The following is a 52,841-nucleotide window of genomic DNA, read 5'->3' on the forward strand; positions in this document are numbered from 1 at the left end:
GCAGCTCGTCCTGCGGCAGTGCCGGGTGCAGCTCGATCTGGTTCACCGCCGGCCGGATCGTGGTCTCGTCGAACAGCCGCCGCAGCGCCGGCTCGTGGAAATTCGACACCCCGATCGCGCGGATCCGCTTGTCGGCGTACAGCTGCTCGAACGCCTTCCAGGTCTCGACGTACTTGTCCTTCTGCAGCGACTGCCAGTGGATCAGGTACAGGTCGAGGTACTCGAGCCCGAGCCGCTCCAGGCTCGCGTCGAACGCCGCCAGGGTGGTGTCGTACCCCTGGTCGCTGTTCCACAGCTTGGTGGTGATGAAGAGGTCGTCGCGGGGGAGGCCGGATGCGGCGATCGCCCGCCCGACGCCGGCCTCGTTGCCGTAGATCGCCGCGGTGTCGACATGCCGGTAGCCGGCCTCGAACGCGGTCGTCACGACGTCGGTGACGATGTCGTCCTCGATCTGCCAGACCCCCAGGCCCAGCTGCGGGATCTCGACGCCGTTGTCCAGAGTGATGGTGGGGACTGTGCTCATTCGTCTATTCCACCGGGCCGAGGGGGTTCGGCCCAGTCATCCGACGTGTGACAACAACCTCATCAACTGGCCGTAACCACTTCGTGGGTCTTCGCATCCGGTTCCAGGAACCGCACCAGCCCGGCTCCCGCACGCTCCAGCTCGGTCGCGGTCTTCTTCGTCGTACGCCCGAACGGGGTCAGCGTGAGAGTCGCCACACCACGCTTCTTCTCCGCCGTCCACAGGCCCGCGACCAGGCCGTCCACGGTGTACGTCGCCTTGACCCGCAGGTTCTTGGTGAACACGGCCGGCTTGTGCTCGTCGGCGATGATCCGCTCGCGTTTCGCGTGGGCGAGCAGCAGGTTGTCGAACTCCGGCAGGAACCGCACCGGCGCCGGGGTGTCCGGATCCGGCCGCGGCGCATCGGGTACGTCGTACAGCGTCTTGCCGGCCTCGTCGGTGAACTGCTCGAGCTCGAGGCCGTCGAACACCGGCTTCGCCTTCGGGAGCCCGGACCAGGTCTGGAAGTCGGCCGGGGTGGCCGGACCGAACGCCTCCAGATAGCGAACGACGAGCTCCTCGGGCACCGCCTTCGGGTTGAGCTTTCCGCTCAACCAGGCCTCGGCCGGCGTGAAGCGTGCGTTCGCCGGCCAGCCCCAGCGGGTGCCGGTCGGGTACATCACCAGCGGCACCATCATCCGGGTGCAGAACCCGAGCGCTCGCTCGTTGACCGCCGGGAACTCCTTCTGCAACGCGTCCCGCACCTCGGTGAATGTCAACGGCTCCTTGGCCAGCAACTTCTGCGCTGCCTTGACCACCTTCTCCGGCTCGAGCCCCTCACCCCGCTCCTTGAGCATCCGCAACCCCGCCTCGAGCACCGGCGCCAAGGTCGTGCGGAACCGCAGATAATCCTCGGCGGTCACCAAGTGCAACGTCCCCCGGAACAACGTCGCCCGAACGACCTCCCGCGCTTCGACGGCCTGATCCAGCTGCTCTTCCGCGAACCCGTCCAGCCGAGACCACAAGCCGACGTACGGATGCTTCGGCTCCTGCCCCTGCATCCCCACCAACCGCCCAACGGCCTCCGCCGCCGACACATCCGCCCGCTCCAGCAACAGCTGCCGAGCCAGCGTCGCCCGATTGACCGCCTTCGCACTCAGAACTGCCATGCCCACATCCTGCCCGCGAGCACCGACAACGTCAGCTGTAGTCCTTCTCGTCGTACTTCGGGAGACCGAGCAGGCGCCGGATCTCGGCGGCCGGCGCCTTGCCACCCTCCGCCGAGGCGAGCCGGACGTGCTTCGCCATCGCCGACACGCTGTCGGCGGCGGCGACCCGCAACCAATGCGGGCGGGCCGCTGCATCTGCGGTCGCCAGCGCCCGGATCTGCGTGGCCACCTTGGTCGGCCAGGCAATCGCCCGGAGCTGCCGCGACTCGGTCAGGTTCGCCGCGGCCACAGCTCGGGCACGGGCCTGCAGCGTCGCCACGGACGCACCGCTGTTGGCCGCTTTCTCGAAGCGCTCCAGCGCCACGTTGTACGGCCGAGTCACCTCCAGGTACCGCTTCCCTGCCGCAACCACACTCAGCTGCGCCGGCTTCGCAGTCACCAGCGGAACACTCCGCACCGGGGCCGGCGTAGTGCTCGGCGACGGCGCCGCACTCGAGTTCGCAACATCAACTGGCGGCTCTTCACCCCCACCGCACCCGGCGACACTCAACAGCCCGACGACACCCACAACTGCCAGCACTCGACGCACGATGCTCCCTCACCCAGACCGAACCGGCTCACCCTAGCGAATATCGCCCCAGGTGGATGAGTCCGAGGTGAGGCAGAGGGTGCGATGTTCGTCTGAGTGGGCAGAGCCGCAGCACGTCGACGAGAGGGTCAAAGGATGACCAAGGAAGCGAGGGCGGGCTCGTTGCCGCTGATGATGCGAGCCGCTGGTCTGGCGGTGGTCGCCCTGCTCCTCGCCTCCTGCGGAGAGACCGGCGGCGTTGAGCGGCCGTCCACTGCGTCAACACGCACGCCGTCCTCGCTGCCGTCCGCGACGGCGACGATCCCGGAAGTCACCCGCACGCCGGAACGCGAGCAGACTTCGTCCACCTCCGAGCCCACCCGGTCACCGGAACCCGAGCAGACGTCGTCCAGCTCCGAGCCCACCCGGTCACCGGGACGCGAGGGGAACACGTCTCCCACGGAGACGGCGCCGGAACCAACCCGGTCATCTGAAGCCGTGGCGGCCCCGTCGCCGACTCAGTCGGCGCCGGAGCCAACCCGCACCGAGTCATCCGCACCCGAGGAGACCACGTCGCCGACCGAGACGGCACCCACAGCTGACCCGTTACAGACCACCTCGCCGTCGGTCCAGCCCACCTCGGCCGAGTCGGACGGCGCACCCGCCTGGTTGTCGTGGCTGCTCGTGGCGCTGCTGGTCGCGCTTGCAGTGGCCGTTCCGCTGCTGGTGAGAGCCAGCCATCGGCGGGAGTGGCGGGATGAACTCGCGGCAGCCGAGGACGAGGTGGCCTGGTTCGCCCGCGGGCTCATCCCCCGACTCCGCCAGTTGGGCTCGCTCGCGGAAGTCGCCGGCGGCTGGAATCTCGCCGAGAGCCGGGTTGCCGCGGTGGAGGACCGGCTGACCGCTCTCGAGCCATCGGCACCGGACGATGTCGCTCAAGCTCGGGCGCTCGACCTGCGAGACGCCGTACGAGCAGCACGGGGTCAGATCGAGGCCCTGCTGGCCGCCGGCCGACAGGAGACGATGACCCAGGACCTGGACGCGGTCGCCGCCCAGCTCGAGCAGGTCCTGAGAGCACCGGTCCCGCTCGACTGACGGCTGCGACCCCGCGAGTCAGCTAACCGCGAGGGCGGCGCGGGCCTCGATGAAGGCGGCGATGGCGTGCTCTACGTCTTCGGTGGAGTGGGCGGCGGAGAGCTGGACTCGGATTCTTGCCTTGCCGTGGGGGACGACGGGGTAGGAGAAGCCGATGACGTAGACGCCCAGCTCGAGGAGTTTGTCGGCCAGGCGGCCGGCCTCGGCGGCGTCGCCGATCATGACGGGGGAGATCGGGTGGTCGCCGGGGAGGACGTCGAAACCGGCCTCGGTCATCTTGGTGCGGAAGAGGGCGGTGTTGGCCTTGAGCTTGTCGCGGAGGGCGGTGGTGCCGCCGATGAGTTCGAGAGCCTTCAGGGAGGCTGCGGTCACCGACGGGGCCAGGGAGTTGGAGAAGAGGTAGGGGCGGGAGCGCTGGCGGAGCAGCTCGACGATTTCGCGGCGGCCGGAGACGTAGCCGCCCGACGCGCCACCGAGAGCCTTGCCGAGAGTGCCGGTGAGAACGTCGACCCGGTCCTTCACCCCGAACAGGGACGGGCTGCCGGCGCCGTCGGGGCCGACGAAACCGACCGCGTGCGAGTCGTCGACCATGACGAGGGCGTCGTACCGGTCGGCCAGGTCGCAGATCTCGTCGAGGGGAGCGACGTACCCGTCCATGGAGAAGACACCGTCGGTGGCGATCAGTCGGTAGCGGGCGTCGGCGGCGTCCTTCAGTTGGGCCTCGAGGTCGGCCATGTCGCGGTTCTTGTAGCGATAGCGCTTGGCCTTCGACAGCCGGATGCCGTCGATGATGCTGGCGTGGTTGAGCTCGTCGGAGATGATCGCGTCCTCGGCGCCGAGCAGGGTCTCGAACAGACCGCCGTTCGCGTCGAAGCAGGAGCTGTAGAGGATGGTGTCCTCGGCACCGAGGAAGTTGCTCAGTGCACCTTCCAGGTCCTTGTGGATCTGCTGGGTGCCGCAGATGAAGCGCACCGACGCCATCCCGAAGCCCCACTGGTCCAGGGCCGTACGGGCGGCTGCGATCACCTCGGGGTGATCGGCCAGACCGAGGTAGTTGTTCGCGCAGAAGTTCAGGACCTCTTTGCCTGAAGCAACGGAAATCAGTGACTGCTGGGGTGAGGTGATCACCCGCTCGGACTTGTACAGCCCGGCGTCCCGGATCTCGCCGATGGTCGCCGTCAGGTCGTCCCGCATCCGCCCGAACATCAGTGCTTCTCCTCCAGAGATTCAGCCGTCCAGTCCATGATCACCTTGCCGCAGTGCCCCTGCCGCGCGACGTCGAAGGCTTGCTCGAAGTCGCCGTACCCGAAGCGGTGGGTGATCACCGGGGTCAGGTCGAGGCCGCGTTCCAGCATGACCGACATCGAGTACCAGGTCTCGAACATCTCCCGGCCGTAGATGCCCTTGATCGTCAGCATGTTGAGCACCACGATGCTCCAGTCGATCGCGATCTCGTCCGACGGCAACCCGAGCATCGCGATCCGGCCGCCGTGGGTCATGTTCGCGAGCATGTCCCGCAGCGCGGCCGGCTGCCCGGACATCTCCATCCCGACGTCGAACCCCTCCCGCATGCCGAGGCTCTGCTGTGCGTCGGCGATCGACTCCTCGCCCACGTTGACCGCGCGAGTGACGCCGATCTTGCGGGCCAGATCCAGCCGGTACTCCGACAGATCGGTGATCACCACGTTGCGCGCACCGGCGTGCAGTGCGACCGCCGCGGCCATCACGCCGATCGGCCCGGCGCCGGTGATCAGCACGTCCTCGCCGACCAGCGGGAACGACAATGCGGTGTGTACGGCGTTGCCGAACGGATCGAGGATCGCGGCGACATCCAGGTCGACCGGATCCTTGTGGACCCAGGCGTTGCTCGAGGGCAGCGCGACGTACTCGGCGAAGGCGCCCGGTACGTGGACTCCGAGCCCGCGGGTCTTGATGCACAGGTGGCGGCGGCCGGCCCGGCAGTTGCGGCAGCGGCCGCAGACCAGGTGACCCTCGCCGCTGACCAGGTCACCGACAGCGATGTCGCGGACACCGACGCCGATCTCTACCACCTCACCGCAGAACTCGTGCCCGGTCACCATCGGCACCGGCACGTTCTTCTGCGCCCAGTGGTCCCAGCTCTGGATGTGCAGGTCGGTGCCGCACAACCCCGTCCGGAGCACCTTGATCAGCACCTCGTCGGCCTCGATCTTCGGCTCCGGGACGTCCTGCAACCACAGACCGGGCTTCGCCTCAGCCTTCACCAGTGCCTTCACGGCACACCTCCACCTTCGACGATCGTCCACATCGTCGTCCCGGGCAACCACCGGCGTCCATCGACACGTCGTACACAGCCTTTGCAGTTCATCTGCATACTTATCGCCATGACGCGGGGTGTTGTGCGGGGGCTGGGGATCGTCCTGCTGGTGGCAGGGCTCGGGTTGCTCGGCTGGGTCGGCTGGCAGTACGTCGGGACCGGGATCACCTCCAACCAGAAGATGGGCGAGGCGGAGAACTCCCTGCGCGAGCACTGGCAGAAGCCGGTGCCGGCCACGAGCGCGGCGTCCACGACCGGTGTGCCGATCGTGCTGCTGCGGATCCCGAAGTTCGGCACGGACTGGGAGAAACCTGTCCTAGAAGGGGTCGGAACGGACGACCTTGCTCACGGCATCGGGCACTATCCGCAGACCCAGTTGCCGGGCCGGCCGGGCAACTTCGCGATCGCCGGGCACCGGGTCACGCACGGTTCGCCGTTCCGCAAGCTGCTCGAGCTGCGCAAGGGTGACGAGGTGATCGTCGAGACCGCGGACGCCGTCTATACCTACGAGCTGGACGGGTCGCCACGCGATCTGACCGTGAAGCCGGCCGACAACTGGGTGCTGGAGCCTGTCCCCGGCAAGCCCCAGGAGACCCCGACGAAGTCGATCATCACCCTGACCACCTGCCAGGACCTGTTCTACTCCCCGGACCGCTCGGTCGCCTTCGGCCACCTGGTGAAGGCCGCGCGCAAAGGCTGATCAGTCTGTGGTGGAACTTGACGGCTTCTGACGAAAACAGCAATCGTTCGATCCCTTGCTATGTCGTCCTAACAGTTTCCGGCGGAGCTGGTTTGTTTACCTGGCGGATTCTCGCTGCAGCAACATAGGCAAGCGTCCGGTACCCTGTCCTCTTGGGGCAGGGAACGTTGATGGGGGACGGATGAATCAAGCCGGCTGGACTTCTCCTGACAACCAGTGGCAAGCGCATTCGCGCCCGGAAGCGCAGAATGCTTTGAGTCGCGCGCGGCGGGCAGGCTGGTGGCTCAAAAAGAGTACAGGCAAGGCGAAGGTCTGGGGAGTTATCACTTGCGGCGATCCAGATCTTCCAGGTGAGCAGCGATGTTCGACAATCATCATGTCGACCTCCGGGCCCGCAGATGGAAGCGCGACAGCGCGCGCTGTCGACGACGTGATCCGGAAGTGCCCTCACGGGAGGGTGTATGTCAACGCGGGCGTGATCGAGCAGGCAGACGGTCTGATCAGGTCGGCAGTCAAGTGCTTGGACGCCGCACACGCGCTGATTGCCGCGAGCGGTCACCGAGATCTGATGGAGGACTTCCTGACCCAGGCTCTCCAGGCCTCCGCCGAGGCGGAGCAACTCCTCAGTCAGGCGATGGGAAGAGGGAGCGGCCGAGGCATCCGAGGCGTTGGGCGCACAGGCGAAGTCAGAAGCAGGTGTTTCCGCGGATGCGCAACCTGTGGATCTCGCGCGCTTCGCCGAGCGGCGAGCCGTTTCAGCGCTGAAGTTGATTGCTGACGAGACCGAACGAAGTGCGCGGCTCCTGCGCGGTCGATGCGAGGTCATTCGTGCCGAAGCTCGGACGCTGCTGGCCGGGCTCTAAGTCGATGTTGGCAGATGCCAACATCGAATGCTACGGTGGATGCCGCAGGAAGAGCGCCCTGCGCAACAGGGGGAGAGTATGCCTAACTACGAAGTGTCGGTGGCTTACGTCCAGCTGGACATCGAAGACTTGGATCGAATGGAACTTATTGCGTCTGTGGCGCCAGGCGCCGTGTTCGTCGCCAGTGAAGGTCGAACCAAGGTGAGTGACGTGGTGTCTGCCAACTCCGCGGTCGAGGCGGTAGAACGCTTGGCCGAGACAATTAGATCGGTCGACAGTACGTCAGAGCCCATTCGTGTCGAGTTTTCACTCATGGCTATTTCAGATATTGCTGAACTTCTGGGTCTCAATCGCGAGACGGTTCGTCTCTGGAGTATTGGCAAGCGCGGTCCAGGTAATTTCCCGGCCGCTGTTGATTCTGTCGGCGATCGGGTCAGGGTCTGGGCTGCCAGCGATGTGTACCAATGGTTGACTGAAAACTCGGTTCCCTGTCCCGACATTCGACCGCTATCGATGGTGGAGGTCACCGATGCAACGAAGGCGCTGCAGCGGTTGCGGAAGCGTTGGTTGGATCAGCCGGCTTTGTGCGCGGTCCCTGAGTGGACTAAGGCTAGGCATGAGGAAATTACCGTTCCAGTGACTCATGGTGCGCAAGATGCAGCCGGCCTCTGAGGCTGAGCGTGCCGTATCAGCATCTTTAGCCGCTGTGGATGATGAGCGGCTACAAGCGCGGATGCAGACGATGCTCGCTCACTGCGAGCTAGCCAACATTCGCCCGGTTGAGTTCAGTGGGAAGCGGCTGGAGGTCGGCGGAGAGCCGGTGGCGGCGAAGGTCTCCTCCGAGGTCGCATTCGCTGTGAGCCGCTCATTCATGGCCAACCGTCTCCACTGGCGAGTGGAACTCGCAGATAAGGAAGAGGTAGCAGTAGCGGAGCTCGCTGCGGTCTTCGTGGTCGACTATGAGGTGCTCGACGGGTTCGAGCCTGACGAGCAGGCCGCGGAGGCGATCGCGAATTCGACTGGCTTCTTCGCTGCATACCCCTATGCACGCGAGCTGTTTCAGTCCCAGACTGCTCGGCTGCAGCTCAACCCTCTGGTATTGGGTCTGCTGTTGCAGGGCGCTTCGCAGCCACGAGCAGTAACTGCTGTCACGTTGCCCAGTGCACCACTCGACGAGTAGGCCGGATGCGATCACTTCCCAGAGCTGACCGGTACCTGATCTAAGCTCAAGACCCATGAGCTTCGATCGGGACGGTCTGCTGGAGCAGGTGAAAACCAAGGCCATCGTGCACGGCCGGGTGACGCTGGCGTCGGGGAAGGAAGCCGACTACTACGTCGATCTGCGCCGGATCACGCTGGACGCGGCCGCGGCCCCGCTGATCGGCCCCGCGATGCTCGAGCTGACCAAGGATCTCGAGTACGACGCGGTCGGCGGACTGACCCTGGGCGCGGACCCGGTGGCGATGTCGATGCTGCACGCGGCCGCGCAACAAGGCCGGACGCTCGATGCGTTCGTCGTCCGCAAGGCCGAGAAGACGCACGGTCTGCAGCGGCGGATCGAGGGCCCGGACGTGAAGGGCCGCCGGGTGCTCGCGGTCGAGGACACGTCCACCACCGGCGGCTCGGTGCTGACCGCGGTCGAGGCGCTGCGTGAGGCCGGTGCCGAGGTGGTCGCCGTCGCGGTGATCGTGGACCGCGCCACCGGGGCACGGGAGAAGGTCGAGTCGGAAGGGCTGGAGTACCGGTCCGTGTTCGGTCTCGAGGATCTGGGTCTCGGCTGATGGAGATCAGCCCGGTCCTGCTGATCCTGATCGCCCTGGTCGTCGGCGGTGGGATCTTCTACTTCAACTACCTGGCGGCGAAGAAGCGCCGCGAGTTGTTCGCGGCTTTCGCCGCGCAGCAGGGCTGGTCGTACCTGCCGCACAACAACGCGCTGGCCCATCAGTGGGCGGGTACGCCGTTCCAGACCGGTGACCACTGGCAGGTGAAGAACGTGCTGTCCGGCGCGTTCAACGGCCACCAGATGGTTGCCTTCGACTACAGCTACCAGACGCACTCGACCGACTCGAAGGGCCGTCGTACGACGACCACGCACAAGTTCGGCGTCGTCGTCGTGCAACTGCCCGGTGCGCTGCCGCATCTGGAGGTCACCCACGAGGGGATCTTCGGCGGGGCGGTGGCGAACGCGTTCGGGTTCCGCGACATCCAGTTCGAGAGCGACCAGTTCAACCGGGCGTTCCGGGTGAAGGCGGACAACGAGCGGTTCGGGCACGCGGTGGTGACGCCGCGGATGATGGAGCTGCTGCTGGCCCGCGGCGAGATCGGCTGGCGGGTCGAGGGCAACTCGCTGGTCGGCTGGGACAAGGGTGCGCACAACCCGACCGAGGTGATGAACCGCCTGTCCCTGCTGCAACAGGTGGTCGAGCAGGTCCCGCCGTACGTCTGGCGCGACTACGCCGGCGTCGACCCCCGCCAGCAGCAGGGCTACTGAGCCGCCTGCGGCCCGCGCTGGGCAGGCCGCGGACCCGACGACCCGTAGAGTCGCACCTGAGCATCGCCAACACTCGGGAGCAGGGGAATGCTGACCTTCGTCATCATCGCGATCGTCGCGGTCGTCGTGATTCTGGGAATCGCGCTGATCGTGTCGTACAACCGGTTCGTCAAGCAGCGGAACCTGATCCAGGAATCCTGGCGCCAGATCGACGTCGAGCTGCACCGTCGCTACGACCTGATCCCGAACCTGGTCGAGACCGTCCGGGCGTTCGCCGCGCACGAGCGGCACGTGTTCGAGGAGGTCGCCCGGCTGCGGACCCAGGCGGTCAACGTGCAGGGCGCCCCGCCGGAGCAGCGCGCGGCAGCGGAGAGCGAGCTGTCCGGTGCGTTGCGTCAGATGATGATCTCGGTCGAGGCGTACCCGCAGTTGCAGTCGAACCAGAACTTCCTCAACCTGCAGCGCGAGCTGACCGACACCGAGGACCGGATCGCGGCGGGCCGGCGGTTCTTCAACGCCAACGTGGGTGACTACAACACCCGGGTCGAGGCGTTCCCGTCGAACCTGATCGCGAACGGCTTCAAGTTCGAGAAGGCCGGCTACTTCGAGGTCAACGACGAGCAGGTGCGCTCGGTACCGCAGGTCTCGTTCGGCACCATCGGCTCGGTCGCCGGCGAGCAGGCGCCGCCGCAGATGCAGGCCGGGCCGCAGTCGTCGGGGCAGATCCACCCGCAGATTCCGGGTGACCAGGGCAACTATCAGGGCCAGCCGCAGTTCCCGGCCTACCAGCAGCAACAGGGCCAGAACCCAGGCCAGCCGGGTCAGTACCAAGGCCAGCCGCCGTACCAGGGCCAGCCACCGGTCGGCGGCCCGCCTGCGAGTTCCCCCAGCCCGCAGGACGGACAGCCGCCGTTCACCGGTGGCCAATAGGCACCGGTTTTCCCGTGGTCCAGGCCCCCCGACCCCAAACTCCCAACCAGTGCCAGACCCGGGTGCGACGGCGGTCAGTCGCCACGCCCGGGCCTGCCCTCCCCCCGGTACCTGTGTCAACAGTGCCGCACTGAGATACATCCGGCGTACATCGGGCTTCCGGGCGGGTACGCAGGGATGCCACGATAGGTCGGTTCGAGAGTGGAGGGCAGGCGAGTGGACAGTCTGAGGTACGGAATCCTCGGACCTCTGCGCCTCATCCATGTCCAGGGTCAGCCGCTCCGGGCCGCCAAGCCGCGTCAGCTGCTGGCAACGCTGCTGCTGCACCCCAACCGGTTCGTCTCGACCGATCTGATCGCCGACGCCCTCTGGGAGAACAGCCCGCCCCGCTCCGCGACGGCGAACATCCGCACCTACGTCCGGGCCCTCCGCGGCGTCCTGCAGGATGCCGGGTTGCCCGCTCCGATCGACACCTCGGCGGCCGGTTACAGCATCGAGGTCGGTGTCGACGAGCTCGACGCCAGTCTGTTCGAGTCGTTGCTCGCGGAAGGCGGTCACCTCCGCGACGCCGGTGACAGCCGCCAAGCGATGCAGGTGCTGTCCCGGGCCCACTCACTCTGGCGCGGCCGCCCGCTCGAGGACCTGTCGATCCCGGCCGCGTGGGAGGGCTCACTGGCCCGCCTGGAGGCGCAGCACCGCGGCCTGGTCGACGTACTTCTGGACCTGCGGTTGGAGCACGGCGACGCGAGCGGTGCGGCGGTTCTGCTCAGCGCGCGGCTCACCGAGGACCCGTACGACGAGCAGATGTGGCGGCGACTCGTCGACGCGCTCCTGGCGGCCGGCCGGGTCGGTGAGGCCCGGGCCGCGTACGCCAAGGCGGTGCAGACGCTCGCCGAAGAGCTCGACATCAAGCCCAGCCCCGAGCTCGAGGCGGCCGGTGCCCGGGCCGAGAACGGCCGGTCGGCCAACTGGCCGAACCCAGGCATCCCAGCCGCGCGTACGACGGAACGCGAAGGGCCGGCCGTCGTACCGCCGGGACCGATGGCGGCGCCGGAGCTGACGGATCCGCAGCGGCCGCCGAGTCAACTGCCGCTCGATCTACCCGACTTCAGCGGCCGGCAGCACCTCGTGGACCGGTTGCGCGACCTCGTCTGTGGCCGCGACCCGGTCCGTCCGCCGATCGCGGTCATCTCGGGTGCGCCCGGCACCGGGAAGACGTCGCTCGCGGTCCGGCTCGGGCATCTGGTCCGGGACTACTTCCCGGACGGACAGATCTATCTGGACATGCACGGCGCGACGCAGCCGCGGGATCCGGCGGCCGCGCTCACAGATCTGCTGCTCAGCCTCAACCTGCCGGACTACGCGATCCCCACCGACCCCGAGCGGCGGTCGGCGATGCTGCGGTCCGAGCTGGCCAGCCGGCGGGTGCTGATCCTCCTCGACGACGTCGCGACGGCGAGCCAGGTGACGCCGCTGATGCCGGGGACTGGCGCTTCCGCGGTGGTCGTCACCAGCCGCAACCGGCTGATGGACCTGGCCGGTGCGGACAGCTTGGCGCTGGACACGTTCGGCGATGGCGAGGCGGCTGACCTGCTCGAGCTGGTGGCCGGCGCCGGTCGCGTCGACCGCTCCTCGCCCGCGGCCGAGGAGATCCTGGCCGCCTGCGGGAACCTGCCGCTGGCCATCAGGATCGCCGGCAGCCGGTTGGCCCAGCGGCCGGACCTGAGCCCGCGCGAGCTGGCCCGGCGGCTGCGCGACGAGACCTCGCGGCTGGACGAGTTGAGTATCGGCGAGCTCGCCGTACGCACGAGTGCGGATCTCAGCTACGACGCGCTCAGCCCGGAGGAGGCCCGGCTCTACCGGTTGATCGGCCACTTCGCTGTCGGGGTGTTCTCGGCCCGTGCGCTCGAGGCGGTCGCCTCGCCGGCCGCCGTACGACGCAGTCTGGACAGCCTGATCGAGGCCAATCTGGTCCGGATCAGCTCGGTCGACCACCGCGGTACGGCGCGCTACCGGGTCCACGACCTGCTCCGGCTGCACGCGATCGGGGTCGGCGACGAGGAGCAGAAGGCGCAGGCGGTCCGGGATGTGACCACTGTGCTGGACGCGATCCTGAACAAGATGCGCCGGGCCAACGCGGCGCTCGCCTTCGAGTACTTCGGCGTCATGGAGCACACCGGGCCGCTGACCGCGCCGGATCCGTCACCGTTCACCGAGACCGACGCCATCGCGTGGTTCGACAGTGAGCGCAGTACGTTCGTGCCGGCGATCCGGGCCGCGGCGCAGAACGGGTTGCACGATCAGGCCTGGCGGATCGCCTCCGCCTGGGCGCCGTACCTGGACATGCGGGCCGGTTTCGACGACTGGAACAGCTCGCACCAGCAGGGTCTGCTCAGTGCGATGGCCTGCGGCGACCGGCGCGGCGAGGCGATCATGCACCGCAACCTCGGCCAGCTCGCGCTCTACCAGGACGACTGGGACACGGCGTGGCAGCATCTCGACGCGGCGGCGCAACTGTCGGCCGACATCGGGGACCGGCTCGGGCAAGGCATCGCCGCGGTCGGACTCGGCACCTGGCTGCGCGAGCGCGGCCGGCGAGACGAAGGACTGAAGCAGTACGAGCAGGCGGTCGAGGCGTTCGTCGAGGTCGGCAACGCGAACGCAGAGGCACTGGCCCGGACCGCGATCGCGAACATCTGGCTGGCCCGCGGCGACACGGCGACCTCGGGGCGCTACCTGGCCGAGGCGTTCCTGCTCGCCGTACGGCGGGTCGACGACAGCCACCGGGAGGCGAAGGTACGGCGGCGGATCGCGGCGCTGCGGTCCCACCAGGGGCGGTACGACCTGGCGGTCCGGCAGTTGCGGACGGCGCTGGCGATCTTCAACGGCATGGGTGACGACCACTGCGCGGCGTACACGCGGGCCGATCTCGGGCAGACGCTGATGGAGCGCGGCGAGGTGGCGGCCGCGCGGAAGATGCTGCTCGACTCGATCGACATCGGTCACCGGCTCGGCGACCGGAGCGTCGAGGGGCAGGCCGCGCAGCACCTCGGCCAGCTCTACCTGTCGACCGGGAATCTCGACTCGGCCCGCCGTACCCTCGACCGCGCGGCACGGGTCTGGCAGCAGGCCGGGAACGACGTCCGCGCCGCCGAGTGCCGCCGTGAGCTCGCCACCTTCGACACCACCACCGCTGCGGGCTGATTCGCGCCTGTTGCGAATGTACGGCGGGTGTATTCCGGTCGGACAGGATTTGTCCTGCCACGGCAACAGGCCTGGTGGTTTCGGGGGAAACGGGGAGAGACAGCTATGGCCTGGGGGGAGGTTGTTGTGGAGCGCCGGATCGTGGCGCGGGTGGCGAACCCGCGAGACACCGAGGCGGCGCTGAACTGGCAACTGGAACGGGTGGGGTCGGCGGCCTGGCAGGACTGGCCGTTGAAGTTCCAGCGGATGGCCTTCGGCTATGCCCAGGACAGCGGCTGGCACGACGCGTCCGACGCAGTGCGGTGGCTCGACCATCACGCCCTGCTCCAGGAGGGGGCGGCGCCACGGGGGGCGCTGGTCTGGTACCAGGCGGCAGACCGGATCCGGGTGGCATGTTCACTCGGATCCGATCAGGTGGTCGGCCCGCTGCTCAGCGGCCCGGTCGAAGTAGCCACGCTCGCCGACCTCAGCACCGACTGGGTCTGGTCCGAACCCCACTTTCCCTTCGGTCAGTAGGCCCGGCTGCGCGAGGTTCAGTCGTTGCTGTGATGCGTGCCGGCCGTGTGCTTCGGGGCGGCCGGGGCGTCGGCGGTGTCCTCGGCGTCCGGGGCGCTCACGGCGTCGGCGAGGTCCGCGGCATGGACCGGCGTGACCAGGGCCGCGGCGCGGCGGCGCCTGGCCAGGAACCACTCGACGACCATCGGCACCACGGAGATCAGGACGATCAGCAGGATGGCCGACTCGAGGTGCTCGTGGATGAACTTGACCTGGCCGAGGGCGTGGCCGAGCAGGGTCAGTCCGGTGGCCCAGAGGACGGCGCCGACACCGGTCCAGACGAAGAACTTCTTCGGGTCCATCTTGCCCGCACCGGCCACGATCGTGATGAAGGTACGGACGATCGGGACGAACCGGGCCATCACCAGCGCGCGCGGGCCGTACTTCTCGAAGAACGCATGCGTCTCTTCGATGTACTTCGGTTTCAGGAACCGGGCGTTCGGGTTGGTGAACAGCGTGGTCCCGAGCACTCGGCCGATGTAGTAACCGGACACGTTGCCGAGGAACGCCGCGACGGTCAGGATCACGCAGGCCAGCCACAGCGGCACGTCGATCGTGCCGTGCGCGATGAACAGGCCGACGGCGAACAACAGTGAGTCACCGGGCAGGATCGGGAACAGCAGCCCGCACTCGATGAACACGACCGCGGCCGTGCCCCAGAGGGCCCAGTCACCCAGCCAGGTCAGCAGGTATTCCGGGTCCATCCAGTTCGGCATCAGCATCGCGACAAGAGGAAGCACGCGGACAGGGTAGCGTCCCAACCTGTGCGTGAGCTTGGTGGCGAGGAGAACCGGGACCTGATCGGTGCAGACATGGTCGGGCCGAGTGAGGTCGGCGTGGGCCCCTGGCAGGGCGAACTGCCGGACGATCCGCGGCTGGATCCGGAACTGCTCGTGTCCGGTGATCGACGGAACGTGGTCGACAAGTACCGATACTGGACGCTCGAGGCGATCGTCGCGGACCTGGACCTGCAGCGGAACCCGTTCCACGTCGCGATCGAGAACTGGCAGCACGACCTGAACATCGGTTCGGTCGTCCGGACTGCGAACGCCTTCCTCGCCGCCGAGGTCCACATCGTCGGCAACCGGAAGTGGAACCGCCGTGGCGCAATGGTCACCGACCGTTACCAGCACGTCCGCCACCACCCGCGCCTCGAGGATCTGGCGTCGTACGCCGCCGAGCGCCAACTGCCCGTGATCGGGATCGACAACCTGCCCGGCTCGGTCCCACTGGAGACATATGAACTGCCCGCGGCTTGCGTCCTGCTCTTCGGTCAGGAGGGACCTGGCCTGACCGCCGACGCCCACGCGATCTGCACTGATGTGCTGTCGATCGCCCAGTTCGGCTCAACCCGTTCCATCAACGCCAGCGCCGCCGCCGCGATCGCGCTGCACGCCTGGATCCGCCGGCACACCTTCGGCCAGAAGCCCTGACTATCGAGGAGTTGGCTGTCCATGTGGGCTGATCACGTGATCTGGTGGCAGGTCTATCCGCTCGGTTTCACGGGTGCGGCGTCCGGTCCGTCTGTCGCGCATCGACTCGGCCGGCTGGAGAACTGGCTGGACTACGCGATCGAACTTGGCTGCTCAGGGCTACTACTTGGCCCGGTGTTCGCGTCCGAGACGCACGGCTACGACACCGTGGACCACTTCCGCATCGATCCGCGGCTCGGTGACGATGCCGACTTCGACCGGCTTGTCGATCAGGCTCATCAGCGCGGGCTGCGGATCGCGCTCGACGGGGTGTTCAACCATGTCGCCCGGTCCTTCGACGCGCCGCCGGAGTGGTTCCGCCGCCACGCAGACGGTTCGCTCGACACGTTCGAAGGACACGAGCAGCTGGTCGGGCTCGATCACAGTCATCCTGCGGTGGCGCAGTACGTCCGGGATGTTCTGTGTCATTGGCTGGATCGTGGTGTCGACGCGTGGCGGCTCGATGTGGCGTACGCCGTGCCGGCGGAGTTCTGGCGGGCGGTGCTGCCGCGGGAGCGGTACCCAGACGCGTGGTTCTTCGGCGAGGTCATTCACGGTGACTACGCCGGGTACGTCGCGAAGAGCGGGCTCGACTCGGTCACGCAGTACGAGTTGTGGAAGGCGATCTGGAGCTCACTGAACGACGGCAACTTCTTCGAGCTCGCCTACGCCCTCGGCCGGCACGACGAACTGCTGGACACGTTCGTGCCGCAGACGTTCGTCGGCAACCACGACGTGACCCGGATCGCCACCCGCCTCGACGACGAGCGGCATCTCGGTCATGCGCTGGCGATCCTGTTCGCGGTCGGCGGCATACCGAGCATCTACTCCGGTGACGAGCAGGCGTTCCAGGGCCTGAAGGAGGACCGGATCGGCGGCGATGACGCGATCCGGCCGGAGTTCCCGGACACTCCGGCGGAGCTGGCTGCTTCCGGTTGGCCGACGTACCGGTTGCATCAGCGGCTGATCAGCGTACGGCGGCGCAACGCCTGGCTGACCCGGGGACGGACGACGGTCGAGCACCTCACCAATCAGACGATCGCGCTGCGGTCGACCGGCGACGGTGTCGTGCTTCTGCTGCTCAACATCTCTGACGACGCTGAGCGCTTCCCCATCGATGCGGCCGGCCTGACGGCCGAGGACACCGCGGACGACCCGCTGGTCGTGCCGGCGCACAGCTGGAGATTGCTGACAAGTCCGTAACCTCGGGGGCGGCTCCAGCGTTGTTGAGACGTAAGTGAGGCTTCTCGACCAAAGTCCAGCCCCAACTCGGGCGGGGCGGCGTGCATCGTGCATGTCGTACTGGGTTTGTGACGGGAAAGGGGGTAGTTGATGAGTTCTCTGTGGGACGAGTTGATCTACGAGCTGGGGACGGTGCGCGCCTTGAGCGCGGCGGCCCTGGAGGCGCGCACCGAAACGTCCCGGGTCGCGCTGATCACCCTGCTGGACGCCGAGACCGCCGAGATCTCGGCGATCCTCGACCGGATCCTGCGGGAGGCACACGAATCCTCAGCGGCCTAGCAGCGTGGTGAGTACTTGCTGGAGCACCTCGGTGGCATCGTCGGGGAGCTCGAATGACCGGTAGGCGATGTGCGCGTCCGGGCGGACCAGGAGACACCCGTCATCGGGGATCTCCCGCGCCCGCGACCAGTCGCCGTACAGGTCGTCGAGCTCCCGGCCCGGCCCGATCACGAACGGTTCGATCGGTACGCCGAGGTGCTCGGAGACCGTCTGTGCCGCCTTCACCCACGCCTCACCACCGATGCCGGTGAGCAGGGTGAAGCGACCCTTGCCGACGACGTCGAGCGTGCTGACGGTCTCCGAGCCGCGGGTCAGCCAGCAGTGCGGGATCCGCGCCCCCGGCCAGGTCGTCGGGTGGTAGTACAGCTCCGGATCCCGGTCGTACGACGGTTCCGCCGTACCGTCAGCGATCACCGCGGCCGACCGGTACCGCTGGCCGAGTTCGACACCGTGGGCGTTGAACTCGTAGTCCTTCAGCTCGATCGCGGTCCGCAGCTCCTCGCGTTGCGCGACGCCCTCGGGAGTGTCGTCCTTGCGTGACTCGATCGTCCGGCCGGGCGGGGCGTCCGGCGTCATCCCGAGTGCGTGGAAGATCTGGCCGAACTGCGTCCGGCTCTTGTTCGCCCGCTCCACGATCTGCCGCGCGATCGGCACCCGCTCCTCGTCGTAGGTCTCGAGCAGCTTCGGGGAGGCGTCATTGCGAAGGACCAGGGCGAGCTTCCAGGCCAGGTTGTACGCGTCCTGGATCGACGTGTTCGAGCCGAGGCCGTTGCTCGGCGGGTGCCGGTGGATCGCGTCACCCATGCAGAACACCCGACCTTTGGACGCCTGTTCCGCATACATATGGTTGACGCTCCAAACCGACGTACCCTTCAGCTTCACGTCGACGGTGTCGTCGCCGACCAGGTTGTGCACGATGGCGGTCGCCATCGCCTCGTCGACCTCCGGCGCCGGCTGATTGATGTCGTAGCCCCAGACGATCAGCCACTCGTTCCACGGCCGGACCATCCGGATCAGGCCGGCGCCGATGCCGCCGATCTGCGCACCGGGCTGCAGCACCCAGTACAGGACGCTCGGGCGATGAGCGACGTACCGCGAGAGATCGGCCTCGAAGACGATGTTCATCGAGCCCTCGATGTCCATCGCGCCGGCCATCGGCAGCCCGATGTCCTGGGCCACCTTGCTGCGGCCGCCGTCCGCGCCGATCAGGTACTTGGCCCGGATCTGGTACGTCGTGTCACTCAGCCGATCCCGGACCGTCGCAGTGACACCGTCGTCGTCCTGCTCCAGGGAGAGGTACTCGGTGTTGAACCGGAGCCGCGCGCCGCGACTGGCCGCCGTACTGAGCAGAATCGGCTCGAACAGCGTCTGTGGCAGGTCGCAGGGGAGAGTGGGGCTCGCCTCGGTGTAGTCGGCCAGCCGGCGCGGGTGCGTACCCCAGGTTCGGATCCGGCCGATCTCCTCACCGGCCAGGCTGGTGCAGAACGCGGTTTCACCCATCAGCGCGTGCTCTGTGCCCTTGTCCAGGACCTGGTCCTCGATACCCATGTCACGCATCAGCTCGATCGTGCGCTGGTTGGTGATGTGGGCTCGCGGCGTGTTCGCGGTCCAGCCGTACCTGGTCAGTACGACGTTGTCGACGCCGTACGTGGACAGGAACAGCGAGGCGGCTCCGCCGGCGGGGCCACTGCCTACGATGAGCACGTCTGTGGTGATCACTGCGTCTCCTCGGTGGTGGCGAGCACCAGGTCGTAGTGGACGGTGTAGTACGGCTGGTCAGGTGTCTTGCCATCCGGGGCAGGGGTGCCGGCCGGCTTTTCGGTGAAGTCGGCGATCAGGGAGTCCTTGACGCCGAAGACCGCGTCGTTCGCGAGGTACTCGTCACCGGCGGCGAACACGTGGGTGATCAGGCGGGCGTACCCGGGTGCGGTGACCATGAAGTGGATGTGGGCCGGGCGCATCGGGCCGCGGCCGCCGGCGCGGAGCAGCTCGCCCACCGGGCCGTCGTCCGGGATCGGGTAGGCGACCGGCTTCACCGCCCAGAACGCATAGTTGCCGTCAGCATCGGTCGTCAGGTGACCGCGGTTCTGTGGGCCGTCGAGCTCCTTCTGGACGTCGTAGAAGCCTTCCTCGTCGGCCTGCCAGGTCTCGACGAGAGCCGCTGGGATCGGCTCGCCGTTGGTGTTCAGGACTCGCCCCGACACCAGACAGGGTTGTCCCGGCGCACCGTTCGCGATGTCGCCACCCTGGGGCACCTCTGGCGATCCTTCGACGAAGAACGGGCCGAACACGGTCGACTCGGTGGCACCCGGTGGTTTCGGGTTGCCGAGGCCAACGGTGAGCATCGACAGCCCGAGTACGTCGGCCAGCAGCACGAACTCCTGTCGGGTATCGGTCGAGATCTGCCCGGTCCGGGTGAGGAAGTCGATCGCGGTGAAGTACTCGTCCTCGGTCAGATTCACCTCACGCGCGAAGGCGTGCAGATGCCGCACCAGAGCGCTCATGACGGTCTTGGTGCGCGGGTCGGTGCTGTGGTCGAAGCTGGCCACTACCGCCCCGGTCAGGTCGTCGCCTTGCAGGTCCATCTGGTTGCTCCTCATGCCTCGATCACCATCGCCAGGCCTTGGCCCACGCCGATGCAGAGCGTTGCCAGCCCGTAGCCACCGCCGCGCCTCCTGAGTTCGTGGGCGAGGGTGGTGAGAATGCGGGTACCGGAACTGCCGAGCGGATGGCCGAGGGCGATCGCTCCGCCGTTCACGTTCACCTTGTCGCGGTCGAGCTCCGGCCATTGGCCGAGGCACGCCAGACTCTGGGCGGCGTATGCCTCGTTGAGCTCGACCAGGGTCAGGTCGTCCCAGCCGATGCCTGCTTTGCGCAGCGCCTTGCGTGATGCCTCCACTGGCCCGATCCCGAAGTACTGCGGATCGACCGCATGGACCGCCCTGCTGACGATCCGCGCCATCGGGGAGATGTTCATCCGGTCGGCGGTCTCTTCTGACGCGATCAGTACGGCGGACGCGCCGTCGTTCAGCGTGGATGCGTTGCCGGCGGTGACGGTGCCGTCCGGTCTGAAGGCCGGTTTGAGTCGTGCCATGGTTGCGGGCGTGCCGCCGTCGCGGATGGACTCGTCCCTCGCGAGAGGTGGACTGGCGAGGCCGAGGCTCTCCCACGGCACGAGTTCGGCATCGAAGGTGCCGGCTGCCCAGGCTTTGGCTGCCTTCTCGTGGCTCTCCAGGGCGAACAGGTCCTGTTCTTCGCGAGTGATGCGGTAGCGGTCGGCGAGCAGCTCGGTCGCCTCGCCGAGGGAGATCGTCCACTCCTTCGGCATCTTCGGATTGACCAGTCGCCAGCCGAGTGAGGTCGACTCCGCGGTCATGCTGCCGTGTGGGAAGGCGCGATCCGGTTTCGGCAGCACCCAGGGTGCGCGGCTCATCGACTCCACACCGCCGGCGATGACCAGGTCGGCGTCGTCCGTCTCGATCGCCCGGGCGGCCTGGATCGCGGCTTCGAGTCCGGATCCGCAGAGGCGATTGACCGTCGTACCGGGAACGCTGGTCGGGAAACCGGCCAGCAACGCGGCCATTCGCGCGACATCGCGGTTCTCCTCGCCGGCGCCGTTCGCGTTGCCGAGGAAGACGTCGTCGAGCTCGGCAGGGTCGGTCTGTGTGCGTCTTGTGAGTTCTTTGAGCGTTGCGGCGGCGAGGTCGTCGGGACGGGCGGCGGCGAGTGCGCCACCCAGTTTGCCGACCGGGGTGCGGACCGCGTCCAGGATGTAGGCGGGTCTCATCGGGTCACTCCTTCGGGCCTGGTCCCTGCCCAGGCGCGGGTGAGGATCTCATCGGCATCGAACGCGCGGGCGGCTTCCTGTGCCTGCTCCTGGGTGAGGCCGAGGTCCTTCAGATTGGTCGAGATGCCGGCCTCGGTGAACAAGTCGTACAAGCCGGCCGCCAGATCGTCCGTCTGGAGCGCGTCCTCCAGGCGGGCTTTGGCCTGCGGGACGGTGGGTGCCTTGATCCGGGTGACCTGGGGGAGTACCGCGGCGTGGGTCTCCGCGTGGGGGAGGTTGTAGGTGCCACCGAGCAGGTGACAGATCTTGTGGTGCAGGCCGGTTCCGGCGGTGGCCAGAGCCGATCCGCCGAGGCAGGCGCCGTACAGAAGGTTGCTCCGGGCATCCAAGTCGGTGGGCGCCTGGAGGACTTGGCGCAGTCCGGCGGCGAGCGCTCGTACGCCTTCAACTGCGGTCGTCTCGGTGATCGGATCGGCCTTGGGTGTCCAGACGGCCTCCACGCAATGCGCCATCGCGTTGGCGACGCTGGCCGCCGTGACCTTCTTCGGGAGGTGCTGGCTCAGCACGGGGTCGTAGACCACCGTCCTCGGCAGCACCTGCGGGTCCGTCCCCGTCGCCTTGCTGCCCCCCGCCGTCTCACCCCAGACCGGCGTCATCTCCGATCCCGCGTACGTCGTCGGTACGGCGACGATCGGCAGCCCACTCGTCAACGCAACCGCCTTCGCCAGACCGATCGCCGACCCGCCGCCGATCGCCACCAGTCCGTCGGCGTTGGTCTCCTGAGCCTTGGCGCGCGCCGCGGTCGCGACCTCGGTCGGCACATGCTGCGTCACTCCGTCGATCCGGCCGGCGAAACGATCCCCCAGCTCGACCTCGACCACATCAGCCGCGTCCCGGGCCGAGTTGGTTGCTATCAGCAACACCCGGCGTACCCCGAGCAGCTCGGCTTCCGCGGCGACCTGGTCGAGCGTGCCCGCGCCGAACACCACCCGGCCCGGCAGGAACGTGTGGATGAACTCAGGCATCGGCCGGCTCCCGGTTGCGCAGTCGGTGCAGGGCGGTGAGTTCGACCTCGCTCGGTGGGTCGACCTGTTTGATGCTGTCGGCAACCTTCAGCTGCCAACCGGTGGCCCGCCGGGCCTGCTCGACGGTCACGCCCGGATGCAGTCTGGTCAGGGTCAGCTCGTTGGTTTGCGGGTCCGGCTCGAGTATGCCGTGGTCGGTGATGACGAGGGTCGGACCGGCGCCGCGGGCCTCGCGCTCGCGTCCGGTCGGGCCGTAGCCGACGGAGGTGACGAAGTCGATCTGCTCGACGAAGGTCCGCGGCGACTGTTTGACGATGACGATCACCCGCCCGGCCGCGGCCGCGATCTCCGGTGCACCGCCCGCGCCAGGCAGTCGGGTCTTGGGATCGCTGTGATCACCGATCACGGTTGTGTTGATGTTGCCGTACCGATCGATCTGCGCGGCTCCGAGGAATCCGACGTCGATCCGCCCGGTGCCGACCCAGTAGTTGAACATCTCCGGCACCGACACCACCGCGGTCGCCGTGGCGGCGAGGTCGTCGTCCCCGATCGAGAGCGGTAGCCTGCGCGGCTTGGCGTCGATCGCGCCCGATTCGTACACCAGGCGACAGTCCGGCGCATGCGTCCGCCGCGCCAGATTGGCCGCCAGGTTCGGCGGCCCGACGCCGACCAGGCACACGTCGCCGTCATGCAGCTCGCGTGCCGCCGCGACGTTCATCATGTCCGCGCTGTCCCAGCTCTCAGGCATGTGCGCTCACCTCCTGCTCTGCCGGCAGGCCGTTCTCCTGTGCCCATGCGAGGAAGGCAATGCGGTCCCGCGACACCGAGTCCCACTGCTTGTAGAAGTCGTTGTCGCGCACGGAGTACCCAGCGGCGTACGACGGCCACGCCCCACCCGGTACGACGCACACCGCCGACAGCACCCAGTTCGGCAGCACTACCGCGCCGGTCCGCTCCGGGAACTCGTCCACCACCTCTTCCACCGTGACGATCGCCCGCTTCGCCGCCAGCACCGCCTCACGCTGTACGCCGGTGATCCCCCAGAGCATGACGTTGCCGTCGCGGTCCGCCACCTGGGCGTGGATCACGGCCACGTCCGGGTTCACCGCCTTCACCGCGGCCAGTTCCTCACCCGTGAACGGGCACGTGACCCGGCTGATGATGTCGCGCTGCTCCTCGAGGTCCGTTCCGCGGTATCCCCGCAGTACGGCGAACGGCAGTCGAGCAGCACCGGCGACGTACGCGTTGGCGAGTCCGGCGTGGCTGTGCTCGTGGACTGTGAGGCGGTGTGGCCAGTGCTTCTCCACCGCGTCCCGGAGCCGGTGGAGTGAGCCGACGCCCGGATTGCCGCCGTACGAGAAGACCAACTCGTCCGCGACACCCAACCCGATCAGTTGGTCGTAGACGAGGTCGGGCGTCATCCGGACGAGCGTCAGGTGCCGGCGGCCCTGCCGGGCGATCTCGTGGGCGGCGGCGAACGGGATCAGGTGGGTGAAACCTTCGAGCGCCACGGTCTCGCCGTCGTGCACGTGCGCCGCGATCGCTTCGCCGAGTGGAACTGGACTTGGCATGCGCTGCTCCGCTAGGATTTCGCTGAGCGAAAAGTTCTTCTTTCAACGAAAAGGCTAGCCGATGGCCGGTGAGGCGTCCACAGGTACGTTCCTGCAAGGGCTCGACCGTGGGCTCGCGGTGATCCGTGCGTTCTCGGCGGACGCGCCCTCACTGACGCTCAGCGAGGTGGCCCGCGACGTCGGGATCACCCCCGCGACGGCGCGGCGGATCCTGCTGACGCTCTCGGAGCTCGGGTACGTCCGGAGCGACGGGCGGCGGTTCTCACTCACGCCACGCGTGCTCGCGCTCGGCTGGGCCTACCTGTCGTCGCTGGACTTCGGCGAACTCGCCGGACCGTTCATGGAGGAGCTCAGCGCGAAGACCCGCGAGTCCTGCTCCATCGCCACCCTCGACCTACCAGACATCGTGTACGTCGCCCGCGTCCCGACCAGCCGGATCATGACCGTCGCCCTCGGGGTGGGCGCCCGGCTACCGGCGTACGCAACCTCCATGGGCCGCGTCCTCCTCGCCGACCTCCCCGACGACGAGCTCACCGCCTACCTGTCGTCAGTCGAAGCCGAACCACTGACCGACCGCACAGTCACGTCACCGGACAAACTCCGTGAGGTCATCGACGCCGCCCGTACCGACGGCTACGCCCTCGTCGACCAGGAACTAGAGCTGGGCCTCCGCTCCATCGCCGCCCCCATCCGCAACTCCCGAGGCCGAACCATCGCCGCCCTCAACGTCTCCGCCCACGCCTCCCGCTCCACCCCAGCCTCGCTGCGCACGGAAACCCTCCCCCACCTTCACGCAACCGCCACCCAAATAACCACAGCCCTAACCCACCGCGGCCACCTCTAACCCCCACCCAGGTGGCCGCGTCTCCACCGCAGTCAGGCGTTGTTTAGCCGGTCCATCTGCTCGGCGTCCAGACGGATCTCGACGGCGTCCAATGCCTCATCGAGCTGACTGACGGACGAGGCTCCGAACAGCGGGATGACGACCGGATCCTGATGCAGCATCCACGCCAGCACGACCTGGTTGGGGGTCGCGCCCAACTCCTGCGCAACCTGGCGCAGCACCTCGAAACGCACGTAGGCGGTCGGATGCGCATACCCGCGCTCAGCCGGGAATGGACGCTCGGGGTGGCTGTACGAGCCGGCCAGCAGCGGACTGTAGGCCACCAGCGTCATGTCGCGATGCTCGTCGAGGTAGTCGAAATGCTCTACCCCGGCGTGCGGGAAATGCGGGCTGCCGAGGCGTTGGAGTCCGTCCTGCGCCAACGGGCTGGGCCACAGGTAGGTGTAACGCTGCTGAAGGACCGAGTACTGTGCGACGCCCTGGTCGGCGGCCAGCTGTCGCGCGCGTTCCAACCGCCAGCTGGTGATGTTGCTGCAGCCGATCAGGTCGACGACGCCCTCGGCGGCGAGTCGTCCGAACGCGCCGACGGTCTCTTCCAGTGGGGTGGACCGGTTGTCGATATGCGCGTAGTACAGGTCAATGCGGTCGATGCCCAGCCGGGTGAGACTGTCTTTGACGGCGGACTCGATGACTGCTGCGCCGAGTCCTTCCCAGTATTCGTCGTCCGGGTTGCCGGGCATGGTCGTCTTGGCGCCGCATTTCGTGGCGATGACCAGTTGGTCGCGGTTGCCTCGAGAATGCATCCAGCGGCCGAGGAGTTCCTCGCTCTCGCCGGCGTCGCCGGTCCATTGGCCGTAGTTGTTGGCGGTGTCGATGAACGTCCCGCCGGCGGCGACGAAACGGTCGAGGATCGCGGTCGCTGTCTCGTGGTCCGTCGTACCGCCGAAGTTCATCGTGCCCAGGCACAAGGCGCTGACGGTCCGGCGATTGCCAATGGTTCGGTACAGCATGCAGTGCTCCCTCAGATGGTGAGTTGTCGAACGTCAGGCTCTGAAGCGCCCGACATCAGGGCGTGCGAATGCGTGACGCGACCAACGTGCTGGTCGTCCGCGACCAGCACACCTGGACTACGCCGAGACTGCGGGTGCCTGCGATCCCCGGTAGCCCGCGATCTTGCGGTTGATCACGTCCAGATCGCGGTGAAGGTCGGCGATGTGGTTCAGGACCCGATCGCGGTGCGCCTCCAGCAACTGTCTGCGCTGCAGTTCGGTGGGCGCGCCGACCTTCGCGAGTTCGGCGTAACGCAGCATCTCGCTGACCGGCATGCTGGTCGCGCGCAATCGCATCAGCAGCGCCAGCCGACGTAGGTCCTTCTGCGTGTACTGCCGACGGCCAGAAGGGTCGCGGGCGACGCCCTCCAGCAGGCCCACCCGCTCGTACCAGCGCAGCGTGTCGGCGGACAAGCCGGTCAATGCGGCGACTTGCCCGACGGCGAGCGGTTCGTCGACGTCCGGAATGAGTTCGTCGACCCCGCAGGTTTCCTCGCCCGGCGATTGATCGTTCACGCCCTACAGACTTCCTCCTGGAGTGCACTCCAGGTCAAGGCGCTTGTGCGGTCAGCCCTTCAGGCCGGCCAGGATCTCGAGGTAGTGCGGGTTGGTCATGATGCCGATGATGTTGCCGAACGGGTCGGTGACCGAGGCGGTGCGGAAGCCGGTGTTGTTGCCTCGCTCGGTGATGGGCTCGACGACCGTTGCGCCCAGGGAGAGGAGGCGCTCGAAGGTGGCTTCGAGGTCGTCGACGTGCCAGTGGATGACGGCGCCGGCGGGACCGTTGGTGACCTGGTGCTGGGCGTACTTCACGTCGATGATGCCCAGTTCGCACTCGAGGTCGCCGAAGCGGTACTCGAGGTAGCCCGGGTTCTCGAAGTCCGGCACGGCGAAGTACGGCTCGATGCCGAGCAACTCCGTGTACCACTCCCGCGCGGCGTGCATGTCGGCGGCGTAGAAGCTGACGGTGGCGAATCCTCGCAACATCTCGGTGGTCCTTCCTCGCTGTTCCCGGTTAACAACCACCACACTTCCACCCAAACTGCTCACCAAATGAGCACTTTTCCCAGCGACTTTCGAGACCTGCCCCAGCGGGCGGGGAGCGGTGTCAGTCGGTTTGGGTCACCTTGCGGAGGCCTCGGGGGGCGTCGGGGTTCAGGCCCAGTTTGCGGGCCAGGGACTCGATGGCTCGTTGCGCGGGGATGACGAGGGCGAGGGGGGCCAGGGTTTCGGGCAGGTCGGGGCCGGCCAGGTTGACGTCGCAGCGGGAGGCGAAGGTGGGGTCGCCGCCGATGCCGAGGATCTTGCTGCCCTTCTCGCGGACGATGCCGGCCAGTTCGGTCATGCCGGGCAGGGCGGGCCCTTCGCCGGCGGCGACCAGGATGGTGACGAGGTCCGCGTCGACGACCGCGATCGGTCCGTGCTTCAGGTCGGCGTACGACAGACCGCGGACCGGCTGGAGGCAGGTCTCCTCCAGCTTGAGCGCGACCTCGAGCGTCGTACCGAAGGTCAGCCCGCGACCGCTGGCCAGTACGTCGTGCGCACCCGCGAGGAGACCCGCGGCCTCCTCGACCGAGCCTTCGAGCATCTTGGAGGCCGCGTCCGGAACGCGGGCGATGTCGGCGTCCAGGGTGCCGGGCCTCTGCGCCAGCGCGTCGACGGCGACGGTGATCGCCGCGAGCTGCGTGGTGTAGGTCTTGGTCGCCGGTACGGCGAGTTCCTGGCCGGCCTGCGTGATCAGCGCGACGTCGGCTGTCGAAGCCAGCGGGCTGTTGCCGTCGTTGGTGATGCCGACGATCGCGGCGCCGTTGCGCTTGGCCCACTCCGCGGTGTCGACGATCTCCTGGGTCGCACCCGACTGGCTGACCGCGACCACCAGCGAGTTCGACAGGTCGAGGTTCGCGCCGTACAGGGTGGCGACCGAGGGGGCGGCCAGGGATGCCTGCCGGCCGGCGTGGATCTCGGTGAGGTAGCGGCCGTAGACACACGCGTTGTCGGACGATCCCCGGGCCACGAAGATCACGTGCCGGCGCCCCGCGGCCAGTCGCGTGATGTCGTGCCGCAGTGGCAGAACGTGCTCGAACGTCGCCGCCAGCGCGGCCGGCTGCTCGGCGATCTCGCGCGCCATCTGGGTTTCCTGGGCGGGGACAGACACCACTACGATCACTGGTCCTATCTGGTCTTAACAGGTATGCTGCGCACGATAGCAGTGAGCGGCGTTTCGGGGCACCCCCGAGACTCGCCCAGGTCTGGAGGATCGAGATTCGATGGTGGCGACCAAGCGGGCCCAGGTCCGATCGGTACTGGAACGGCTGATCGATGTCGAACTGCACCCCGGGGACCCGATCCCTTCCGAACGCGCCCTGGTGGACAAGCTGAACGTCTCCCGGGTGACCGTCCGGCAGGCGATCAGCGACCTGGTCGAGTCCGGCGCGCTGGAACGCGTGCACGGTAAGGGGACGTTCGTCACCGGTCCACAGGTCGACTCCCAGTTGCACCTCACCTCGTTCTCCCGGGAGATGCGGGCGCGCGGCCTGGAGCCCGGCACGGTGGTGCTGTCGGCCACCGAGATCGAGGCGTCCGACGAGACCGCGAAGGGACTCCGGGTCCCCAAGGGCACCAAGGTGATCCGGGTCGAACGGCTGCGCACCGCCGACGCCTCGCCGATGGCGTACGAGGTCGGCTACTACCCGTCCGCGCTCTTCCCCGGCCTGCTCGGCCGTGAGCTCGGCACCCTGTACGACGTCTTCGCCAGCGAGTACGACGTCGTCGTCACCTCCGGTGAGCAGACCGTCCGGGCGGACAACGCCGACGGTCATGTCGCCCGGGTTCTCGGCGTGGCCAGGCGGGCACCCCTGCTGGTCCTCGAGCGCACCACCTTCGCCGGCCGCAAGGTCGTCGAGCTGTCCTGGTCGGCCTACCGGGCCGATCGCTACCGGCTGCACATGGCCCTGACCCCGCGCGGCCCGAGGTCCGGCTCGGCCTGAGCCGACGTCATCGGGTCGCAACGAACTGGACCGGTCCTGTTCATCAACTGGTCTGCATCCCTGCCGAATGCTCCCCGGCCGCCTGGCCGGTCCGGCAGGCGGGCCGCCGGGTACGACGAAGTACCCGCCGGTGATACTGGAGCTCAACCCACAAGAACTGTGTTGTGAGGAGTACCGCGAGACATGCCTATTGCCACCCCTGAGGTCTACGCCGAGATGCTGGACAAGGCCAAGCAGAACCGCTTCGCCTACCCAGCCATCAACGTCAGCTCCTCGCAGACGCTGATCGCCGCGATCCGCGGTTTCGCCGAGGCGGGCTCGGACGGCATCGTCCAGGTCTCCACCGGCGGCGCCGAGTACCTGTCCGGGTCGACAGTGAAAAACATGGTGACCGGCTCGGTCGCGTTGGCGGCGTACGCGCACGAGGTCGCCAAGAACTTCCCGGTGAACATCGCGCTGCACACCGACCACTGCCCGAAGGACAAGCTGGACGGCTTCGTCCGGCCGCTGCTGGAGATCTCCGCCGAGCGGGTCGCCCGCGGCGAGAACCCGCTGTTCCAGTCGCACATGTGGGACGGCTCGGCCGTGCCGCTGCTGGAGAACCTCGAGATCGCCAAGGACCTGCTGGCCAAGACGGCCGCGGCGAAGATCGTGCTCGAGATCGAGGTGGGCGTCGTCGGCGGTGAGGAGGACGGTGTCGCCAACGAGATCAACGAGAAGCTCTACACCACCGTCGAGGACGGCCTGGCCACGGTCGAGGCGCTCGGCACCGGTGAGAACGGCCGCTACATCACCGCGCTGACCTTCGGCAACGTGCACGGCGTCTACAAGCCGGGTGCGGTCAAGCTGCGGCCGGAGATCCTGAAGGAGATCCAGGACCAGGTCGGCGCCAAGGTCGGCAAGGACCGTCCGTTCGACCTCGTCTTCCACGGCGGCTCCGGCTCGACGCTGGAGGAGATCCGCGCCGCGGTCGACAACGGTGTGATCAAGATGAACGTCGACACCGACACGCAGTACGCGTTCACCCGGCCGGCCGCGGGCCACATGTTCAGCAACTACGACGGTGTGCTGAAGGTGGACGGCGAGGTCGGCAACAAGAAGGCCTACGACCCGCGCGCCTGGGGCAAGCTGGCCGAGGCAGGCATGGCCGAGCGCGTCGCCGAGGCCTGCGAGAGCCTCCGCTCCACGGGTACGTCGCTGAACGCCTGACATCTGCTTCTCCTGACAGAGCTGGGGTTTTCGAGGGGCTCACCGCTGTTCGCGGTGGGCCCCTCACTCACATCCGGGCACGGGCGAGATCGAAGTGCCTGATGCCGGTACGGCGTGACGCTCGAGTGAAGCTGGCGCGGACCCGGTCGACGACCAGGGCTGGGTCGTTGAGGTCGGCCCAGGAGATCCGGCAGCATTCGAGCGGATCGGGTGCAGCCGGATCGGGGACCGGCGAAACCGCGGGCAGCTCCGCTTCGTCGGGCTCGTTTTCCTCGCACCAGAAGGGAAAACGTGGCTCGAACTCCAGCACGGTTCGCTCGTCGGGGAACCACAAGGACGCGATCTCGGGCCCGGTCGGCTCCAAAGGATCCACGTCCGGAGGTGGGGTCGGGGACGGCACAGGCAGGCCCTCGTTGGCGAGGATGAGGCGGAGGCGGGACTCGGCGACCGAGGCTGACTCCGCGCCGGCCCGGGAGATCGTCGTGATCGCGCGCTCGTTGCCGTGATCGGCGGCCGCGCGTTTCAGCGAGCGGCTGGTGACCAGACCGGCGTACAGGGCGGCCTCGGTCAGGACGACCGCAGGCGCGGCTGGTGAGGTCGCGGCCACCTCGACGACGGCGCGGGCCGGTGAGACCATCCGCAGCTTGTTCCACACCTGGATGCCGGGGCCGACTGGATCTCGGATGTGGCGGTGGACTCCGCCCACGCAGCCGCCCCGGCCGTGCGGTGCGGTCACATGTACACGGGACAGGTCGAGACCCCAGAGCGGCAGGGCATGGAGTGCCGCCGCCGACTGGTGGCTCGCGAAGACGGCAGGGCCGCCGGAGCGGAGCACGCGGTACACCTTCCGCAGGTGCAGGACCTCATTGGTGACGAGTGTGAGCGCCCGGTGCGCGGCATAGGTGCCCGGCCGGATCCGGCGCCAGCAGCCGGTGTCCAGCAAGGAGTCGATGTCCGGGTCGGGGTAGCCACAGGCGCGCGCGTCGGCACGGGTGAACACCCCGCCGCGGATGGTGGCCATCACGGCGAGTTGAGGGTTCATGCCTAGAAAGTGCCGTGATCAGCCCCGCGATCTCACGACGTCTTCAAATCTGTGGACAGCCGGACGGTCGTTCAGCGACCGTGGTGATCTCGACGGGCCACCGAGACGCGTGTGAGGGCATGAAAAAAGCCCGTCATGTTTGTATGACGAGCTCTGCGCGGGTTGGAACCCAAGGTTGCCAGAGGAGCGGCATGCCGGCCTCGAGGGGAGTGCGGTTGCCCTTCCGCTCGTTACAGGCAGCATGGGCGGCCACGGCATTCAGCCACTCGGTGCGGCCGCCCCTGGATCTGGGTTGGACGTGGTCCATGGTGTCGGCGTTGTCCAGACCGCAGTACGCACACCGGAACTTGTCCCGCCGCAACACTCCGTGCTTGCTGTACTTCATCCGGCCGGCCGCGTAACGCCAGTGCGTCACGACGTACCGGACCAGGCGCAGCACGCGTGGAACCGGAAAAGGGCCGATGGTCCGTTCACCGTGCGCCTCTTCCACCACTGCGACCTCGCGGACCAGCATCCGGATGGCGTGCTGGATCGACACGGTGTGCAGCGGCTCGTATGACGCGTTCAGGACTATGACGCTCATCCGGTGCCTCCTTCCGGCCGTAGCTGGGAACCACGGCGGCTATCACGCAGGGTCTCAAGCATCCGTGGCCGATCGGTGAACGGTCAACGGATTTCGCCAGACGGTCACGTACCGGTTCGGCTGCGTCATCGGCGAAGATGTGCCTATGGAATTGAACAATCTGCTCTCAGGTCCACCCGAGACACTACTCCCCGTAGACCCGGCCGCGGCGGAACTCGCCGCCGGGGCCGCTGCGGTGGACGTCGCGGCCAAGTTCCCGACGTCGTCGCTGGCCTGGAGTGAGCTGGCCGAGGCGGCGCTGGCGGACGGCCGGACGATCGAGGCGTACGCGTTCGCCCGGACCGGCTACCACCGCGGTCTGGACCTGCTCCGCCGCAACGGCTGGAAGGGTCACGGGCCGGTCCCTTGGGAGCACGAGCCCAACCGCGGGTTCCTGCGCTGCCTGGCCGTGCTGGGCAAGGCGGCCGCGATCATCGAGGAGAAGGATGAGGCCGAACGCTGCGCGACCTTCCTGCGGGACTCCTCTCCGACGGCTGCGGATGCGTTGAGCTGAAACGTGGTTGTGGGGCTGGTCGCCCGGCGGCATGATCCGTCGGGTGACGAGCCCCTACGCGCAAGACGGATTCCGGGTCGGCTTCGACTGGGCAACCACCGGAGCGGCTGCAGTGCCCGGCAGCATCACGGCTGTCGTCGACGTCCTGTCCTTCACGACGACCGTGACGGTGGCAGCGGATCTCGGCATCGACGTTTACCCCTACCGATGGCGCGACGAGAGTGCCGTCGCCTACGCGAAGCAGTACGACGCAGTGCTGGCAGTAGGAAGGTCCGAAGCAGGCCCGGGCGAGGTGAGCCTGTCGCCGGTCACGATCCGTCAGGCCCAGGGGATCGAGCGGTTGGTACTGCCGTCGCCCAACGGCTCGACCATCTGCCAGCAGCTCAGTGATACCGGGTCCACGGTCATCGCCGTCTCACTGCGTAACAGAGCCGCGGCCGCAGAGTGGGTCAGCAAGCGGCTGGCCGAAGACCCGCAGCTCACCGTGGTGGCGATCGCAGCGGGGGAGCGCTGGAAGGTCGGGGCGCTCCGGCCCGCTGTCGAGGACCTCTGGGGTGCGGGTGGGTTCCTCGCCGCGCTCGACGTCGACGGCTTCTCCCCGGAGGCCCGGGCGGCCGCGGCCGCCTACCAAGACGCCGAAAACGAGCTCCCAGAACTGCTGCACGAATGCGCCGGCGGTCGCGAACTCACGCAGTACGGCTTTCCCCAAGATGTGGCGATCGCGGCAGAGGTGGACAGCAGCCGGTCCGTGCCCGTCCTGCGAGACGGTAAGCTGAGCGCGTCAAACTGAACCTCGAGGTTCTGCCCGTTGACAGAGCCGGCAGGCGGCGTGCGTCCCCGCTTCCTGCCGAACATGGATGGTTGTAGGCGGATTCGACAGACCGGTGAAGCTGGACGCCCACGGTCGGTCCCCGCCCCTTCGGGCAGCGGAAGGTCTCACCGTGCCGGCACTCACCGGACGGATCAGCACGCCCACTACCAACTACGCAGCGGTACTGCGTACTCCCGGGGCGTGGAAGTTCTACCTAGCGGCGGTACCGGCTCGCATCGGGATCGCCATGACCAGTCTGGGCATCGTCTGGCTGGTCCACGGATTCACAGGGTCGTACGCCGCAGCCGGCAGCGTGACAGGTGGCTATGCAGTCGCCGAGGCGTTGGCGGGCCCACAGGTGGCACGCCTGATCGACCGCTTCGGTCAGACCCGCATGCTCCCGATCACGGTCCTGGTCCATGCGGCAGCAGTCGCTATTCTGATCGGCCTGACTGTCTCGCGGGCATCACTGTGGTCGCTCATTGCTGCTGGAGTCTTGGCAGGCGCGTCACTGCCACAAATAGGTGCGCAGACCGCGGCCCGCTGGTCGCATGCACTCCGTGGCACTCCGCTGCTCTCGTCTGCCTTCGCCTTGGAGTCCCTGAGTGTCGGGATCGCCTTCCTGGTCGGCCCGGCGCTGATCGGAACGGTCAGCTCGCTCGGCGGCCCTGTGGCCGGTTCGGTGCTGGCAACCAGCCTGGTTCTGTCCGGCTGTCTCGCACTGGCCGCACAACGCAGTACGGCGCCACCGCAGGCCAGGCGTGATCGCGTCAAGAGCCCGGATCGCCTGCTGCACAAGGGTTTTCTCGCATTGGCCGGCACCAATGTCGGTATCGGACTGTTCTTCGGAAGCATGCAGGTCTCCGTGACCGCGTACGCCGTCGATCGCGGCACAGCGTCGCTCGCCGGTCCCCTCTACAGCATCACCAGTCTGGTCGGCCTCTTCGCCGGACTCGCCTACGGTGCGCGGCGCTGGCGCATGCCCGCCCGGAGCCAGTTCGTACTGGTCCTCGCCGGACTCAGCATCAGCACATTGCCGTTGCTGATGGTCGAGAACCCGTGGGCTGTTGGCTTTGCGCTAGCACTACCCGGTCTTGCCATCGCTCCGTTCCAGACGCTGTCGTCAGTGCTCGCCGAGTCGGAGCTTGACTCCGCCGTACTCGTCCAAGGCTTCACCTGGCTGAACTCAGGCAGTGCAGCCGGCATCGCACTAGGTGCGGCGTTCGCAGGCCGCGCCGTAGACGCCTATACCGCCCACTACGGCTTCGCGGTCGCCCTACTTGCCGCCCTGACCGCAACCGCGATGGCGGTGGTGGTCAAGGTCAGCGGTAGGTGATCTGGCGTTCAGCGGCGGCGCGGGCGGCGTACTCGGCCGGGGTGAGGCCGATCTGCTGCTTGAACTCCTTGGAGAAATGGGCCTGGTCGAAGTACCCGAGTGATGCCGACAGGTCGGCCAGCTCGGCGACCTGGCCCTGCGCCAGCAGTTCGGCGCCGTCGTGGAGGCGGTAGCGTCGAAGGACCCATTTCGGGCCGACTCCGACGTACCGCCGGAAGAGTCGTTGCAGCGTGCGGATCGGGATGCCGAACCGTTCGGTGATCTGGTCCACCCGCGCCACCGAACGATCCGACGCCATCGCCGAGACGATCTCCCGGACCAGCTCGTACGACGGGTCGGGCGGCGCGAGGTGATCGCGCAAGAACGCCTCGAACACGGCACGACGCCGTACGTCGGAATCCGCCGCGAACATCAGGTCCGCCAGCCGATCGCCGTCCGGGAACACCGCGGTCAACGGCAGCACCTGGTCGCGGAACGACGCCACGTCCAGACCGGTCACCGCACCGAACCCACCGGCCCAGAACTTGACCCCGAACGCGCGGCCGCGACCGGCCAGCTCGCGCTCGAACTTGCGCGTGCAGACCCCGTTCACGAATGCGCCGCCCGGCTGCTCGAACGTGACGTTGACACTCGGGAACGGCAGCACCTCGGCCGTGTACGGCTCGTCCAGGTCCCACTCGACGATCCAGTACCACTCGACGAACCGGCCGACCTCGGGCCCGGCGGCGAGCCGGCTCAGCGTCCGGTGCCGGGCCTGCTCCCGCGGATGCAGGATGCCCTTCTCGCTCTCGGACGGCGATGTGCTCACACTGGCTGTCGCTTTCTTACAAGACCGGTACGGCGCTCGCCGCGTTGACTAAGAGTCATGACGACGAACACGGTAAACCCCATCCCCGACGGTTATCACTCGCTGACCCCGTACCTCGCCGTACCGGACGGTCCGAAGGCGATCGAGTTCTACCAATCGGTGTTCGGGGCCGAGGTGATCAGCCGGCAGGACCTGCCGGACGGGCGGGTCGGTCAGGCGGAGCTGAAGTTCGGGAACTCGATGCTGCAGCTGAGCGACCAGATGCCACAGATCGGGCTGCGGGCGCCGAACGGCGAGTGGGTGCACTCGTCGCTGGTGCACTACGTGCCGGACGTGGACGCGACGTACGCGAAGGCGGTCGCGGCCGGGGCGAAGCCGGTGGAAGAGGTACAGACCTTCATGACCGGCGACCGCTACGGCACTGTGATCGACCCGTTCGGTCATCGCTGGGCGATCCTGACGAAGGTCGAGGACGTGTCGCGGGAGGAAGCGGATCGACGGGTGAAGGAATGGCTGGCCTCCGACCCGGAGGAGCTGCAGTAGGCGGTCTGGGCGGCGCTGAAGCCGAGGCGGTGCCAGTGGGACCGACACAACCCTCGCACGTCGACGCCGCGCTGAAGGGCGCGCTGACCTGCGAGCTCAGGTCTCCTTGCAGTGCAAGGATGCCGTCATGGACCCCACCGCCGTCTTCGCCTGGCGCCGACTGACGCGGGCTGTCGTCTACGCGGTTGTCGTCGCGATCCCGCTGGCGATGCTGGCGTTCCTCGTCCGCACCAAGTACGACCCGCTGGTGACCCTCGACCAGGACCTCATCTTCGCCGCAACCGACTACACCCGCGGCCACCCACGGTTCCGGTCGTTCGTCGAGACGTGGGAGGCGATCAGCCAGCCCTGGGTGATGTTCCTGTTCCTGGGCCTGCCGGTGAGCCTCTACGTCTGGTTCGGCAAGCACCTGCGGACGCGGGCCTGGTGGGCGCTGGCGACGATGGCCGCCGGCTGGGGCATCGCGGGTGTGCTCAAGCTTCTCGTACGCCGTGCCCGTCCCGAGATCGACGACCCGATCGCCCAGCACGCCGGGTTCTCCTTCCCGTCCGGTCACGCCACCAACAACGCCATCGTCGTCACCGTGGTCGTGCTGTTGATATGGCCACTCGTGGGTACCGGGGTCCGGAGGCTGCTGGTCGGCCTCGGTGCGGTCTGGGTGATCGTGACGTGTGCCGACAGGCTCTATGCGGGCGCCCATTTCCTGTCCGACGTCACGGCCGGTGTGTTGCTCGGGTGCGGGCTGACGGCCGCGTCGTACGCGGGCTATCTGGGCTGGAGGCCGCCAACCCCCACCGACAGCACGACGAAAGGTTCCGACTGATGGCGTTCCTCACCCGCTGGCAGGAAGACACGTCCCGACCCACCGCCAGGGAGGCGGGCCGTGACCTGGTCGTCCGCGCACTCGCCCCTCTCGTGGTGTGGTGGTTGGTCGTGGTCGGGATGGGCTGGCTCCTCACCGACGGTCCGGCGAAGGACCTGGGCGTCTCCGAGGGCAGCGTCAGCAAGAGCTTGGAGTCGTCACGCACGGCGTTCGGTGACGCGGTCACACTCTTCTTCTCGTGGACGGGCGCGACGGTCAGCATCATCGGCGTGTGCCTGGTCGTGGTCGTGCTGGTCTGGCGGCGGACCAAGCAGTGGTGGTACGCGGTCGTGCCGCTCATCGCTATCAGCCTGCAGGGGATCGTCTTCTTCTTCACCCAGCTCCTCATCCCCCGCGAGCGCCCGGACGTCGGGAAGCTGGACGAGTCGGCGCCGACCTCCAGCTTCCCGAGCGGGCACACCGGTGCCGCGACCGCGCTGTACTTCACGCTGGGGCTGATGGCCCTGCGGATCACGAACCCGGTGCTCCGCAGCGTGGTGGTCAGCGTGTGCCTGGCGATCCCGTTGCTCGTCGCGACGGCACGGCTCTACCGGGGTATGCACCTCGTCAGCGACGTGGTGGTGGCCATCGTCAACGGCTCGGTGGCGGCCCTGCTCGCCTGGTGCTGGCTGCGTCGCGACGATGTGGAGGATCAGACGCGCGCGTAGCGGGCACGCGCGAAGGAGTACACGCCGTACGCCGCCAGGCCGAGCGCGATGCCGAGCAGGATGACCGTGCCGGCGGGCAGGTCCAGCATCGAGCGGAGCCCCCCGTCCAGGCCGGTAGCCTTGCCCGCGCGCTGCTGGATCGCTGCCGTGATGAAGAGGATGCCCACGGCCGCCAGTGCGATGCCCTTGCCGATGTAGCCGACCCTGGCGGCGATGACCACAGACCGACCCGGGTGCTCCTGCAGGTCCCCGAGGAACCGTTTCCGCCAACCCTTGTGCACGTGGTAGGCGGCGATGCCGATGATGGCGACGCCGACCAGACCGACGAGCACCCGGCCACCCGGTGCCTCCATCAGGGTTACCGTGAATTCCGTGGTCTGCTGGTTGCTCGACGTACTACCGCCCGAGGCGAACGTGAAGGACATCCAGGCGAGCGCGCTGTACACCACGAGCTTGCCGCCGGCCTTCGCCTTGTCGGACGCCTCGTGCCGGGTGACGAGCTCGGTGAGCTGCCAGAGGGCGAGCAGGGTGAACCCAGCCGCGATCACCCAGAGCAGGACCTGGCCCAACGGCTCCTCGGCGAGTGTCGCCAGCGCACCCGACTGACTCGCCTCCTGTCCGCCGCCGCCGAGAGCGATCCGTGCGGTCAGGTAGGCGAGCAGCAGGTGCAGGACCCCGCTGGCGCCGTAGCCGAGGCGAGCCCCCCACTCGACCACGGGATGGTCACCGGCCTTGGCTGCGGCCCTCTTCGCCTCGCCGCTCACCTCGCCGGCCCGATCGCCGCTGCTGTTCATGATTTCTCCCCTCGCCTACGTGTACCCAGCCACCGCCGCTGGTAAGCCTCGTAGGCGGCGTGCAACAGTACGCGGGTGAACGCTAGGGGTCCTCAGGTCGTCGTCGTCGTCAACCCGACGAAGGTCGACCTCGCCGAGGTGCGCGAGGTTCTCCAGGACGCGGCCACAGCGGCGGGCGTCGAGGCGCCGACGCTGGTCGAGACGACCGAGGACGATCCGGGCTTCGGCCAGACGCGCGAGGCCGTTCGCGACGGCGCCGGTCTGGTGTGCGCCCTCGGGGGCGACGGGACCGTCCGGGCGGTGGCGCAGGAGCTCGTCGGCACCGGCGTCCCGCTGGGTCTCCTTCCAGGCGGTACCGGGAACCTGTTGGCCCGCAACCTCGGCCTCCCGATCGACTCCCTGGCCGCCGCGGCCGCCGCGGCCTTCTCCGGTCAGGACCGCACGATCGATGTCGGATGGTTGGTCGTCGACCCCGACGAGAGCCAGCGCGCTGGTGACCTGCGCACCGGCGCGGGCAACGTCCACTGCTTCACCGTCATGGCTGGGGTCGGTTTCGACGCCCAGATCATGAATGACGCGCCCGAGGGCGTGAAGGACAAGGCCGGCTGGGCGGCGTACGTCGCCAGCGGCGGCACACACCTGAACGACGACCCGTTCACGCTCGACCTGGTGGTGGATGGGCGCACCGCGGCCACCGGCCAGGCCCGCACAGTCGTGGTCGGCAACTGCGGCGAGCTCACCGGCGGCATGGTGCTGCTGCCCGATGCCGAGGTCGATGATGCCTGGCTGGACGTGGCGACGGTCAGCCCCGAGAGCCTGACCGAGTGGATCGGGGTGGCCTCGCGGGTGCTGGGCGACCGGGGCGACGGACCGTCGCTCCAGCGTGATCGGGGTCGTGACCTCACGGTGCGAGTCGACCCGCCACAGCTGTGCGAGGTCGACGGTGACGTGCTTACCGAGGCAGGCCTGCTGCGCTTCGCAGTGCAGCCGGCCTGCCTCGTGGTACGCGTCGGACGAGACAGCGCCTGACGGCACGACGAACTACCGAACGGGGAAAGGGACAGTCGTCGCCCGCGAGATGGAGAGCAGAAAAATCAGCTGCGCCTCGGAAAACGAGACTGTTCTCGTCAGAGACGAGACTGTTCTCGTCAGAGAACGAGACTGTTCTCGTCAGAGAACGAGACAGCGGCCCGCCGGAACCGTCCCCTGCGGCAGTTTCGGCGGGCCGCTGACTAAGAGTGTGCACGCGATCACGGAGATTGGCAACCCGTTACTTGATGAAACGAGTACTTCAAGTGATCGTTTCTATGCTGTGGACAGTGAACGGCCGGTGGACCCGGTTCCGGTAAGCTTTGGTCGCAAGAGCCTGGATGCGTTGCCGGATGAATGTCCGGTGAACGTCTCCGGGCTTCACCGTTTCCAGCGTCGGGCCGTCGCGGAGTCGTGAGGCGCTCGGCCGGCGCGTGAAGAGGAGGGCTGAGATGCCCGCAATCGTGCTCGTCGGCGCCCAGTGGGGCGATGAGGGCAAAGGCAAGGCGACCGATCTGCTCGGCAACACGGGCGAGGTCATCGACTACGTGGTGAAGTTCAACGGCGGCAACAACGCCGGCCACACGGTAGTGATCGGGACCGAGAAGTACGCACTGCACCTGCTGCCGAGCGGGATCCTCACCCCGGGTGTCACCCCGGTGATCGGCAACGGGGTCGTGGTCGACCTGAATGTGCTGTTCGAGGAGCTCGACGCGCTGCAGGCCCGTGGCGTCGACACATCCCGGCTCCTGGTCAGCGCGAGCGCTCATCTGATTCCGCCGTACAACCGGACGCTCGACAAGGTGACCGAGCGGTTCCTCGGCAGTCGCCGGATCGGGACCACGGGTCGCGGGATCGGGCCGACGTACGCGGACAAGATGAACCGGATCGGCATCCGGGTCCAGGATCTGTACGACGAGAAGATTCTCGAGCAGAAGGTGACCGGCGCGCTGGAGCAGAAGAACCAGCTGCTGGTGAAGGTCTACAACCGCCGCGCGGTCGAGATCGCCGAGGTGATGGACGAGTTGCTCGGGTACGCCGAACGCCTCCGGCCGATGGTGGCCGACACCAGCCTGCTGCTGAACAAGGCACTGGACGACGGCAAGACCGTGCTGATGGAGGCCGGCCAGGCGACCCTGCTGGACGTCGACCACGGCACCTACCCGTTCGTCACCTCCTCCAACGCGATATCCGCTGGCGCGTGCACGGGCTCCGGCATCCCGCCGACCCGGATCGATCGCGTGATGGCGGTCGTCAAGGCGTACACGACCCGCGTCGGCGAGGGCCCGTTCCCGACCGAGCTGCTGGACGCGGACGGTGAGTGGCTGCGGCAGCAGGGCGCGGAGTTCGGTACGACGACCGGCCGGCCGCGCCGGTGTGGCTGGTACGACTCGGTCATCGCCCGGTACGCCGCCCGTGTCAACGGCGTCTCCGACTTCGTCCTCACCAAGCTGGACACGCTGACTGGGCGCTCGACGATCCCGGTCTGTGTCGCGTACGACGTCGGCGGCGTCCGGCACGACGAGATGCCGATGACCCAGACCGACTTCCACCACGCGGTCCCGGTCTACGAGGAGTTCGACGGCTGGTCCGACGACATCACCGGCTGCCGCAGCTTCGACGACCTGCCGAAGGAAGCCCAGAGCTACGTCCGTGCCGTCGAGTCCCTCAGCGGCGCCCGCATCTCCGCCATCGGCGTAGGCCCCGAACGCTCCCAAATCGTCCAGCTCTGACAGCACGCCACGCCGACCACCCGGGTGTTGCACTCGGGTGGTTTGCGTTGGTCATACCGCGGTCATACCATGACGGTATGGCGGTCAAGAAGAAGACCCTGTCCTTCGACGAGGACCTGTGGGCAGCCGTCGAACGGCGGGCGCGCGAGGCGGAGACGACTCCGTCGGCCTACGTGAACGAGTTGGTGGCCAGGAGCGAGCGGCTGTACCGAGGTTTGCAGGCAGTGTCGGACTGGGAGTCCGAACACGGCGCACTGACCGCGGACCAACTCGATTGGGCGGACCGAGCACTGGCGGACGCTCAGCGCGAGGCGGCTGACGACGAGCCGGCGGACTCGGGTGGGAGTTCGAACGCGTGACGCGGTTGGTCTATGACGCCGGTGCGCTCGTCGCCGCCGAGCGAGACGACCCTCGGCTGTGGGCGATTCACCTCCGAGCGCTGATGCGCGGCGTCGAGCCGAGCGTTCCCGCTGCGGTGCTGGCCCAAGTCTGGCGAGGTCACAAGCAGCGCGGTCTTCGGCGGCTCATCGACGGGTGTGAGGTCGTCCCGCTCACTCAGGAACTTGCCACCAGGGTCGGTGAGTTGCTGGCCGTCGCCGATCGCGCCGATGTGGTCAATGCGCAGGTCGTGGCCTGCTGCTTCGAGTCGGCGGCAACCTGTGTGACCTCGGATCGAGGAGACATCGCGCACCTGGCGGAGGCTGCGCGCACTGGTGCGTGGCGCGGCAACACCCGTTGGAAGGTGCCGATCATCTCGCTCTGATCAGGCTCGCTTCAGCGGCCGATGAAGGGGAGGTCTCGGATGAAGGGGGCGTCTCGGAGGTCGTCGAGGGTGGGGCGGTTGTTGAGGTCGGGGGTCTGGATGGGGGTGCGGGCCCAGGTGGAGCCGTCGCCCTGGGTGGCGCTGTAGAAGGCTGCGACGCCTAGGGCCAGGAGTACGGCGGCGACCGTCGCCGACAGCCAGTGGGGACGGAACGCGTTGCGGGCGGCGATGTGGGCCCCTCGGCGGAGCGAGGAACCGCCGGGACCCCACCAGGCGAAGAAGAGCGCGGTGAGTGCCGCGCTGCCGAAGCCGATGGCGGAGAGCGGCTGCCATTCGAGGCCGCGGGCGGTGGCGACTACCCCGGTGACGATGCCTCCGACGACTACTCCGGTCAGGAGCGGCAGGATCAGGCACGGGAGGGTGATCAGAGTCGCGGTGACGAGTTGCAGCGGCGTGGAGGCCGCGGCGACCACACCGTCGGAGCGACCGGACCGGCCGCGCATCTGACGACGTCGCATCAGTGCGGTGCTGGAGCGGTCGACAGTACGCGCGATCACGAACAGCACGACCACCACGAGCGAGCCGAGTCCCGGGTAAAGCGCGACGAGCCCGGTCAGCGCCACCATCAGGCCGACCACCACAGCAGTGCGCTTGCCAGTGGCAGGAGCCCGCTGCGGCTTCCCCTGGTACGGATTCACCTGGTACGGCGAACCGTCCCCACGCTCCTGCTGCTGCGGAGGACCGGCCTGCCGGTACGGCGCGGGAGGCTGACTCTGGTACGGCGCCGGAGTCGGGCTCTGGTACGGCGCAGGCAGTTGACTGTGGTACGGCGAAGTCGGCGGAGCACCGTAGCCGGGAGAGCCCTGGTATGGCAGCGGCATCGCAGCAGGCGCAGCCGCATTCGGCGCCGGACTGTAGGTCGCAGGGTGACTGCCGGCGGCATAACCGGCCGGCCCACCAAGAGCCCCACCAGCCCCCGCACCACCCACCGCGGCGCCACCCAAGCCGGCACCACCAAAACCGGCACCACCAACCGCTGCGCCGGCTCCTGCCACACCAGCGCCAGCCCCAGCGGCGGCCGCAGCCTTGCGAGCCGCTGCGGCGTCCCGGAGCTTGTCCCGGATCGGTGCGAAGGCAGACAGCGGCGGGATCACGTGCGGAACGAGCTGCGCCACCTCTGTCGGCGACGGATCCCCTGAGCCTGAGCCGCCGTTCTCCTCCGGTATGACCCGGGTCATCTGAGCAGTCGGCGGGTTGAGCTGAATGGTCGGGGGAGCGACTACCACCGTGGGCTTCTCACGCGGTGGCAATGCATCCCGTCCCTCGGCGTACCGGTTGAGGCCGGTCATGATCTCGTCCTGGGTCGGGCGGTCGCGCCGGTCCGGAGCGAGCGCCGCAGCGAGCAGTGACTTCAGCCGCGGGTCCAGTCCTTCCAGGTCGGCCTGACCGCTGTGCACCCGGTGCAGCACGGCCTCGAACGGCCCCTTGCCGAACGGGCGCCGTCCAGTGGCCGCGAACGCCACAGTGGCCGCCCAGCCCCACCAGTCCGCCGACTCCGACACCGTCTCGCCCTCGATGAGCTCGGGTGCCAGGTAGCCCGGCGTACCGATCACCAGACCAGTCTGGGTGAGTCGCAGGTCGTCGGCGGCCTGGGCGATGCCGAAGTCGATCATCACCGGCCTGCCGTTGCACATCATCACGTTGCCCGGCTTGAGGTCGCGGTGGATCACTCCAGCCAGGTGGATCGCCTGCAGTGACTCCGCCAGGCACCCTGCCACCGGTAACCACTTGCGCGGCGTCAGCGGTCCGCGCTCGTCGACTTGCTCGTCCAGCGGCCGGCCCGGTACGAACCGGGTCACCAGGTACGGCTGGTCGCCTTCGAGGTCGTGGTCGAGGATGCCGGCCACACCGGGGTGGCTCACTTTCTGCAGTGTGGTCGCTTCGCGCTGCAACCGGGCGCGTGCGATCGGGTCATGTGCGACATGCGGCCGCAGGACCTTGAGCGCGACCTCTTGGTGCTCGGATCCTTCGGCCAGGTAGACGACACCCATGCCGCCCTGACCGAGCCGCCGGATCAACCGGTACGGCCCGACCCGCTCCTCCACCTCCTCCACCGGTGTGGAAGGAGTGCCCCCTGTCGCTGACATGCCATCTACGGTACGTCGGCAGCAGACCAATACGCCGTGATGACGTCTGAGGTAATCGTCCGGACTCACCGTGTACCGGAGTCTTGTCGCAATTGAAGAGCAACTCCGATGGTGTCGCGATGCTGGTCGAAGGTGTCGACCGGAGGCACAAGGCCACTGACGTACTGGGCTGATTCCGATGGCCAGATCCTTGCGAACGGCGTCCGGTCGGTCACTGGTGGTCCAGCACACGGGCCGGTTGGGTTGAAGGATGCGAATCGAGATGCTGGTGTTCGACGGGCTGGACGAGATGGACCTGATGGGCCCGTTCGAGGTTTGGAGTCACGCGGCCAAGCGGACGGAGCTGGAGTTGGCGTTGGTCGGGCTGGACGGGCCGGTCGAGGTGACCGGGCTGAACGGCCTGCAGTTCAAGGCGCCGGAAGGACTCGGTACGCCGGACGCGCTGTTCGTACCGGGTGGCGGCTGGCTGAACCGGGCCGAGAGGGGTTCCTGGGCTGAGGCGCGGCGCGGTGTGATGACGGCACGGATCGCCGAGCTCGCACCGCAGCTCCGCTTCATCAGCTCCGTCTGCACCGGGTCGATGCTGCTGGCCGAAGCCGGTCTGGTGAAGGGGCAGGCAGTGACCACGAACCGCAACGCCTGGGCCGATCTGGAGGCATTCGGCGCCGACCTGAAGAAGAACCGCGTCGTCGATGACGGCGATCTGGTCACCGCCGGCGGCATCACCGCCGGCATCGACCTGGCGCTGCACGTCGTCGAGCGCGAGTTCTCCGCCGAGGTCGCCGACGGGATCGCCGCCACCATCGAGTACACCCGCGACCGCGACCTCTACGTCAGCCCAAAGGTTGCTACAGGCAACTGAATTAGCGGCGTCGGAGGAGGACCCCGCGGCTGCCGCGCTTGCGCAGAAGCGCGCCGGCGAGCTCCTCGAGCCGTGACGCGACCAGTTCGATCTCTTCCTCGACCGACCACGCGGCCGGCCAGACCTGCCGGGCCAGCTCGCCGGCCTCCATCGCGACGAACAGGTGGTCGGTCGGGAACCGATCGAGCAGGCTGAGGTCCTGGCCGTAGTACAGGACCTCGATCAGCAGGTACGCCGACCCCGTCAGCCGCGCCGTGGTGGCGAGATCCTCGAAGCTGTGCGGATGGATGCGTACGTCGCCGGCGACGTTCGATCGCAGTCGCTCGAGTAAGAGTTCGTTCGGCTCGGTCGCGTCGACGGAGTACCCGTCGGCCAGCAGACGTTGCGTCAACGCCCCTTCGTGCGCTCCCACCTCGATCATCCGACCCGCGATCGGATCCAGATGACGCCGTACCCACTCGACCGTCGCGCGCAAGCGTTCCTGCTCGTACGGCGACGCCGCGACCTCGACCGGATCGAGCACAACGGGAGCGCCGGCCGGCAGCGTGTGCCGGACCGGGCCCCCGACAGCAGCCGTGATGTCGAGGGCCCAACGGCCGTGGGTGGTGCGAGTGTCCCACGGGTGGTGGGTCCAGACCGTGAACGGGATGGCGCCGGCTTCGAGGGCGATCGCGGCGGCCGCGGTCGCCGGTGAGAACGCCTTGTCGCTTTCGCCGGAACTGGCGTGCAGGGCCGCGATCGCCGCGAGACGACCCTCGAGCGGTATGCCGGCGGGCAGCTTCAGATAGACGCCGCGCTCGGCGGCGACCAGGTGGACCTCCCGGCCGTGGGCCGGGTCCAGGACGGACAGGAAATCGGTGACGGCATCTTCGGGACGGAGAACGGCGAGGACGTCGATCATCGACTCCAGCTTACGCAAAGTCCTTGCCGAAAGTGGCCGGCTGCGTGTCGATCAGTTGACGAGTTGCGGATAGGTGGCGGTCAGGTCCTGGGAGAGGCCGGCCTTGGCGCCACGGGCGGTGTCGTCGGCGAGCACCTCGTGGGCTCCGGCCTCGATACCGTCCAGGGCCTGCTTGGCGATGTCCTCGGGACGGGACTTGGGTGCGGTGACCGCGGTGACCATGTCGGTGTCGACGTACCCCATGTGCAGGCCGGTGACGCCGATGCCGCGATTGAGGAGCTCGAGCCGGATGGCGTTGGTCTGCAGCCAGAACGCGGCCTTCGTCGCGGCGTAGGCGCCGTGCAGGGCGACCCAGGACAGCGCCGAGTGCGCGTTCAGGATGTGGCCGCCGCCGTTGCGCTCGATCACCGGGACCAGCGCGCGGGTCAGGTTGAGCGGGCCGAAGAAGTTCGCCTCGAAGACGGCGCGGACGTCCTCGATCGGAGTGTCCAGGTAAGTGTCCGGCGAACTCGCGCCGGCGTTGTTGACCAGGACGGTGATGTCCGGCACCGCCGCGACCAGGGCGTCGATCGAGGCCTGGTCGGTGATCTCGAGCGGCAGCGGTACGACGCGGGGATCGCTGCTCGGCTTGGGATCGCGGGCGGTGGCATAGACCTTCGCGACACCCCGGTCGAGCAGGTCCGCGACGATCGCTTTGCCGATCCCGCGCTGCCCGCCGGTGACGAGGACGACGGCGCCTTCGAGTGTGGTCATCTGAACTCCTGTGCTGTAGTAAACCGATCTGTTTCCACGAGCGTAAACCGATCGGTTTCCTTATGCAAATCCAGCCGGTACTCTCGATGCATGACCACCTCGTCGACACCCCGCGAGCGGCTCCTGGACGCCGCGGGCGAACTCTTCTACCGCGACGGCGTCAACATCGGTGTGGACGCGCTCTGCAAGGCGGCCGGGGTGTCGAAGAAGTCGATGTACCAACTGTTCCGCTCCAAGGACGAGTTGATCGCGGAGAGTCTGGCCAGCCGCGGCCCGTCGTACCAGACGCTGCTGTACCCGGGGTCGGACGACGACCGGCCGGGCCGGGACCGGATCCTCGCGGTGTTCGAGCGGCAGGACCGGATGGTTGCGGAGGGCAATTACCTCGGCTGTCCCTATGTGAGTACGGCGGTCGAGCTGAAGAACCCGGAGCACCCGGGCTCGGTGGTCGCGCGGCACTTCAAGCAGCAGCTGACCGACTTCTTCCATCGAGAGCTGGTGATGGCGGGTGCGGAGGATCCAGGCACGCTCGCGATCCAGCTGACGATGATCTTCGATGGTGCCAGCGCCCGGGCCGTCGTGCGCGCCCAGGCCCTCGGCGGTATCGGCGTCACCACTGCGGCCGCCCTGCTGGACGCAGCGGGCGTCCGCTCCGGCGAGCTGGCGACCCAGGCGCGCTGAACGCCGCCGGGGCCGCCGTGGTCGTCAGCTCGGCGCCGGCCAACAGGAAGGCGCCGACGCCGAAATCGGCGGTGGACTCGTAGTTGACGGACTGGCTCGACTCCGGCCGGTCGCCGACCTTCTGCACATAGCCGAGGAAGCCGTCCGTGCGCTGGATCGGTCGTAGTGCGGACACAAGCTGGGTCAGGCTGCTTTCACGCCGCGGCATTGGCTACAGAGGGTAATACCTGGGCGGCCATGACGCGGTTCCGACGGTCAGGATCTGGCGTCGTTTCATGGGACGAGACCTCACTTTGTTCCACGGGAATGGGGCGGTTTTTGTTCCATCGGAGTGGGACGGATCCACCGGTTGTTCCATCGTGAATTTCGTCCATGCTGGGATATTGACGTGCTCACCGTCCGTCGTCAAACTTTCGCAAAGACCCTGCGGTAGTGCCTTTGGGCACCCGGGGGATCGCAGTGTCCTACCGCCCCGAAGAACAGGACATCCGCCATGCGAAAGAAGCCTCTGGTCCTGGTCGCCGCCTGCGCGCTACTGGCGGCCGGTGCCCTCAGCAACCAAGCGGTCGCCGCGTCCAGCGCCGAGCCGCAGCAATCCGCCGTACCGGCACCGGCTGATGCGCCGGCCGTGTTCACCCATCCTGGTGTGGGGGTGAGCCGGGCGCAGCTGGACTTCGTCCGGGCCAAGGTGCAGGCCGGTGCGCAGCCGTGGACGAACGCGTTCAACCAGGCCAAGAACAGTGCGTACGCATCACTGTCCCGGACGCCGAAGCCGCGCGCGGTGGTCGAATGCGGCTCGTACTCGAACCCGAACTACGGCTGCACGGACGAGCGCGAGGACGCTATCGCGGCGTACACCGACGCGCTGCTGTGGTACATCACCCGTGACGATCGCTATGCACAGAAGGCGATCCAGCTGATGGACGCCTGGTCGGCGACGATCCGCGACCACACCAACAGCAACGCGCCGCTGCAGACCGCGTGGTCGGCGTCGTCGTGGCCGAAGGCGGCCGAGATCATCAAGCACGCGTACGGCAACTGGCCGAACGCCGGCCGGTTCGCCACCATGCTGCGTAACGTCTACCTGCCCGAGATCATCAACGGCTCGAACTCCAACGGGAACTGGGAGTTGAGCATGACTGAGGCGATCCAGGGCATCGGCGTGTTCCTTGACGACAAGACCGTGTACGACAAGGCGATCTCGCTCTACCGGGTCCGGGTCCCGGCGTTCGTCTACCTCGAATCGGACGGCCCGCTGCCGAAGACGAAGCCGAGCCAGAACCTCAACACCCGCGAGAAGATCATCGCGTACTGGCAGGGCCAGGACACCTTCGTCAACGGGCTGGCGCAGGAGACCTACCGCGACTTCACCCACACCGGGTACGGCATCTCGTCGATCTCGCACGTGCTGGAGACGTCGCGGATCCAGGGCATCGACCTCTACCCGGAGTTCGGTGAGCGGCTGCGGCACGCGCTCGGGTTCCAGTCCCGCTGGGAACGCAACCTCGAGCCGGTCCCGTCCTGGCTGTGCGACGGCTCGGTCCATCGCGGGCTCGGCCCGATCACCGAGGTCGGCTACAACGCCCTGCACACCCGGCTCGGGATCGCGATGACGAACACCCAGGCCCTGACGGAGTCTCGCCGCCCGGCCGGCTCCAACAACCTCTTCGTGGCTTGGGAGACCCTCACCCACGCCGAGAACCCGTCCTGACCAGCTGAGTACTGCGGCCGGGGAGCTCTCCGGCCGCAGTACGTCGGTACTGGTCAGATCTGCGCTTCGCCGCGCTTCCAGTAGCCCTGGAAGGAGATCGCGGCCTTCGGCATCCCGACTGCGTTGACCAGGTGGCGTCGTACCGACTTGATCATCGACGACTCTCCGGCCACCCAGGCGTAGTCGACGTCGTACGGGAGATCGGCGGCTTTGAGTGCCTCGAGCAACGACTTCGGTCCGTCGTCAGAGGCCGGCGCGATCCAGGTGATGTCGGCGGTGCCCGGTGTCGGCAGGGGACGGATGTCGCGGATGTCCGGGACCTCGACGAACACGGTCGTGTGGACGGTGGCCGGCAACTGCTCGAGGATTCCGGCGAGCGCGGGGAGAGCGGTCTCGTCGGCGACTAGCACACGGCGGATGCTGGTGACCGGCGGGACGTAGTCGACGCCGGAGTGCAGCAGGCCCTTGGTGCTGGTCGTGTCGACCGCGAACGGCAGGATCAGGCCGACCTGGTCACCGATCTCGGCCGCGCTCACCCAGGCGGACGCGGGTCCGTTGATGCCGTGCAGGACGAACTCGATGTCGAGCTCGGCGACCTCGGGACGGAGCGCGCGCACTGTGTAGGTCCGCATGATGAAACGCTCGTCGACCGGCTGCGCGCACCACTCGGTGTACCACTCGGGACCGGTCGGGAGCTTGAGCTCGCTGCCGTCCGGCGGCGAGAGCAGCACCTTGATCCGCTGGTCCGGTCCGGCCGTCACCGCTTCCGCGATCCGCGGTGCGACGAAGGTCACGCGGCGCAGGTGTGGGCTGAGGTCGTCGACCGCCGCCACAGTGGTGAGGACCGAATCGAACACGATCGGCCGCTCGAGCACAGTCGTCATGCTGGTTTCTCCGTAAATCTTGCCGGGGAGGACTCAGATGCGGACCCGCGGACGGCCGGGTTATTCTGAGGCGTCTAGAGGTTAGCCTTACCTAAGAGGATCCCAAAGTCCAATGCCCCCGCCCACCGCTGTGGCCGAAGCCACAGGTCCAGACGCTGCCGCCCCGTCGCGCCCGCGGCGGAACCGGCGGGCCACGCTGTTCCTCGGGCTCTTCGGGTGTATCGCCCTCCTGGTGCTGGTGACGTTGCTCAGCATCGCGGTGGGCTCGAAGCAGATCCCGCTGTCGACGGTGTTCGATGCCTTGCGCCACTACAACGACGCGGATACCGATCACGTGATCATCCGCTCACTGCGCGTACCGCGGACCGTGATCGGCCTGCTGGTCGGTGCCGCGCTGGGACTGTCCGGGGCTTTGATGCAGGGCGTCACCCGGAACCCGTTGGCCGACCCCGGCATCCTCGGCGTCAACGCCGGTGCCGCGCTTTTCGTTGTCGCAGGCATCTACTGGTTCAGTATGTCCAGCCTGACGTCGTACGTCTGGCTCGCGTTCGCCGGCGCGGCCGCCGCGTCGATCGCCGTCTACCTGCTCGGGTCGCTCGGCCGTGAGGGTGCGACCCCGGTGAAGCTGGCGCTGGCCGGTGCGGCGATGACGGCGATGCTCGGATCGCTCACGACGGCTCTGCTGATCGGTGATGTCGACACCTTCGACCAGTTCCGGTTCTGGGCGGTCGGATCGCTGGCCGGCCGCGGTTCGGATATCGCGACGCAGGTCGCGCCGTTCATCCTGATCGGGATCGTGCTGGCGATGGTCTCCGGGCGCGTACTCAACGCTCTCTCACTCGGCGACGACGTGGCCAAGTCACTCGGTCAGCGGGTCGGACTGGCCCGGTTGTTCGTCGCGGTCGTCGTCGTACTCCTCTGTGGAGCTGCCACCGCGGCCGCGGGACCGATCGCATTCGTCGGGCTGACGATTCCGCACGTGGCGCGGCTCGTGACCGGGCCGGACTATCGCTGGATCCTGCCGTACTCGATGCTGCTGGCGCCGATCCTGTTGCTCGGCTCCGACGTCGTCGGCCGGGTCGTCGCCCAGCCCGGTGAGCTGCAGGTCGGGATCGTCACCGCGGTGATCGGCGCGCCGTTCTTCATCGCGCTGGTACGGCGGCGGAAGCTGGCGGACCTCTGATGACGACGACGGCTGAGGCAGTTCAGGTCATCGCCCGGGCGCGGGCGGTCCGGCAGGCCCGCTCGCTCGCGGTGATCACGGTCCTTGCCGTACTCGTCTTCGCGGCCTTCTGCGTGTCGCTCTCACTCGGCGACTTCAAGATCCCTGTCATCGATGTGGTCAAGACGCTGTTCGGCGGAGGTGACCGGGCGACCGAGTTCATCGTCAACCGGCTTCGGTTGCCCAGGGCACTCACCGGCTTGATGGTCGGTGCCGCGCTCGGCATGTCCGGCGCGATCTTCCAGAGCATCGCCCGCAACCCGCTGGCCAGCCCCGACATCATCGGTGTCACGTACGGCGCCAGTGCCTTCGCGGTGTTCGCCATCATCACGCTGGGCCTGACCGGGGTTGCGGTGTCGGTGTTCGCGATCGCCGGGGCCGTGCTGACCGCGTTCCTCATGTACGTGCTGGCCTGGCGGCAAGGGGTGTCGAGTTACCGGCTGATCCTGATCGGGATCGGGATCGGTGCGATCGCCACGAGCATCACGTCGTACCTGCTGACCAAGGCAAGGGTCGAGATCGCCCAGCAGGCGCTGATCTGGCTGACCGGCAGCCTGAACGGCCGGGACTGGTCGAACGTCCGGTCGATGGCGATCACCCTGGCGGTGCTGACTCCGCTGATGGTGTTCCTTGTCCACCGGCTGCGGATCCTGCAGCTCGGCGACGAGACGGCGTACGGGCTGGGGTTGCGGGTGGAGAGCTCGCGGCTCGGGCTGATCGTGATCGCCGTACTGCTCGCGGCGGTCGCGACGGCCGCGGCCGGGCCGATCGGGTTCGTCGCATTCGTCGCGGCGCCGATCGCGCGCCGGGTGACCCGGTCGCCGGGGCCGGCGATGATCGCGTCCGCGCTGATCGGTGCGCTGGTGGTGGCGTTGTCGGACCTGATCGCGCAGCACGCGTTCGGCGACACACAGCTGCCGGTCGGTGTGGTGACCGGCGTGGTCGGAGCGCCGTACCTGATATTCCTGCTGGCCAGGGCCAACCGGGTCGGGAGTGGTGGCTGAGAGATGGAGAACTCTGTGGGTCCTGAGATCGTGCACAGCTTGGCTGCTGACGGCCTCGCGGTTGGCTACGACCAGCGGGAGATCATCCACGACCTGTCGGTGCGGATCCCGACCGGGAGGATCACCGTCATCGTCGGCGCCAACGCTTGCGGCAAGTCGACCCTGCTGAAGACGCTGGCCCGCCTGCTCAAGCCCTCGCGCGGATCGGTGCTGCTGGACGGCAAGAGCATCCAGTCGATCCCGACCCGCGAGGTCGCCACCAAGCTCGGCCTGTTGCCGCAGTCACCGACCGCGCCGGAGGGGATCACGGTCGCCGACCTGGTCGGGCGCGGGCGCTACCCGCGGACCCGGTGGATCCGGCAGTGGACCAAGACCGACGACGAAGCGGTTGCGGCTGCGATGACGTCGACCGACGTCCTTTCGATCGCGGACCGGCCGATCGACGAGCTGTCCGGTGGGCAGCGGCAGCGGGTCTGGATCGCGATGGCGCTCGCGCAGGAGACCGACATCCTGCTGCTGGACGAGCCGACGACGTTCCTCGACCTGACGCATCAGTTCGAAGTGCTCGACCTGCTGGTCGACCTGAACAAGCAGCACGAGCGGACGATCGTGCTGGTGCTGCACGACCTCAACCAGGCCTGCCGGTTCGGCGACCATCTGATCGCGATGAAGGACGGCGCGATCGTCTGCGAGGGCAACCCGAGCGAGGTCATCACCGAAGAAGTCGTCCAGGACATCTTCGGCCTAGCCGTCAAGGTCATCCCCGACCCGGTCGCCGGCACCCCCATGGTCGTCCCCCTAGGCCGCCACACCACCCGCACCGACCGCCCCCAAGACACCCCACCCCCCACCGACGCCGCGTCGGCCGCGCGCGAGTCGGGCTCGGGGAACGCCTGGCCGGCCTCCGCTGAGGCTGCTGCGGGCTCGCGTGGTGCTGGTTCGGGAGCTAGCGTCGGTGCGGCTTCGGACAGCCTGGCTGCTCAGGCCTTGGCCGCCAGCGCCGCCGCCAGCGGCATCTGCCGTCCCAGCGACCGCTGACACCCGTGGCCGGCTGCGTCGACGCTGTCCCGACCACCGCCGCGTCGACGCACACCCAGTCCTCGTCAGCGACGTCGGCGTACCCAGGACGCTTGAGCGGATAACCGGCTCTCCTGTCTGATGTGTGGGTCAGTTTCGGCCGGGGAGGGGTGGTCGGTAGCCGCCGAGGGTGAGCATGGCGAGGGCGATGAGGGCGTGCGGGTCGTGGAAGCCGTAGGCGATGCGGGTGATGAGGCGGATCTTGGTGTTGACGGCTTCGATGCGGGCGTTGGTCA

The 52,841-nt window shown here is 67.9% G+C and carries 56 protein-coding genes (1 of these 56 cut by a window edge); 31 read left to right on the top strand and 25 right to left on the bottom strand.

The features are described 5' to 3' along the window. From EV652_RS40920 to EV652_RS40930, 3 genes are all read right to left on the bottom strand, one after another. Nucleotides 1-523, bottom strand: partial view of an aldo/keto reductase gene (locus EV652_RS40920; RefSeq protein ID WP_132215906.1) — the 5' portion only. The gene continues 302 nt to the left of window position 1, outside the view; 523 of the gene's 825 nt are visible here — the first part of the coding sequence; it begins with the start codon at nucleotides 521-523; the stop codon falls past the left edge of the window. Nucleotides 524-585: 62 nt separating this feature from the next. Beyond that, entirely contained in the window at nucleotides 586-1,671 is a 1,086-nt protein-coding gene (locus tag EV652_RS40925; protein WP_132215909.1) for a winged helix DNA-binding domain-containing protein, read from the bottom strand. A gap of 31 nt (nucleotides 1,672-1,702) precedes the next feature. Continuing rightward, the gene (locus EV652_RS40930; protein WP_132215912.1) at nucleotides 1,703-2,110 is read right to left on the bottom strand and encodes a hypothetical protein; all 408 of its coding nucleotides are present in this window, start codon (nucleotides 2,108-2,110) and stop codon (nucleotides 1,703-1,705) included. Nucleotides 2,111-2,395: 285 nt separating this feature from the next. Between EV652_RS40930 and EV652_RS40935 the strand changes: the two genes are divergently transcribed. Then, nucleotides 2,396-3,334, top strand: coding sequence for a hypothetical protein (locus EV652_RS40935; protein WP_132215915.1), 939 nt, complete (start codon nucleotides 2,396-2,398; stop codon nucleotides 3,332-3,334). Nucleotides 3,335-3,352: 18 nt separating this feature from the next. On the opposite strand, the gene EV652_RS40940 is transcribed toward EV652_RS40935, so the two are convergent. After that, nucleotides 3,353-4,540, bottom strand: coding sequence for a glycine C-acetyltransferase (locus EV652_RS40940; RefSeq protein ID WP_132215918.1), 1,188 nt, complete (start codon nucleotides 4,538-4,540; stop codon nucleotides 3,353-3,355). Further along, nucleotides 4,540-5,589 carry an L-threonine 3-dehydrogenase gene (gene tdh, locus EV652_RS40945; protein ID WP_132215921.1) on the bottom strand — a complete coding sequence of 350 codons (1,050 nt, stop codon included), beginning with the start codon at nucleotides 5,587-5,589 and terminating at the stop codon, nucleotides 4,540-4,542. Before tdh ends, EV652_RS40940 begins: the two co-directional genes overlap by 1 nt. A 108-nt stretch (nucleotides 5,590-5,697) precedes the next feature. Here tdh and EV652_RS40950 point away from each other — a divergent pair, with 108 nt between their 5' ends. From EV652_RS40950 to EV652_RS40985, 8 genes are all read left to right on the top strand, one after another. Then, complete coding sequence (locus tag EV652_RS40950; RefSeq protein WP_242002313.1) at nucleotides 5,698-6,330, top strand: class E sortase; 633 nt, start codon at nucleotides 5,698-5,700, stop codon at nucleotides 6,328-6,330. A 902-nt stretch (nucleotides 6,331-7,232) separates the two neighbouring features. Beyond that, nucleotides 7,233-7,865, top strand: coding sequence for a helix-turn-helix transcriptional regulator (locus tag EV652_RS40955; protein WP_132215926.1), 633 nt, complete (start codon nucleotides 7,233-7,235; stop codon nucleotides 7,863-7,865). Further along, nucleotides 7,837-8,373 (top strand): hypothetical protein, encoded by a 537-nt coding sequence (locus EV652_RS40960; RefSeq protein WP_132215929.1) that lies wholly within the window; start codon nucleotides 7,837-7,839, stop codon nucleotides 8,371-8,373. The genes EV652_RS40955 and EV652_RS40960 overlap by 29 nt, the downstream gene beginning before the upstream one ends. 55 nt (nucleotides 8,374-8,428) lie before the next feature. After that, nucleotides 8,429-8,974, top strand: a complete 546-nt coding sequence (gene pyrE, locus EV652_RS40965; protein ID WP_132215932.1) for an orotate phosphoribosyltransferase — start codon at nucleotides 8,429-8,431, stop codon at nucleotides 8,972-8,974. Then, complete coding sequence (locus EV652_RS40970; protein WP_242002314.1) at nucleotides 8,974-9,684, top strand: hypothetical protein; 711 nt, start codon at nucleotides 8,974-8,976, stop codon at nucleotides 9,682-9,684. The genes pyrE and EV652_RS40970 overlap by 1 nt, the downstream gene beginning before the upstream one ends. A gap of 87 nt (nucleotides 9,685-9,771) precedes the next feature. Further along, complete coding sequence (locus EV652_RS40975; protein ID WP_242002315.1) at nucleotides 9,772-10,614, top strand: LemA family protein; 843 nt, start codon at nucleotides 9,772-9,774, stop codon at nucleotides 10,612-10,614. A 216-nt stretch (nucleotides 10,615-10,830) separates the two neighbouring features. Beyond that, nucleotides 10,831-13,818 carry an AfsR/SARP family transcriptional regulator gene (locus EV652_RS40980; RefSeq protein ID WP_132215935.1) on the top strand — a complete coding sequence of 996 codons (2,988 nt, stop codon included), beginning with the start codon at nucleotides 10,831-10,833 and terminating at the stop codon, nucleotides 13,816-13,818. 105 nt (nucleotides 13,819-13,923) lie between these two features. Next, a complete protein-coding gene (locus tag EV652_RS40985; RefSeq protein ID WP_132215938.1) occupies nucleotides 13,924-14,334 on the top strand; it encodes a hypothetical protein in 411 nt (136 codons plus the stop codon). A 17-nt stretch (nucleotides 14,335-14,351) separates the two neighbouring features. On the opposite strand, the gene EV652_RS40990 is transcribed toward EV652_RS40985, so the two are convergent. Further along, a complete protein-coding gene (locus EV652_RS40990; protein WP_242002316.1) occupies nucleotides 14,352-15,113 on the bottom strand; it encodes a DedA family protein in 762 nt (253 codons plus the stop codon). A gap of 72 nt (nucleotides 15,114-15,185) precedes the next feature. On the opposite strand from EV652_RS40990, the gene EV652_RS40995 reads away from it, so the two are divergent. From EV652_RS40995 to EV652_RS45635, 3 genes are all read left to right on the top strand, one after another. Beyond that, entirely contained in the window at nucleotides 15,186-15,806 is a 621-nt protein-coding gene (locus tag EV652_RS40995; RefSeq protein ID WP_132216071.1) for a TrmH family RNA methyltransferase, read from the top strand. Nucleotides 15,807-15,827: 21 nt separating this feature from the next. Next, entirely contained in the window at nucleotides 15,828-17,048 is a 1,221-nt protein-coding gene (locus EV652_RS41000) for an alpha-amylase family protein (RefSeq protein WP_199238692.1), read from the top strand. Between the two features lie 129 nt (nucleotides 17,049-17,177). Beyond that, complete coding sequence (locus EV652_RS45635; protein ID WP_132215944.1) at nucleotides 17,178-17,366, top strand: hypothetical protein; 189 nt, start codon at nucleotides 17,178-17,180, stop codon at nucleotides 17,364-17,366. Here the strand turns inward: EV652_RS45635 and EV652_RS41010 are convergent. From EV652_RS41010 to EV652_RS41035, 6 genes are read right to left on the bottom strand one after another with little or no spacing between them, the layout of a single operon-like run. Beyond that, entirely contained in the window at nucleotides 17,355-19,085 is a 1,731-nt protein-coding gene (locus tag EV652_RS41010) for an FAD-dependent oxidoreductase (protein ID WP_132215947.1), read from the bottom strand. The genes EV652_RS45635 and EV652_RS41010 overlap by 12 nt on opposite strands. Further along, nucleotides 19,082-19,966 (bottom strand): intradiol ring-cleavage dioxygenase, encoded by an 885-nt coding sequence (locus EV652_RS41015; protein ID WP_132215950.1) that lies wholly within the window; start codon nucleotides 19,964-19,966, stop codon nucleotides 19,082-19,084. Before EV652_RS41015 ends, EV652_RS41010 begins: the two co-directional genes overlap by 4 nt. Continuing rightward, on the bottom strand, nucleotides 19,963-21,153 hold the full coding sequence (locus EV652_RS41020; protein ID WP_132215953.1) for a thiolase family protein: 1,191 nt from the start codon (nucleotides 21,151-21,153) through the stop codon (nucleotides 19,963-19,965). The genes EV652_RS41015 and EV652_RS41020 overlap by 4 nt, the downstream gene beginning before the upstream one ends. Further along, the gene (locus EV652_RS41025; RefSeq protein ID WP_132215956.1) at nucleotides 21,150-22,178 is read right to left on the bottom strand and encodes a maleylacetate reductase; all 1,029 of its coding nucleotides are present in this window, start codon (nucleotides 22,176-22,178) and stop codon (nucleotides 21,150-21,152) included. Before EV652_RS41025 ends, EV652_RS41020 begins: the two co-directional genes overlap by 4 nt. Beyond that, on the bottom strand, nucleotides 22,171-22,926 hold the full coding sequence (locus tag EV652_RS41030; RefSeq protein WP_132215959.1) for a CoA-transferase subunit beta: 756 nt from the start codon (nucleotides 22,924-22,926) through the stop codon (nucleotides 22,171-22,173). The genes EV652_RS41025 and EV652_RS41030 overlap by 8 nt, the downstream gene beginning before the upstream one ends. Then, a complete protein-coding gene (locus EV652_RS41035) occupies nucleotides 22,919-23,749 on the bottom strand; it encodes a CoA transferase subunit A (protein WP_132215961.1) in 831 nt (276 codons plus the stop codon). The genes EV652_RS41030 and EV652_RS41035 overlap by 8 nt, the downstream gene beginning before the upstream one ends. Nucleotides 23,750-23,810: 61 nt before the next feature. Here EV652_RS41035 and EV652_RS41040 point away from each other — a divergent pair, with 61 nt between their 5' ends. Continuing rightward, a complete protein-coding gene (locus EV652_RS41040) occupies nucleotides 23,811-24,593 on the top strand; it encodes an IclR family transcriptional regulator domain-containing protein (protein ID WP_132215964.1) in 783 nt (260 codons plus the stop codon). Nucleotides 24,594-24,625: 32 nt separating this feature from the next. Here EV652_RS41040 and EV652_RS41045 read toward each other — a convergent pair whose 3' ends face one another. The 4 genes from EV652_RS41045 to EV652_RS41060 form a co-directional block, all read right to left on the bottom strand. Further along, a complete protein-coding gene (locus EV652_RS41045) occupies nucleotides 24,626-25,603 on the bottom strand; it encodes an aldo/keto reductase (RefSeq protein ID WP_132215966.1) in 978 nt (325 codons plus the stop codon). A gap of 117 nt (nucleotides 25,604-25,720) precedes the next feature. Beyond that, the gene (locus EV652_RS41050) at nucleotides 25,721-26,158 is read right to left on the bottom strand and encodes a MerR family transcriptional regulator (RefSeq protein WP_199238693.1); all 438 of its coding nucleotides are present in this window, start codon (nucleotides 26,156-26,158) and stop codon (nucleotides 25,721-25,723) included. A gap of 51 nt (nucleotides 26,159-26,209) precedes the next feature. After that, nucleotides 26,210-26,629, bottom strand: a complete 420-nt coding sequence (locus EV652_RS41055) for a VOC family protein (RefSeq protein ID WP_132215968.1) — start codon at nucleotides 26,627-26,629, stop codon at nucleotides 26,210-26,212. Between the two features lie 121 nt (nucleotides 26,630-26,750). Beyond that, entirely contained in the window at nucleotides 26,751-27,770 is a 1,020-nt protein-coding gene (locus EV652_RS41060; protein ID WP_132215970.1) for an SIS domain-containing protein, read from the bottom strand. 139 nt (nucleotides 27,771-27,909) lie between these two features. On the opposite strand from EV652_RS41060, the gene EV652_RS41065 reads away from it, so the two are divergent. Both EV652_RS41065 and fbaA read left to right on the top strand, forming a co-directional pair. Then, on the top strand, nucleotides 27,910-28,629 hold the full coding sequence (locus EV652_RS41065; protein ID WP_132215972.1) for a GntR family transcriptional regulator: 720 nt from the start codon (nucleotides 27,910-27,912) through the stop codon (nucleotides 28,627-28,629). 183 nt (nucleotides 28,630-28,812) lie between these two features. Beyond that, nucleotides 28,813-29,838: a class II fructose-bisphosphate aldolase gene (gene fbaA / locus EV652_RS41070; protein ID WP_132215974.1), complete on the top strand. Its 1,026-nt coding sequence runs from the start codon at nucleotides 28,813-28,815 to the stop codon at nucleotides 29,836-29,838. A gap of 67 nt (nucleotides 29,839-29,905) precedes the next feature. Here the strand turns inward: fbaA and EV652_RS41075 are convergent, their stop codons facing one another. Next, nucleotides 29,906-30,880, bottom strand: a complete 975-nt coding sequence (locus EV652_RS41075) for a type IV toxin-antitoxin system AbiEi family antitoxin domain-containing protein (RefSeq protein ID WP_242002317.1) — start codon at nucleotides 30,878-30,880, stop codon at nucleotides 29,906-29,908. 133 nt (nucleotides 30,881-31,013) lie between these two features. Further along, nucleotides 31,014-31,463: an HNH endonuclease gene (locus tag EV652_RS41080; protein WP_132215976.1), complete on the bottom strand. Its 450-nt coding sequence runs from the start codon at nucleotides 31,461-31,463 to the stop codon at nucleotides 31,014-31,016. Between the two features lie 145 nt (nucleotides 31,464-31,608). On the opposite strand from EV652_RS41080, the gene EV652_RS41085 reads away from it, so the two are divergent. The 3 genes from EV652_RS41085 to EV652_RS41095 all read left to right on the top strand — a co-directional run bounded on the left by EV652_RS41085 (nucleotide 31,609) and on the right by EV652_RS41095 (nucleotide 34,163). Next, a complete protein-coding gene (locus EV652_RS41085) occupies nucleotides 31,609-32,016 on the top strand; it encodes a DUF3151 domain-containing protein (RefSeq protein WP_132215979.1) in 408 nt (135 codons plus the stop codon). 43 nt (nucleotides 32,017-32,059) lie between these two features. Beyond that, complete coding sequence (locus EV652_RS41090; RefSeq protein ID WP_199238694.1) at nucleotides 32,060-32,806, top strand: 2-phosphosulfolactate phosphatase; 747 nt, start codon at nucleotides 32,060-32,062, stop codon at nucleotides 32,804-32,806. A 151-nt stretch (nucleotides 32,807-32,957) separates the two neighbouring features. Further along, the gene (locus EV652_RS41095) at nucleotides 32,958-34,163 is read left to right on the top strand and encodes an MFS transporter (protein WP_132215985.1); all 1,206 of its coding nucleotides are present in this window, start codon (nucleotides 32,958-32,960) and stop codon (nucleotides 34,161-34,163) included. On the opposite strand, the gene EV652_RS41100 is transcribed toward EV652_RS41095, so the two are convergent. Further along, nucleotides 34,150-34,971, bottom strand: a complete 822-nt coding sequence (locus EV652_RS41100) for an AraC family transcriptional regulator (RefSeq protein WP_132215988.1) — start codon at nucleotides 34,969-34,971, stop codon at nucleotides 34,150-34,152. The two genes, EV652_RS41095 and EV652_RS41100, sit on opposite strands and share 14 nt — an antisense overlap. Before the next feature lie 57 nt (nucleotides 34,972-35,028). Here EV652_RS41100 and EV652_RS41105 point away from each other — a divergent pair, with 57 nt between their 5' ends. The 3 genes from EV652_RS41105 (at nucleotide 35,029) to EV652_RS41115 (ending at nucleotide 37,044) form a co-directional block, all read left to right on the top strand. Then, nucleotides 35,029-35,514: a VOC family protein gene (locus EV652_RS41105; protein ID WP_132215991.1), complete on the top strand. Its 486-nt coding sequence runs from the start codon at nucleotides 35,029-35,031 to the stop codon at nucleotides 35,512-35,514. Nucleotides 35,515-35,641: 127 nt separating this feature from the next. Beyond that, a complete protein-coding gene (locus EV652_RS41110; protein WP_132215994.1) occupies nucleotides 35,642-36,337 on the top strand; it encodes a phosphatase PAP2 family protein in 696 nt (231 codons plus the stop codon). Next, nucleotides 36,337-37,044, top strand: a complete 708-nt coding sequence (locus tag EV652_RS41115; protein WP_132215997.1) for a phosphatase PAP2 family protein — start codon at nucleotides 36,337-36,339, stop codon at nucleotides 37,042-37,044. The genes EV652_RS41110 and EV652_RS41115 overlap by 1 nt, the downstream gene beginning before the upstream one ends. Here EV652_RS41115 and EV652_RS41120 read toward each other — a convergent pair. Beyond that, nucleotides 37,029-37,838 carry a DUF1206 domain-containing protein gene (locus tag EV652_RS41120; protein WP_132216000.1) on the bottom strand — a complete coding sequence of 270 codons (810 nt, stop codon included), beginning with the start codon at nucleotides 37,836-37,838 and terminating at the stop codon, nucleotides 37,029-37,031. The genes EV652_RS41115 and EV652_RS41120 overlap by 16 nt on opposite strands. 75 nt (nucleotides 37,839-37,913) lie before the next feature. Here EV652_RS41120 and EV652_RS41125 point away from each other — a divergent pair, with 75 nt between their 5' ends. From EV652_RS41125 to EV652_RS41140, 4 genes are all read left to right on the top strand, one after another. Next, nucleotides 37,914-38,867 (top strand): diacylglycerol/lipid kinase family protein, encoded by a 954-nt coding sequence (locus EV652_RS41125; protein ID WP_132216003.1) that lies wholly within the window; start codon nucleotides 37,914-37,916, stop codon nucleotides 38,865-38,867. Between the two features lie 452 nt (nucleotides 38,868-39,319). Further along, nucleotides 39,320-40,600: an adenylosuccinate synthase gene (locus EV652_RS41130; protein WP_132216006.1), complete on the top strand. Its 1,281-nt coding sequence runs from the start codon at nucleotides 39,320-39,322 to the stop codon at nucleotides 40,598-40,600. 77 nt (nucleotides 40,601-40,677) lie between these two features. Next, nucleotides 40,678-40,959 (top strand): hypothetical protein, encoded by a 282-nt coding sequence (locus tag EV652_RS41135; RefSeq protein ID WP_132216009.1) that lies wholly within the window; start codon nucleotides 40,678-40,680, stop codon nucleotides 40,957-40,959. Beyond that, nucleotides 40,956-41,363 carry a PIN domain-containing protein gene (locus EV652_RS41140; protein ID WP_132216011.1) on the top strand — a complete coding sequence of 136 codons (408 nt, stop codon included), beginning with the start codon at nucleotides 40,956-40,958 and terminating at the stop codon, nucleotides 41,361-41,363. Before EV652_RS41135 ends, EV652_RS41140 begins: the two co-directional genes overlap by 4 nt. Nucleotides 41,364-41,374: 11 nt before the next feature. Here the strand turns inward: EV652_RS41140 and EV652_RS41145 are convergent, their stop codons facing one another. Further along, on the bottom strand, nucleotides 41,375-43,510 hold the full coding sequence (locus EV652_RS41145; RefSeq protein WP_132216014.1) for a protein kinase domain-containing protein: 2,136 nt from the start codon (nucleotides 43,508-43,510) through the stop codon (nucleotides 41,375-41,377). 250 nt (nucleotides 43,511-43,760) lie between these two features. Between EV652_RS41145 and EV652_RS41150 the strand changes: the two genes are divergently transcribed. Then, complete coding sequence (locus tag EV652_RS41150; RefSeq protein ID WP_132216017.1) at nucleotides 43,761-44,372, top strand: DJ-1/PfpI family protein; 612 nt, start codon at nucleotides 43,761-43,763, stop codon at nucleotides 44,370-44,372. 1 nt (nucleotide 44,373) lies between these two features. Here EV652_RS41150 and EV652_RS41155 read toward each other — a convergent pair whose 3' ends face one another. Continuing rightward, the gene (locus EV652_RS41155; RefSeq protein ID WP_132216020.1) at nucleotides 44,374-45,273 is read right to left on the bottom strand and encodes an SAM-dependent methyltransferase; all 900 of its coding nucleotides are present in this window, start codon (nucleotides 45,271-45,273) and stop codon (nucleotides 44,374-44,376) included. Nucleotides 45,274-45,324: 51 nt separating this feature from the next. Next, the gene (locus EV652_RS41160) at nucleotides 45,325-46,026 is read right to left on the bottom strand and encodes an SDR family oxidoreductase (RefSeq protein WP_132216023.1); all 702 of its coding nucleotides are present in this window, start codon (nucleotides 46,024-46,026) and stop codon (nucleotides 45,325-45,327) included. Between the two features lie 90 nt (nucleotides 46,027-46,116). Here EV652_RS41160 and EV652_RS41165 point away from each other — a divergent pair, with 90 nt between their 5' ends. Together EV652_RS41165 and EV652_RS41175 are read left to right on the top strand one after the other, a co-directional pair. Then, nucleotides 46,117-46,707: a TetR/AcrR family transcriptional regulator gene (locus tag EV652_RS41165; protein WP_132216026.1), complete on the top strand. Its 591-nt coding sequence runs from the start codon at nucleotides 46,117-46,119 to the stop codon at nucleotides 46,705-46,707. A 493-nt stretch (nucleotides 46,708-47,200) separates the two neighbouring features. Continuing rightward, nucleotides 47,201-48,418 (top strand): alginate lyase family protein, encoded by a 1,218-nt coding sequence (locus tag EV652_RS41175; protein ID WP_132216029.1) that lies wholly within the window; start codon nucleotides 47,201-47,203, stop codon nucleotides 48,416-48,418. A gap of 53 nt (nucleotides 48,419-48,471) precedes the next feature. Here the strand turns inward: EV652_RS41175 and EV652_RS41180 are convergent, their stop codons facing one another. Then, on the bottom strand, nucleotides 48,472-49,302 hold the full coding sequence (locus EV652_RS41180; RefSeq protein ID WP_132216032.1) for a siderophore-interacting protein: 831 nt from the start codon (nucleotides 49,300-49,302) through the stop codon (nucleotides 48,472-48,474). A 112-nt stretch (nucleotides 49,303-49,414) separates the two neighbouring features. On the opposite strand from EV652_RS41180, the gene EV652_RS41185 reads away from it, so the two are divergent. Genes EV652_RS41185 through EV652_RS41195 form a run of 3 tightly spaced genes read left to right on the top strand, consistent with a single transcriptional unit; the run spans nucleotide 49,415 to nucleotide 52,566 of the window. Next, nucleotides 49,415-50,485 carry a FecCD family ABC transporter permease gene (locus tag EV652_RS41185; protein ID WP_132216035.1) on the top strand — a complete coding sequence of 357 codons (1,071 nt, stop codon included), beginning with the start codon at nucleotides 49,415-49,417 and terminating at the stop codon, nucleotides 50,483-50,485. Continuing rightward, the gene (locus tag EV652_RS41190; protein ID WP_132216038.1) at nucleotides 50,485-51,528 is read left to right on the top strand and encodes a FecCD family ABC transporter permease; all 1,044 of its coding nucleotides are present in this window, start codon (nucleotides 50,485-50,487) and stop codon (nucleotides 51,526-51,528) included. Before EV652_RS41185 ends, EV652_RS41190 begins: the two co-directional genes overlap by 1 nt. A 15-nt stretch (nucleotides 51,529-51,543) precedes the next feature. Then, nucleotides 51,544-52,566, top strand: a complete 1,023-nt coding sequence (locus EV652_RS41195; protein WP_369410068.1) for an ABC transporter ATP-binding protein — start codon at nucleotides 51,544-51,546, stop codon at nucleotides 52,564-52,566. A 129-nt stretch (nucleotides 52,567-52,695) separates the two neighbouring features. On the opposite strand, the gene EV652_RS41200 is transcribed toward EV652_RS41195, so the two are convergent. Then, nucleotides 52,696-52,841: transposase (locus EV652_RS41200; protein ID WP_199238695.1), on the bottom strand; the 146-nt coding region annotated here is incomplete at its 5' end.

Origin of the sequence: Kribbella steppae, from assembly GCF_004342025.1 — a bacterium.
In the GTDB taxonomy this organism is placed as follows: domain Bacteria; phylum Actinomycetota; class Actinomycetes; order Propionibacteriales; family Kribbellaceae; genus Kribbella; species Kribbella steppae.

Bases quoted from the DNA above. Each gene is read 5' to 3' on its own strand.
- EV652_RS41035 (WP_132215961.1), bottom strand. From the start codon at position 23,749: ATGCCAAGTCCAGTTCCACTCGGCGAAGCGATCGCGGCGCACGTGCAC.
- fbaA (WP_132215974.1), top strand. From the start codon at position 28,813: ATGCCTATTGCCACCCCTGAGGTCTACGCCGAGATGCTGGACAAGGCC.
- EV652_RS40940 (WP_132215918.1), bottom strand. From the start codon at position 4,540: ATGTTCGGGCGGATGCGGGACGACCTGACGGCGACCATCGGCGAGATC.
- EV652_RS41030 (WP_132215959.1), bottom strand. From the start codon at position 22,926: ATGCCTGAGAGCTGGGACAGCGCGGACATGATGAACGTCGCGGCGGCA.
- EV652_RS41105 (WP_132215991.1), top strand. From the start codon at position 35,029: ATGACGACGAACACGGTAAACCCCATCCCCGACGGTTATCACTCGCTG.
- EV652_RS41085 (WP_132215979.1), top strand. From the start codon at position 31,609: ATGGAATTGAACAATCTGCTCTCAGGTCCACCCGAGACACTACTCCCC.
- EV652_RS40985 (WP_132215938.1), top strand. From the start codon at position 13,924: ATGGCCTGGGGGGAGGTTGTTGTGGAGCGCCGGATCGTGGCGCGGGTG.
- EV652_RS45635 (WP_132215944.1), top strand. From the start codon at position 17,178: ATGAGTTCTCTGTGGGACGAGTTGATCTACGAGCTGGGGACGGTGCGC.
- EV652_RS40995 (WP_132216071.1), top strand. From the start codon at position 15,186: ATGGTCGGGCCGAGTGAGGTCGGCGTGGGCCCCTGGCAGGGCGAACTG.
- EV652_RS41120 (WP_132216000.1), bottom strand. From the start codon at position 37,838: ATGAACAGCAGCGGCGATCGGGCCGGCGAGGTGAGCGGCGAGGCGAAG.
- EV652_RS40925 (WP_132215909.1), bottom strand. From the start codon at position 1,671: ATGGCAGTTCTGAGTGCGAAGGCGGTCAATCGGGCGACGCTGGCTCGG.
- EV652_RS41065 (WP_132215972.1), top strand. From the start codon at position 27,910: ATGGTGGCGACCAAGCGGGCCCAGGTCCGATCGGTACTGGAACGGCTG.
- EV652_RS41165 (WP_132216026.1), top strand. From the start codon at position 46,117: ATGACCACCTCGTCGACACCCCGCGAGCGGCTCCTGGACGCCGCGGGC.
- EV652_RS41015 (WP_132215950.1), bottom strand. From the start codon at position 19,966: ATGAGGAGCAACCAGATGGACCTGCAAGGCGACGACCTGACCGGGGCG.
- EV652_RS41150 (WP_132216017.1), top strand. From the start codon at position 43,761: ATGCGAATCGAGATGCTGGTGTTCGACGGGCTGGACGAGATGGACCTG.
- EV652_RS40950 (WP_242002313.1), top strand. From the start codon at position 5,698: ATGACGCGGGGTGTTGTGCGGGGGCTGGGGATCGTCCTGCTGGTGGCA.
- EV652_RS41185 (WP_132216035.1), top strand. From the start codon at position 49,415: ATGCCCCCGCCCACCGCTGTGGCCGAAGCCACAGGTCCAGACGCTGCC.
- pyrE (WP_132215932.1), top strand. From the start codon at position 8,429: ATGAGCTTCGATCGGGACGGTCTGCTGGAGCAGGTGAAAACCAAGGCC.
- EV652_RS41190 (WP_132216038.1), top strand. From the start codon at position 50,485: ATGACGACGACGGCTGAGGCAGTTCAGGTCATCGCCCGGGCGCGGGCG.
- EV652_RS41145 (WP_132216014.1), bottom strand. From the start codon at position 43,510: ATGTCAGCGACAGGGGGCACTCCTTCCACACCGGTGGAGGAGGTGGAG.
- EV652_RS41055 (WP_132215968.1), bottom strand. From the start codon at position 26,629: ATGTTGCGAGGATTCGCCACCGTCAGCTTCTACGCCGCCGACATGCAC.
- EV652_RS40955 (WP_132215926.1), top strand. From the start codon at position 7,233: ATGCCGCAGGAAGAGCGCCCTGCGCAACAGGGGGAGAGTATGCCTAAC.
- EV652_RS41110 (WP_132215994.1), top strand. From the start codon at position 35,642: ATGGACCCCACCGCCGTCTTCGCCTGGCGCCGACTGACGCGGGCTGTC.
- EV652_RS41045 (WP_132215966.1), bottom strand. From the start codon at position 25,603: ATGCTGTACCGAACCATTGGCAATCGCCGGACCGTCAGCGCCTTGTGC.
- EV652_RS41075 (WP_242002317.1), bottom strand. From the start codon at position 30,880: ATGAACCCTCAACTCGCCGTGATGGCCACCATCCGCGGCGGGGTGTTC.
- EV652_RS41000 (WP_199238692.1), top strand. From the start codon at position 15,828: ATGTGGGCTGATCACGTGATCTGGTGGCAGGTCTATCCGCTCGGTTTC.
- EV652_RS41175 (WP_132216029.1), top strand. From the start codon at position 47,201: ATGCGAAAGAAGCCTCTGGTCCTGGTCGCCGCCTGCGCGCTACTGGCG.
- EV652_RS41180 (WP_132216032.1), bottom strand. From the start codon at position 49,302: ATGACGACTGTGCTCGAGCGGCCGATCGTGTTCGATTCGGTCCTCACC.
- EV652_RS41025 (WP_132215956.1), bottom strand. From the start codon at position 22,178: ATGCCTGAGTTCATCCACACGTTCCTGCCGGGCCGGGTGGTGTTCGGC.
- EV652_RS40970 (WP_242002314.1), top strand. From the start codon at position 8,974: ATGGAGATCAGCCCGGTCCTGCTGATCCTGATCGCCCTGGTCGTCGGC.
- EV652_RS41155 (WP_132216020.1), bottom strand. From the start codon at position 45,273: ATGATCGACGTCCTCGCCGTTCTCCGTCCCGAAGATGCCGTCACCGAT.
- EV652_RS41040 (WP_132215964.1), top strand. From the start codon at position 23,811: ATGGCCGGTGAGGCGTCCACAGGTACGTTCCTGCAAGGGCTCGACCGT.
- EV652_RS41115 (WP_132215997.1), top strand. From the start codon at position 36,337: ATGGCGTTCCTCACCCGCTGGCAGGAAGACACGTCCCGACCCACCGCC.
- EV652_RS41130 (WP_132216006.1), top strand. From the start codon at position 39,320: ATGCCCGCAATCGTGCTCGTCGGCGCCCAGTGGGGCGATGAGGGCAAA.
- EV652_RS41080 (WP_132215976.1), bottom strand. From the start codon at position 31,463: ATGAGCGTCATAGTCCTGAACGCGTCATACGAGCCGCTGCACACCGTG.
- EV652_RS41060 (WP_132215970.1), bottom strand. From the start codon at position 27,770: ATGGCGCGCGAGATCGCCGAGCAGCCGGCCGCGCTGGCGGCGACGTTC.
- EV652_RS41020 (WP_132215953.1), bottom strand. From the start codon at position 21,153: ATGAGACCCGCCTACATCCTGGACGCGGTCCGCACCCCGGTCGGCAAA.
- EV652_RS40975 (WP_242002315.1), top strand. From the start codon at position 9,772: ATGCTGACCTTCGTCATCATCGCGATCGTCGCGGTCGTCGTGATTCTG.
- EV652_RS40960 (WP_132215929.1), top strand. From the start codon at position 7,837: ATGGTGCGCAAGATGCAGCCGGCCTCTGAGGCTGAGCGTGCCGTATCA.
- EV652_RS40935 (WP_132215915.1), top strand. From the start codon at position 2,396: ATGACCAAGGAAGCGAGGGCGGGCTCGTTGCCGCTGATGATGCGAGCC.
- EV652_RS41160 (WP_132216023.1), bottom strand. From the start codon at position 46,026: ATGACCACACTCGAAGGCGCCGTCGTCCTCGTCACCGGCGGGCAGCGC.
- EV652_RS41135 (WP_132216009.1), top strand. From the start codon at position 40,678: ATGGCGGTCAAGAAGAAGACCCTGTCCTTCGACGAGGACCTGTGGGCA.